Below are 47,939 nucleotides of genomic sequence, written 5' to 3'. Positions count from 1 at the left end.
AGGAGCCACAAGGCTCCTATTTTCTATTCAATCGTCTTCAGTAATAACTTTTTCAATAGTGGTTTAATCTTTAGACGTAAATCTTCAGCGTGATTTGCAACTAAGAAGTGATGGTTATAAATGTTTTTCATCAATTGATAAGTTGCTTCTTTCGCTTCGCCTTCTTCGATGAAGATACCGATTACTTCCATACCACTTTTACGCGCGAGTTTAACAGCTTCATGCGTATCTAAAATTCCGTCTTGTTGATAGTCTAGCGCAGAAGGCTCACCGTCTGTGAAGACTAGTAAGAATTTATGTTTCTCAGGTCTTTTGGCAAGCTTTTCAGAAACGATACGAATAATATATCCGTCGCGGTTATCTTCTTCTTCACGAAGTTGCATAATTTCTGGACCAACGTTTGGTAACGTTGAGTTTTTATAATTTACAACTTCATGGATAACGTTCGGCTTATCTTCAGGTTTAGCGCTAGAGGCATCTTCCCAAAATCCGCTAATAGCGTGCGGGATTTTTAAAGATTTTAAAGCTTCATGGAATAGTACAACACTCTTCTTCGTTTCTTCCATTTTGTTATACATAGAACCAGAACAGTCAACTAACAGTTGGAATGCAACATCGAGTTCTTGTGACTCTTGTCCTTTTTTATAAAACATCCGCGGTTGTTTTTCGGTATAAATACGGAGGAATTTCTTACGAAGTCTTCCGTAATATTTATCACTATTCGCATTCGTTTTATTTTCAATCGTTTTTTCGATAATTTTCTTTAATTCTTTTACATCTTTATTGACGACTGATTTGATAGCTTGGTAATCTTTTTTCTCATCAATATTTACTTTGCGAGCTTCTTTAAATGTATGAGAAGCACCTACATTATACTTCCCATATGCACCGTCGTGCTGGCTAGAAGCGTGTGAAGCCCTTGCTTCTTCTGTATCAGCGCCATCAAAGTTGGATTGTGTACTTTTTTGAGAAGTACCTTGTACAGAACCAAGTGCTTGGTCGCCATCTTCTGATTCACGAGCAGTATCGCCCATCATGTTTGTTTTTGTTCCGCTTTCTAATTCAAAGCGTAAAAAGTTCTCGTTTTCGTTATTTTTATTTTCACGATGCCATGTGGAGAAACTTTCATCCATTTTGTTTTTATTTTCATCGTCATCTATAAGCTGCGTATCATCATTTGCTAAATCTTCGACGCGACAGTTCTTTTCGTCTGCAAGAACAGATAAGTAAAGTGGAGCATGTCCGAAATAGTTGTTAAGCATATCACTTTCAAGAAGCGCCTCTAAGCGATAGCGAATTTTCTCAACGATATACATAATATCTTCTGTATTACGTGCTTGGAATGTTTCATGTAAAATCGCTTCAATTTGCTCGAAATATTCATTATTAAACATTTCATATTTATCGCTCGTTAATGAAAGATAGCATAGGCAAAATAGACGATCAGCGTGATAATTACGAACACGGTTTATTTCATTTTGGGAGCCGAAGTAATTGCGGTACATTTCTTTTCGGCGTTTAAAAACATGCTTTGTGCCAGGACGTAAGTTCTTTACGATTTCCTCAACGCGTAAATCTTCTAATAGAACAAATAATTGTGTTAAAAACTTTCTTAGGGGCGATTCTTGCAATTCAATTGCATAAGAACGAATTAAAGTCATGTCCGAGTAATGTTTATTACCAAGTGCTTTTAAGAACACTTCGCTTTTTAATCCGATTACTGTATCTTCTTCTTTTCGATCATCCCAAAAGTGACTAATGACAACTTTCTTTTCAATTTCGTCGTAGTATGCTTTATAGCCATATTCAAGATAGGCATCGTCTTCTTTTAGAAGGGCATACATTAAGTTTTCCATTTGTAGAAACAGCGACGCATCAATTTTTTTGTCACTAAAAATTTGTCTCATAAATTATCCCTCAAAGAAATAACTTTCTGCTAATTCACGGACAGTCATTTGTTCTGTTTCATCATTAAGTTTTGCAATTATGCTTCGTTCAATCGCTCGCATAACAGGAATATATACACCTAAATCACATGCGTCGATAATACCACGAATACTTGCTGCTTCTTCACTTACACGTCCATCGCGAGCTAAAGGCATAAGGTCGCTTGCAAATGCAACAAACTTTTCAATTGTTGCAACATCATTTAATTTTGATTCTGCTAATAATAGTTCTTTTAATGTGTCACCTTGAATGTAAGGAACTTCAATAATAACGAAACGGTTTTTTAATGCTTCATTTAGTTCACTTGTTCCAACGTAACCTTCGTTAATCGCAGCAATTACACGGTATTCGTCATCACCGTATACAACCTCTTGTGTAAATGGGTTTGTGATCATTTTACGGTAATCTAATGCGCCGTGAAGTAGCGGTAAAGTTTCAGGTTTTGCCATATTGATTTCGTCAATATATAGGAAGTGACCGTTCTTCATTGCTTTCATAAGAGGACCGTTAACGAATGAAACTTCAGATGCACCATCTTTCGTTTGTAGTGTGTTGTATCCTAAAATACCTTCTACATCTAAGTCGACAGAGCAGTTAATGCTATGCATTGGTTTTTGGAATAAAGAAGAAAGAGTTTCCGCTAGTACTGTTTTACCACTACCAGTCGGTCCTTTTAATAGAATGTTCTTGCCAAGAAGAAGTGCTGTAATCGCATCTTCAATAATGCTATTATCAGACGCTTTATATATTTTCGTTCCGATTAAATGTGCATTTTCACCAGCTTCTTGTTTATTTTTTTCATGAATCGTAGAAAGCTGTTGTTTTAAATCAGAATGTATATGAAATTGTTCTAACATGTATTTCCCACCTAACATTATTTTCATAAAGTAATACATCTTATGATAACTTGTTTTAATATGGTATGCAAAGAAAAGGAAGGAGGATAAAGGGAAAAGAAAAAGCAATCAAGATGAAGTTGATTGCTTACAGTAAAGGAGAAATGAGCCTCATGAAAGACTCCAATATGCGTTTTTTTATACTTCTTTTTTGGAAAGAGTTCCATTTAATTTCAGTTGAATGTTTAAAGTCTTCTTCAAAATCATGTTTAATATCGTGAACTGTTTTTGATTCATAAAGTACGCTAATAATTTCGTAATTCAATTCAAAGCTACGTACATCCATGTTTGCTGTTCCAATAGTTGCAATTGTATCATCAACGAGTACAATTTTTGCATGCATAAAACCATCTTTATAACTGTAAATAGAAGCACCAGCCTTTAAAAGCGGAGTGAAATAGGATTGAGATGCTTGATCACTAATGATGCTATCACTTTTACCTGGATATAAAATCCGTACATCTATTCCGGCAATTGCACTTAAGCGTAATAATGTTAAAGTTTCTTGATCTGGAATAAAGTAGGGTGTAGCAATCCAAATTGATTTTTTTGCAGAGCCCATAACAGCTAATAATGTATTACGAATACTTTTATCATCGGAGCTTGGTCCGCTGGCTACGATTTGAACAGCACCTTCTGCATTTGAAATCTCTTTACCTGGGAAGTATTGTCTATTCATGAATTGATCCCAGGAATAAGTATTTAAACCACTAGAGGCATAGAGCCAGTCTTCTAGAAAGATTGCTTGTAATTTATATAATGCTTTTCCTTCTATTTTTAAATGACTATCACGCCAAACAGGAAATTTCTTTGAACGGCCAAGATATTCATCACCGACATTGAGTCCTCCGGTAAAACCAATTTCTCCATCTACAATAACAATTTTTCGATGGTTACGATAATTGACAGTTTCAAGTAACCAAGCTGAAAAAATAGGGTCAAATTCTACAATTTCAATCCCAGCTTCTTTCATAGGTTGTAAAAATCGTCTTCTTAACGTATTACTTCCAAGGCCATCATAAAGGAAGCGTACAATAACACCATCTTTTGCTTTTTGTATTAAAGCATCTCGAACTTTTGTACCAATTTCATCAGATTTATAAATGTAGTATTGAATATGTATATGATGGTTTGCCTGCTCTATAGCTCGCAAAATTTCTGAAAATGTTTGATCTCCGTTTGTTAAAAGTTTTGTAGTTGTTTTATCTGCGGCAGGACCGCCTCCAAATTTTTGTATGACTTCTGTTAAATGTAAGGAACGTTCATTTAGTGGGACTGTGAGTAATAACTCTAGTCTTCTTCCTTCTAATATTTCACGGAATAATTTTCTTTGTTCTTCTGAACGATGGAGATGTTTTTTTCTTCTCCAGCGGCTGCGTCCAAAAATAGCGTATAAAAGCACACCTATAATAGGAAGAAGTGCTAATACTAAAAACCATGCTAATGTACTTTGTGGAGATCTATTTTCTATAAAAATAACGAATGAAATTCCTACGATTGTGATGGACCATAGAGCACCGACAAATGTATATAACGAGATATACGATGTATTTAATAGGAACAGAACGATAGATACAATTGTAAATATTAATAGTAATTGAACGATAGGCTTCTTCATTTCTATATAATTCCCCTAATCTTTTTTCAATATAGACTTCTTAAATAGAAGATGTAATATGACATCTTTATTATAAGGTGTTTTGCTTTTTTTACAAAATATAGACATTTCACCTATACTTTCCGCATTTGTCCTACATACAGTGTACTATCCCATTTTTTATCTCACTCTTAACGCATATGAAAATGAAAAAATCGAAAAGGAGCGGAGAAACATGAATTATATAGAAAATAATGGATTGTACTATCGGAATCATCATGGAGGACACAATCATGGTGGGCATAATCATAACGGCGGACATCATCACCATGGAGGACACAATCACTATGATCACCATCATCATCACGGAGGCGGATGGGGCTGGGGTGGTGGTAGTTCATGGGGAGGCGGATTTTTCCCTGGAAGCTTTGCAGGAGGAGTGTTAGGCGGACTGACAGCGGGTGCGTTGACAGGTGCAACAAGTGGAGGATATTATCCGGCTCCATATCCAGTAGCTTATCCATCACCATACCCTGTAACGTATCCAATGCCATACCCAGGTTATCAGCAAATACCATATTCGTATTAAACAAAAAAAGAGGCCATCCTCTTTTTTTGTTTAATACGGTATTTATTTATAAAATACTTCCAAAATTAAGGTGAAAATATGTTAATATTTTGTTATTGTAATTCAAAAACATATACATTGATGTAGAGTTTTATATTATTATTCGTGAATAGTTATGTAGTATGTTCTAATTTCTATTTCGTTATTAAAAACAAAGAGATCAGATGTGAGTGGTATTAGTTGGAAATAAGGCTTGCATAGAGCCACTTAAAGGGATTGCAGTATAATAAGGCGCGAAATAATTAGGGAGATGAGAAGCTACTAGTTATAATTGGAACGGTATAATATTGCTTTTTATTACAAATAATATTATGTTATTTTAATCGGTCTATTTAAAAAGATAATTTATGTAATGGGCTAGTGTTAGAAAATGAAATATCTCTATTTCTATGAAGAGAAACAGGTTGTGTTTTAGTCAGATAGAAGCAAGGAGAGATGCGGATGCTAGAACAGAGAGGTCATGCATTATATGACTCTTCATTGCGAGATTTAAAGTTAGCATTAGATGAGTCTTCAATTGTTGCAATTACAGATCGAAAAGGTCTTATTACATATGTAAATGATAAATTTTGTGAAATCTCTAAATACAAAAGAGAAGAATTAATTGGAAAAGATCACCGTATTTTAAATTCAGGACATCATCCAAAAACCTTTTTTCAAGACTTATGGAAACGTATTTTGAATGGGAAAGTATGGACAGGTGAGATTCGGAATCGAGCAAAAGATGGTACATATTATTGGGTCAAAACAACAATTGTTCCATTTTTAAATGAAAAAGGAGAGCCATACCAGTTTATCGCAATTCGAAATGATATTAGTAGTAGAAAAGAAGCGGAACATAGATTGCGGCTAAGTGAAAGTCGTTATAGGGAACTTGCCTATCATGATGCTTTAACGAGTTTGCCTAACCGTTTACAATTAATAACGACCGTTAATAAATTGATTGCAGATAAAAAAGAATTTGGTATGATTTACTTTGATTTGGACCGTTTTAAATTAGTAAATGATACGTTAGGTCATATGATAGGGGATTTACTTTTAAGCGAAGTTGCTTCACGGTTGCATTATGTACTAGGAGAGAAAGATGTTCTGGCTAGGCTAGGTGGCGACGAATTTGTGCTGTTAACAAAAAATCATAGACAAGATGATATGAGTCAGTTAGCGACATCTGTGTTGTCATGTTTTCAGGCACCATTTATGCTGGAAGGCCATGAAGTATACATTTCAGCTAGTCTAGGACTTTGTTCTTATCCACAAGACGGACAAGATGTGGAAACTTTATTGAAAAACTCTGACTTAGCTATGTATAGTGCAAAAGAACAGGGGAGAAACGCTGCGTGTTTCTTTACAGATGAGCTACGCGCGAAAATAAATCGTAGAATGAAAGTTGAGTTTGCTTTGCAAAAGGCAATTCGTGATGAAGAGTTAGATGTAGCATTGCAGCCTATTATTGATTTGAAAACGAAGAGATATTCTGGTATAGAAGCTCTAGTACGTTGTATGACAGAAGACGGACCTATTTCACCAAGCGAATTTATCCCTGTTGCTGAAGAGTCTGGACTTATTATAAAGCTAGGAGACTGGGTATTAGAAAAGTCATGCCGATTGTTTAAAACTTTGCCAAATTATCAAGAAGGACTAAAGTTATCTGTGAATTTATCTATACAACAATTAATGCAGAAGCGTTTTATTTTGTCTGTACGTAGCATTTTAAAGAGAACTGGTTTTCCTCCGAACCGTTTAATATTAGAAATAACGGAAAGCATTGCAGTTCGCCATTTTGATTATATTATTGCTACATTACAAGAATTAAGAAATATGGGTGTTTTAATTGCTTTGGATGATTTCGGAACTGGCTATTCTTCCTTATATTATTTAAAACAACTACCACTGGATATTGTAAAAATTGATCGTAATTTTATTCGTGAATTTCATTATGATCATGCACAACCAGAACGAACGATTGTAAAATCCGTTATTGAAATTGCTCATAGTTTAAATTTAGCAGTAGTTGCTGAAGGGGTAGAAACAGTAGAGCAAGAGAGTTTGTTACAATCAATGAGCTGTGATTATGTACAGGGATTTTATTATGCGAAACCTTTATCTGTAGGAGAGCTAAAAGAAAAGTTAATTACAGATTTTTAATAAAAAAGAGAAGCCAGCAGCTTCTCTTTATTTAATCCGTTTTTTGTGAGTCTTTCATTAGTACAGGATAAAGAATAAGACCTAATACGAACAATCCAATTCCTAAGAAGAACGTTTTTAAGTCAGCAGTTCCTGTTTTGATAACCCAAATTGAGTATATAAATGCTAATGTAGTGATGATTCCGTCCTTTATTCGAGAACCAGGCATTATATCATACGTTTCTCCTGTAATAACCAGTTTGAATTGGTACAGAGTAGAAACAAGGTATGGAATTAAATAGGCTAATGTTGCTACGACGATAGCGAAACTATACGCTTCTGAAACAGTACCAGAAATCGTTGAAAATAAGAAGATTTGCGTCATTACATTTGTAATCAATAATGATTTTGAAGGACTACCTTTTTTATTTGTTTTCCCGAAAAACTTAGGGAAAAGTCCATTCTTTGCTGCCTGGTAAGGTACTTCTGAACTAACAACAATCCAGCCAACTGTAGATCCAAATAAAGATATAAGAGCGAGTAAAGCCATGATATATGCGCCTTTATTTCCAATTGCTAAATTTAATGCGTCTACTAATGGTTTTTGAGACTCTTTTAAAGCATCTTGCGGAAGAGCTCCCATTGTAAGTAAAGTAATTGACATGTAAATAAGAAGAGCGATAATTAATCCGAAAATCGTAGCTTTTTTTACATCGCGCTGTGATTTTGCACGATTAGAAAGCATAACTGCTGATTCAATACCGATAAATGCCCAGAGTGTTGCAATAGCAGCTGAATTGATTTGTCCCCCTAACGAGATGGATTGTCCTGCTTCATTCATAAAGGTTTGACCGTCTCCGAAATTAGAGGCATTGAAAATGAATAATGTAATTACAATAAACATTGTAAATCCGATAATTTTTGCAATGGTAGCAAGTAGATTCATGTTTCCAGCTCGATCAATATTTTGAGAAAGAATATATTGAATTCCCCACAGCATAAGGCTACATACGAGGAAAGTTAATCCTTTTCCGAGTTCCAGTGAAAATCCATTTATTGAAAAAAGAATTTGCTTACTTTGTAAAACTGGAAAGAATGTTGATAAATATCCAGCAAAGGAAATAATAACAGATGCTGTTGCAGCCCAGTTAGCAGCCCAATATCCCCATGCCATACTATATCCTGCAACTTTACCAGCTTTTTTTGAAGGAAACATAGCTTGAGCATAGCTTTGTGGTCCAGCTTTTAATTCTGGTTTCCGAATCGCTAAATTTCCAAATACAAGTGCAATCATAAATACGCCAAGTCCTGTAATACTCCATGCGAGTGTAGAACCCATCGGACCTGATACTTGTGCTAAATTTGCTGGAAGCATAAATACGCCACCGCCAACCATATTCCCGATAACAAATGCTGTTAAAACCCATAATCCCCATTTTTTCGTTTCCATTTTTGTTAACTCCTTTGTAGTAAGTTTTGCTTGAACATCATTTTTTACTAGCTTTTTGACAATAAAAAAAGAGCCATGTAGATAAAAAATACCTACATGGCTCTTTGCCTAACGTAGGTACAACGGGAATAACCCTTGTACCTACGCGTAATTTTTCCGCTAGGTTTCAAGGGTTACGTATGATGATGATGTTTTTGTGCAAATGTAACTACAGTTGTTGTATAAGTAAGCATAGTTCTTTGCTCCCTTTCTCCTCTGATTTTGAAGTTAGTATACTACATGTTTTTTTGAATGAAAAGAAAAATATAAAAATTTTTATAAAAATACGTTTTAAAGATTAAATATTTACCTATATTTTTCTTGTACTGGAAAATAAGTGAGAGATTGGCAGAAGAGTGAAGCATGTTATAATACATATAGAATTAGAAGGTGACAAGGGGCTATTGTAGATGATGAGTAAGTATGAACAAATTTATACAGAAATCAGTAAATCTATTGATAATAAACAATTAAAAGAGGGATGCAAAATTCCATCAGAAACAGAATTAATGAAGCAGTATGAGGCAAGCCGAGGCACGGTAAGAAAAGCTGTAGATTTACTGCAAGAGCGTGGATATGTGCAAAAAATTCATGGAAAAGGTGTTTTTGTTTTAAAGCGAAAAAATATTGAATTTAATTTTGGCGGTATTGTAAGTTTCCAAGAAGAAAATGAACGTTTAGGACGTCATTGTATTACGGAAGTTGTGGAAATGGACAAAGAAAAAGCCACAAAAGAAATTGCGAAATTATTAAATGTAAAAGAAAAAACAGAGATTGACCATATTAAACGTGTACGAAATATTGATGGAGAAAAAGTAATTTTAGATATAAATCATTTTGTATCTGAGTTTATTCCAGGATTAACGAAAGAAATTGCAACAGCATCAATTTATAAATACATCGAGAAAGAGCTTGGGCTACATATTAGTTATTCGCAGAGGGTAATAGAAGTACAGCCATGTACAGAGGATGACAGAAAGTATTTAGATTTAAATGGAACAGACTATGTTGTCGTTGTGAAAAACTTTACACATTTGTATGATGGAAGTCAGTTCGAATATACAGAATCACGCCACCGTTTAGATATTTTTCATTTTTCGGATGTGGCACGCAGGAAGTAAAGAGGTGGAACAAAATATTGTTTCATCTCTTTTTTTATAAAAAAAAAACACGAACTCGTATATACGAGTGTTGACTAACTTATATATACGAGTTAATATGTAATTGTAAACGGTATCAAAAAAAGAAAAGAGGGACGGGAATATGGGGAAAGACTATCGTAAAACAGCAGAGGAAGTGTTGCAGTATATTGGTGGGAAAGACAATATTGAACAAGCTGCACATTGTGTGACGAGGCTCCGTATCGCTTTAAAAGATGAAAGTAAAATAGATAATGATAAATTACAGTCTGTTTCATTAGTGAAAGGAGCGTTTCATAACGCTGGTATATTTCAAGTTGTAATTGGTCCAGGGGATGTAGATCGTGTTTACGCTGAATTGATAACGCTTGCAGGTATGAAAGAATCGACTGTAGCTGACGTAAAAGACTCTGGAAATCAGAAGTTAAATCCAGCTCAAAAGTTTGTAAAAATATTTTCGGATGTATTTATGCCTATATTACCAGCGATCGTAACGGCTGGTTTACTAATGGGTATTAACAATCTATTAGGGGCAAAGGACTTATTTTTTGATGGGAAAAATTTATTAGATGTTTATCCGAACTTAGGTGGGCTTTGGGATTTAATTAATATGATGGCCAATACAGCATTCGTATTCTTACCAGCACTTGTCGGGTGGTCAGCAACGAAGCGTTTTGGTGGTAGTCCAATACTAGGGATTGTTATGGGATTAATGCTTGTGCACCCGGCCTTATTAAACGCTTGGGACTATGGAAAAGCAGCGACTGGTTTAGAGGGTCAAAAGATTGAGTACTTCAATATTTTAGGACTATTCCAAATTGAGAAGGTAGGATATCAAGGACAAATTTTACCTGTTTTAGTAGCAGCATTTGTATTAAGTAAAGTGGAAATTTTCTTAAAGAAACATGTACCAAATGCAATTCAATTATTAGTTGTACCAATTACAACAATCGTTGTGACAGGTGTGTTAGCACTAGGAATTATCGGTCCGGTTACACGTCATATTGGAGATTTATTAACAGTAGGATTAGTAGGTGTATATGAAACAGTACCAGTAGTTGGAGCAGTATTATTTGGAGCGTTATATGCACCGCTTGTAATTACAGGTATGCATCATATGTTTATTGCAATTGATTTACAATTGATTGCACAACATGGCGGTACATTTATTTGGCCGATGATCGCTCTTTCTAACATTGCGCAAGGTAGTGCGGCACTTGCGATGTTCTGGATTTCTAAAAATCAAAATGATAAAAGTATGGCATCAACATCAGCCATTTCAGCATACTTCGGTATTACAGAACCAGCGATGTTTGGTGTGAATTTACGAAATAAGTTCCCGTTCTATGCAGCGATTATAGGGTCTGCTGTGGCAGCGATATTCATTACATTAAATGGTGTATTAGCACCTGCTATCGGAATTGGCGGATTGCCAGCATTTATTTCTATCATTCCGAAATCGATTCCAATGTTTATTGTAGGAATGATTATTGCAGTTGTAATCCCATTTACTTTAACATGGTTATTTGCAAAAAGAGTCAAACAGAAGTAGGAGGAAGTTAAACATGAAGGATTGGCATAAAAGTGTAGTCTATCAAATTTATCCGAAGAGCTTTAATAGTTATTACAATAGAGGAACCGGTGATATAAAAGGGGTTACAGAGAAACTAGATTATTTAAAAGAACTCGGAGTGGATTATATATGGTTAACACCGATATACCAATCACCACAAAATGATAATGGATATGATGTAAGTGATTACTACAGCATTGATCCATCTTACGGAACGATGGAAGAGTTTGAAGAACTTTTAGCAGAAGCGAAAGTACGTAACATTGAGATTATGCTTGATATTGTTGTAAATCATAGTTCGACTGAACATAAGTGGTTTAAAGAAGCGAAGGAAGATAAAAATAGTCCATATCGTAATTACTATATTTGGCGTGATGAAAAAAATAATTGGCAGTCTAAGTTTGGTGGATCTGCTTGGAAATATGAGGAGAAGACGGAGCAATATTATTTACATTTATTTGATGAAACACAAGCTGATTTAAATTGGGAAAATGAAAAACTTCGTGAAGAAGTATATGATATGATGCGTTTTTGGCTGGATAAAGGGGTAACAGGATTCCGATTAGATGTCATTAACTTAATTTCAAAAGACCAATGCTTTTTAAACGATGAAGGTAGTACTGCGACAAGTGATGGACGCAAGTATTATACAGATGGTCCGCGTGTTCATGAATATTTACAAGAGATGAACCGAAATGTTTTTGCAGGAAAAGATGTCATTACAGTTGGAGAAATGTCATCTACGACAATTGATAATTGTATTAAATATTCTAATCCTGAGCGTAATGAATTAAGCATGACGTTTAGTTTCCATCATTTAAAAGTAGATTATCCGAATGGTGATAAGTGGACGAAAGCAGAGTTTGATTTTATTAAATTAAAAGAGATTATGTCTAACTGGCAAATTGAAATGCAAAAGGGCGGAGGATGGAATGCGTTATTTTGGTGTAATCATGACCAGCCTCGCATCGTGTCACGCTTTGGTGATGATGGAAAGTACCGAAACGAATCTGCAAAAATGTTAGCGACAGCCATGCACATGCTGCAAGGAACGCCTTATATTTATCAAGGGGAAGAAATCGGTATGACGAATCCTAAATTTGAGTCCATCGAGCAATATCGTGATGTAGAATCGTTAAATATATACGATATAAAGCTAAAAGAAGGGCTATCAAAAGAAGAGATTATAGGGATTTTAAAGCAAAAATCTCGTGACAACTCTCGCACTCCGATGCAGTGGAATGAAGAGATGAACAGTGGTTTTACAACAAGTACACCTTGGATTTCAGCGGCTGAAAATTTTAAAGAAATAAACGTAGAGAAAGCATTAGAAGATAAAGAGTCCGTATTTTATCATTATAAAAAGTTAATAGAGCTTAGAAAAACGTATGATGTAATTACAGAAGGAGAATATGCTATTTTGGATAAAAATGATCCTAAAATTTGGGCATATACTCGTACTACAGAAAGTGAAGTACTACTTGTTATAAATAACTTCTATGGAGAAGAAATAACGTATTCAGTACCAGCGCACGTTCAGTTAGATGGAATGAAACAAGAAGTACTACTTTCGAATTATAAAGATGCCAGCAAGGATATTGCAAAACTTAACTTAAGACCATATGAATCAATTGTGTATCGATATACGAAATAAAAAGGTTGTATGCCCGAGCGGCATACAACCTTTTTATTTTAAGACACCACTATACAAAATGCTTACTTCTACTTCAGGTTTGAATTTTACTTTTGCATAATCTTTATTCCAATTTTTTTTCTTCCATAAGTTAGGATGATAAGCGATAAGATGTCTTCCAATACCGAAAGCATCACAATTTGCTTTTTGTAGTTTTCGTGTTATTTTTTTCGCTTCTTTCGTGAGTTGTTTAGAAAGTTCTTTATTTAGTTTTTCTCTATCGTCCATTGTATACATATTATCTCTTGGAGATTCAAGTGCTATAACTTTTAATTGGAGCTTAATGTGAGCATAAACATTTCCTTTTTTATCTGTTGTTATTTTTAAGTCGCGTTTTAATTTTCGATTACTAATTTCCATTGTTAAATAATCAGATGTCTTCTCAGATTCATCACTAGTCAGTTTTTGGGTTATACGGGCACTTGTTCCCATTTTTCCGGTTAATAACACGAATAAAACAGATTGTTTCAAAGGTAAATGCCCAGTTAATTTATCATTGTTAAATAAAGCTAACCCGTTTGTAACTACTTCTTTTCCTTTTATTTTTATAGAAGGAAGGGTAAAGTCTTTACCGGGATCTAACATTTTTGTAGCAGCTGTTTCTAAAGTTTCTTTTGGAAATACACTCATATCTTCTAAGCTTTTCACTTTTTTCTTTAGAAAATCTCCAATTAGTAAATTTCCTATTTTCTTTTTTTCGAGTATCTCCGATGTTTCACCATCTACTGCAATAAGTTTTACTAAAGCAGTTGGGTTTGTTGGATCTCGAAAGCTGACATCTAAATAGGGGAGTATACCCTTTTTTAGAATTTTGGTTCCGAGTAATTGAACACCATATTTAAAATAGCGAATATTCCCAGTCACATTTTTTTTTAGGGCATCGCCTGTATCCATTATGTTATGCCCGGTTGCTGAATATATTTCATTCTCAAATGAAGATTGCTCTCCGCTTGAACTTTTTACGAGCTCGATTGTTTGCTGGAGTTTATTCTCTTCCGTAATATCAGCTCCAACGCTATAAGCTAAACTTGCCTCCCTTAATGGTTCTTGATCCCAACAGCCAGAAAGGAGGGAACTAGCACATAATATTAAAAGTAATTTAACTCTTTTTTTGAACATACTGTTCTCCTTTCTTATTTCGTATCACAGAATAAAGTAGAAATAAAAGAGGAAGGACAACTATGAAAATATAGGTGAACTTATCAGTGAAAGTTGAAATTACTTTTAATTCTTCAGGTGTATCTATAAATAAGGCTACACTAAAAGCAATAATACCAACGATTGGAACAGCCTTTTTATGATTAGCAAGGTTGAATATATGTCCAATTCCGATTGAAGCAGCGCAGTAATAACTAGCAATAGAAGCGACAACTGTTATCATCCAAATTGGGATGAAGATTAGGTCCGTTCGATCTATAATTCCAATATGCAAGGAGCGTAATAAGTAAGCAACTGGCTCTGGAATAAGCTCAATTTGCTTTGGACTAAATACGATAAAGCAAATCCAAACGGTAAAAGTATAAAAAAGAGTTACAAATCCATTGGCGATAGAAATGGCCTTCAGTTTTGCAATAGAACTCCCATTTACTTTTGGGAAAGCGATAAGAATAATTTCAAAACCATACATGGCTGTAATTGTTTCCTTGGATGCTTGAATTATATTCCACCATCCGGCTTCTGTAATAGGAAAAATATAAGAGAAATCAGCTCGTGAAAGCCCTAGGGCAATTAAAAGGGCCATTGGAATAATGAGAATAGAGGCCATGACATAAAATCGTACGATGACTTTAAATGTGTTATAAGCTACATAACAACAAGCTACTGTACATAATATGAGAATTGCAGACCACGGAGTTGCGTGTAAAACCCATACTTTAATGACGTTACAAGCATTCAACATAACCGTCATACCGATAAGGGTAAAATAAAAAACATAAGAAAAGCCCAATAGTTTTCCTAACTTATTACCAAATAGCATACAAACACTTTTATACATATCTGCATCAGGAAATCGTTTTAAGAAAAGCCACATAAGTAAAATAATAAGTTGAATGGCAAGCCCCGCGATGAGCGCAGAAATCCAACCACCACCTTTTGCTATCGGATGAAGCCGGTTAGGTAGAGATAGTATACCGACCCCAATTTGGCATTGAATAACGAAAAAGGTAAATTGAACAAGTGAAATTTTACTTTGCGTGTTTGTCACCGTCCTCATCCTCTCTCGTTACAGGTTGGCGCTGCATTTTTTTCGGTTTTGGATCATGTGGTCTTTCCCAAAATGACCAAATTGGTAGTCTTATGAAAGAATCTTTCATATCTTTAATCCGCATCGGGGCAACAGGAGAAAGATATGGTGTATGAAATGAATGAAGCTGACATAAGTGAACGAAAGTTATAATGAGACCGAATGATATTCCTACATATCCGAATATGGCAGCAAGGAGCATTAATGGAAAACGAAGAATCCGAACTGCTGAACTCATATCGTTTGATGGAACGAGAAAAGATGAGATTGCAGTTAAAGCTACAACGATGATCATTGTGTAAGAAACGAGTCCAGCTTTTACAATTGCATCCCCAATTACTAAACCACCTACAATACCGATTGTTTGTCCAACGCGGCTCGGCAAGCGAATACCAGCTTCTCGTAATAACTCGAAAATTAACTCCATTAAGAGAGCTTCAAAAATAGGAGGAAGCGGTACTTTCTCTAATGAAGCTTTAATCGTATACACAAGTTCGAGCGGTAACACATCAGGATGAAAAGCGACAGTTGCAATATATAAAGCTGGTAAGAGAAAGGCAATTAAAAAACTTACTAAGCGAATCATTCGGACGAAAGAACCGACAATCCAACGGTTATTATAATCATCTGGTGATTGATAAAAAGCGAATAACGTAACCGGTACGATGAGTGCTGTTGGATCTCCGTCAGATAAAATAGCAACACGCCCTTCCATTAAATTAGCAACAGTTCTATCTGGACGCTCTGTATTTAATTGCTGCGGAAATGGGGAGAAAGACGTATCCTCTATAAATTCTTGTATGTATCCTGGTGGCATAAGTGCATCCGTTTTAATGGTTTCCAATCTTCTTTTCACTTCTATAACTAAATCGTCATTCGCTATATTTTGCATATAAGTAATTGCCACTTTCGTGTGCATTTCTTCACCGAGTGTAAAATACTTAACAACTAAATTTGGACTCTTAATGAGTTTACGAATAGAGGTTAAATTAGTTGCTAGATCCTCTACAAAACCAGTATGTGGACCGCGCACAACTCCTTCATTATCAGGCTCTGCTATATCTCTCTTTAAAGATAAGGCTGTTTCGAAAATACAAAAACTGTCGACGTGTTCATGAAAATATAAGGATTTACCTTGTAATAAAAGTTGTATCCCATAATTTAAATTCGTTTCTTTTTTCATATTTAACGTAGAAAAAGCTTTATCTAAAGATAAATCTGATCGCGTTAATAATGGCTCAAGGACTAACTGATGAATTAGATTTGGATCTGCTAAAGATTCGATATATAAGATTGTTCCTTTTCCGTTTTGAAAAGGGAGATCTAATTTTTTTATATCATCAGAATGAGAAAGTTTATTTTCAATGTAATTAATGTTCTCCGGAAGTGATGGAAACATATGCTTTTGGTTTTTACTCTCTTGTTGTTCTTTTTGCTCTGTCATAATTTCCACCTCTCTTAAAGTGCAATTGTTTCTGTTAATTTTTGTTGTTTGTGAGAAATTTATGCTTGAATTATTTTTAAAAAAAGAGGATTGAAGGTTACGTTACATTGTCTTTTGTGCATTATTCAATTTCATAGCAGTACTTCTAACATTTGTGTCGAATTAAGAAGATATATAGGAGGGATATATATGGAAATAGCTGTAGAACGTGTTTTTACGAAAGAGATTTTAAAAAGAGCAGCGAATTTGTTTCATGTAACAGTAGAAGAAAAGCCACTTGGAGATTTTGAGAATTATATTTTTAAGGCGAAGGGTGATAATGATGAACATTACGTATTACGTTTAACACATTCTTCTCATCGTTCTAAACAAGAGGTAGAGGCTGAACTAGATTTTTTACGATATGTTGCGGAGAATGGGGCAAAGGTAGCAGGACCTCTTTATTCAACGTCTCGAAATCTCGTAGAAGAAATCGCAGCAGAGGATGGGACTTTCTTTTTCGCTTCTTTATTTACATATGCAAAAGGTGAGCCAGTAAAAGGAGCAGAATCGCCTTATTGGGGAGATGCTTATTTTGAAGCGTGGGGAAAAGCGATTGGGCAACTGCATCGCCTTACAATGGATTATCCTAAAACAGACTACCGTGAAACGTGGGAAGAAGACGAAAGTGGAATTGTTAATGAATTAGAAGATGGTCAAGTGAAAGAGATTGCAGCGGTATTAATGGATGAAATTAAGGCTCTTCCAGTTGAAAGAGAAACGTTCGGTCTTATGCACGGTGATATCCATCAAGGTAATTTCCATTATGATGGAAAAGAGCTTACAATCTTTGATTTTGACGATGCAGCTTATAATTACTTTATACATGATTTAGCGATGGTTCTATACTACTCTGTTCTATTTACACCGTGGACAGCAGAAGAGAAGACAGATTTTGCTCGTAAACAGTTACAAGTGTTACGAAAAGGATATGAGTATGAGCACAGGCTGGCGGATAGTTGGTATGAATTGATACCACTATTTTTACGTTTACGTGATATAGGTTTATATGGAACGCTTCAGAAGAAGTTTAAAGGGAAAGATATGCCTGATAACTTCTTGAAATTATCAGAAGAGCTATACGAAAGAATTATTAAAAGAGAAGCAATTGTGAATATATAATACATTTAGTTCAAAACAAAGTATATAAAACAAATATATACTTTGTTTTTTTATACAAAAATATGTTTACTTTATTAAAATAATATTGTCCTGGATTCGGTATACACTTATAATTTTATATATATTCTGAATATTCTTTATAAAGAAGGAGGGGGAATGTTGGAAGCTTTCGTAAATTGGTTAAATAATATTGTTTGGAGTCCAGCACTTGTTTATTTATGTTTAGGAGTAGGTTTATATTTTTCCATTCGAACGAAGTTTTTACAAGTAAGGCACGTAGGAGAAATGGTGAAGCTGACATTTCAAGGAGAAAAATCAGAAGCTGGTGTTTCTTCATTCCAAGCGTTAGCACTTTCATTATCAGGACGCGTTGGAACAGGAAATATTGCTGGAGTAGCAACAGCGGTTGCATTCGGTGGACCAGGAGCTGTATTTTGGATGTGGGCAGTAGCCTTTTTAGGGGCAGGATCAGCTTATGTAGAATCAACACTCGCGCAAATATATAAGACGAAACATCAAGGGCAGTTTCGTGGTGGGCCTGCTTACTACATCGAAAAAGGTCTAGGAGTTAAATGGTATGCTTTAGTATTCGTTGCAGCGACAATTCTTGCAACAGGACTTTTATTACCAGGTGTACAAGCAAATAGTATTGCTGTAAGTTTAGAAACAGCTTTTGGTATTAATACTACCGTATCAGGGGCTATATTAGTTGTCGTATTAGCTCTTATCATTTTCGGTGGAGTAAAGCGGATTGTTAACGTAGCGCAAGTTGTCGTACCGTTTATGGCAATAGGCTATATTTTAGTAGCTTGCGTCATTGTTGCTATGAATATTGAAAAATTGCCAGAAGCATTTATGTTAATTATAAGAAGTGCATTTGCATTAGAAGCTGCATTTGGTGGTATTATCGGTTTAGCAATTTCTTGGGGAGTAAAACGTGGTATTTATTCTAATGAAGCAGGGCAAGGAACTGGGCCACATGCAGCAGCAGCAGCTGAAGTATCACATCCAGCTAAACAAGGTTTAGTGCAAGCATTTTCCGTTTACATTGATACATTATTTGTTTGTTCAGCAACAGCATTTATGATGATTATTACAGGCATGTATAACGTATTTGATGCAAGCGGAAAAAACTTTATCGTTAATAAATTAAATGGTGCTCAGCCAGGACCAGGATATACACAGGCAGCGGTAGAATCTGTTTTCCCTGGATTTGGAAACGGTTTCGTTGCAATCTCGCTATTATTCTTCGCGTTTACAACAATTATGGCGTATTACTACATTGCAGAAACGAATATAGCGTACTTAAATCGTGATAAGGATCGTCCTTGGCTGTCCATGATACTAAAGTTTGTATTTTTAGGAGCAGTATTCTATGGCTGTATAAAAACAGCAGCAACGGCTTGGGCTTTAGGCGACATTGGGGTAGGAATTATGGCATGGGTAAATATCATTGCGATTTTACTATTACAAAAACCTGCATTAGTCGCATTAAAGGATTATGAAAAACAGAAAAAAGAAGGAAAAGATCCAGTATTCGATCCAGGGCCATTAGGAATTAAAAATGCTGATTTTTGGGAGCATGAATACGGGAAAGATAAGAAAGAAGAAGTATCTTAATAGAATAGAAATGAAGAAGCAAAGGGGAAACCCTTTGCTTTTTTTTATGGACAAATTGAAGCTAAAAGTTATTTTTGGGACTATTTTTGAATATAAAAAGAATGTACATGCGTTGTTAGGGGAAGGGGGGAGTATGTTGATAGAATTTCGTAATGTAAATAAATATTATGGTAACTTTCAAGTTTTGAAAAATATTAATGTGCAAGTGAAAAAAGGCGAAGTAGTAGTAGTTGTCGGGCCTTCAGGATCAGGAAAAAGTACATTGCTTCGATGTATAAATCAATTAGAGGCAATTACAGATGGAGAATTAATTGTACAAAATACAGAGGTACACAATAAAAAAACGGACATGAATGAATTGCGGCGAAATATTGGGATGGTCTTTCAACATTTTTATTTATACCCACATAAAACAGTTCTGCAAAATATTACATTAGCACCGATTAAAGTAAATAAAGTTTCCAAAGAAGAAGCAGAGAAAACAGCAATGCTTTATTTAGAGAAAGTAGGAATCCCAGAGAAGGCTAACGTATATCCACATCAATTATCCGGAGGACAACAGCAAAGGGTAGCAATTGCTAGAGGACTTGCGATGCAACCGGAAATTATGCTGTTCGATGAGCCTACGTCTGCTCTTGATCCGGAGATGATCGGGGAAGTACTTGATGTTATGAAAACGCTAGCTAAAGAAGGGATGACAATGGTCGTTGTCACGCATGAAATGGGATTTGCACGAGAAGTAGCAGATCGGATTTTATTTATGGATGATGGTCAAATTATTGAAGATACAACACCGGCACAATTTTTTGCAAATCCTGAACAAGAAAGAGCTCGTTTATTTTTAAGTCGGGTGCTAAATCATTAGAGGAGGAATTTCATGCTTAAAATGAAAAAGTTATTTACTTTAATCGTATTTTCATGTTTATTCGTGCTTGTTGTTGCTGGATGCGGAAGTAAAAAAGATGAGGCAAAGGAAACAAATACGAAGCAAGGCGGGGCTGTTGAGCAAATTAAGAAACGAGGGAAATTAGTAGTTGGGGTGAAGAATGATACGAATTTATTTGGATTAAAAAATCCTTCAACAGGGCAAGTAGAAGGATTCGATGTTGATATCGCGAAGGCACTTGCGAAAAAAATTCTTGGGGACGAAAAGAAACTAGAGTTGAAAGAAGTAACATCTAAAACACGTATTCCACTACTGAAAAATGGTGATATTGATGCAATTATCGCAACAATGACAATTACGGAAGAACGTAAAAAAGAAGTTGATTTTTCAGATGTATATTTTAAAGCAGGGCAATCGTTACTTGTGAAAAAAGGAAGCAATATTAAGAGTATTGATGATATAAAACAAGGTGTGAAAGTATTAGCTGTAAAAGGCTCAACATCTACAAATAACATTCGTCAAAAGTCACCAGAAGCGACTGTATTAGAATTTGAAAATTATAGTGAGGCATTTACAGCGTTAAAAGCGGGGAAAGGTGATGTTTTAACGACAGATAATGCAATTCTTTACGGAATGGCAAAACAAGATTCTAATTATGAAGTTGTAGGGAAAATTTTTACGGATGAACCGTACGGAATTGCAGTGCAGAAGGGTGCAGAGGATTTAACAAAAGAGATTAATAGTTTATTAAAAGATATGAAAGCTAATGGAGAATACGATAAATTATATGAAAAATGGATCGGTCAAAAACAAGAAAAATAAAGTGACACTAATTGGAATAAATAATAAGAGTGAGAGGATGAGGATGCTCATCCCCTTCTTGTAAAGAAAGAGGGGAGAATATGTGCCTGATTTTTCTATACTAACGAATAACATTGATATGTATTTAGAAGGCTTTAAGTATACAGTTATGTCTAGTGTAATTGCATTAATAGGAAGCTTTATTTTAGGAGTAATTTTGGCGGTAATGCGTATTGCACCGATTCGTATTTTAAATTGGGTAGGATCAGCTTTTGTAGAGTTTGTAAGAAATATTCCACTCGTATTAATTGCATTTATATTTTATTTTGCTTTACCTGTAATAGGAATTACTTTAAATGGTTTTGTAGCAGGAACAGTTACGCTTACGGTATATACGGCAGCTTTTATTGCAGAAGTAATTCGCGCTGGTATTTTATCAGTTGCGAAAGGGCAGATGGAAGCTGCTCGCTCTTCAGGGCTAACGTATGTGCAGGCGATGTATTATGTTGTCTTACCCCAAGCAGTGAAAATTGTAATTCCCCCTTTAGGAAACCAGTTTCTCAATTTAGTAAAAAACTCTTCCATACTCGGAATTATTGCTGGTGCTGATTTAATGTATCAAGGAGATTTAATTTCAACGAAGACGTTTGTTACGTTTGATGTTTATATATTTGTCGGGATGTTTTATTTAATATTAACAATTCCGCTCAGTATGCTAGTGCGTTATTTAGAAAAACGCTTAGCAAAGGAGGCGGTGTAAATGGATTTTAAGGGAGCTATAACAGGTGATCATATCCTCTTTTTATTAAAAGGATTGCTCATTACATTAGAGGTAGCGCTCGTAGCAATTGTACTTAGTTTTATTATTGGAAGTGTAATCGGTATATTGCGCTACACGAAAATACCTGTCGTCTCACAAGTATTAGGAATTATCGTTGAAGTGATTCGAAACTTACCACTACTGTTAATTATATTTTTCACGTATTTTGCACTTCCAGAAGCAGGCTTGAAATTAGAAATTATAACAGCTGCAATTGTTGCTTTAACAATATTTGAGGCAGCAATGATATCTGAAATTGTTAGAAGTGGTCTATTGTCTATTGAAAAAGGGCAGGTCGAAGCCGCAAGATCTTCGGGATTAACGTATGTGCAAGCGCTTTGGCATATTATTTTGCCACAAGCATTAAGGAGAATGGTTCCGCCGCTTGTCAGTCAATTTATTTCATTGCTGAAGGATACATCGCTAGCGGTTGTTATATCACTCCCTGAGCTTATACATAATGCTCAAATTATTAGCGGGCAAAATGTGAATTACATGATTCCAACGTTTATAGTAGTAGCTTGTATGTACTTTATCGTAAATTATAGTTTATCAATTTTATCGAGAAGATTAGAACTTCGTTGACTCTTACAATATATGTAAGGGTTTTTCCTTGTTTCTCCTTATTTTCCTCTAAATAGAATCTAAATCTTGCAATAATTAGATTTTTTATATTATTTTATCAGAAAAGTTTTAATTTTATATAGAAAATGTAATCGCTTTCGTGTATATTTTTATTATCAGAAAATTTTAACAAGACATAGGGGTATGGTAGGGGGAGGATTTAGATGCAGCAACCAACGAATGAGAAATTACATCGTACGATGAAGAGTAGACATTTATTTATGATCGCACTAGGTGGTGTAATCGGAACTGGTTTTTTCTTAGGTTCTGGTTACACTATTAATCAGGCTGGACCAGGGGGAGCCATCCTTTCATATTTAGTAGGCGGATTTATTATGTATTTAACAATGCTTTGTCTTGGAGAGTTAACGGTAGCAATGCCAGTTTCAGGTTCTTTCCAAAAGTATGCAACGAAGTTTATTGGACCAGGAACGGGCTTTATGATCGGCTGGCTATATTGGCTTGGCTGGGCAGTAACAGTGGGTCTAGAATTAACGTCAATAGGTTTAATGATGAAAAGATGGTTTCCAAATGTTGATGTTTGGGTATGGTGCCTTGTATTCGGTGTTATTTTATATGCTTCAAACGCAATTTCGGCGAAAAGTTATGCCGAATTAGAATTTTGGTTTTCTAGTATTAAAGTAATTACAATTCTTGCATTTGTTGTACTTGGTGGTAGTGCATTATTAGGATTTATATCATATGACGGAAAAGAAGCAGCACCTCTTTTCTCTAACTTTGTAAGCGATGGTGGACTTTTCCCAAATGGACTAGCTGCCGTATTACTTACAATGATTACAGTTAACTTCTCGTTCCAAGGAACAGAGTTAATCGGAATTGCAGCGGGAGAAAGTGAAAACCCAGAAAAAACAATTCCACGTGCGATCCGTAATACAGTATGGCGCATTATGTTATTCTTCATTTTAACAATGACAATTTTAGTAGGATTAATTTCTTGGAAAGAAGCAGGCGTAATTGAAAGTCCATTCGTAGTTGTATTTGATAAAATCGGTATTCCATATGCAGCTGATATTATGAACTTCGTTATTATTACTGCGTTATTATCTGTAGCGAACTCTGGATTATATGCAGCGACACGTATATTATGGTCACTTGCAAATGAAGGAATGGCACCAACTTCTTTCAAGAAAGTAAATAAACGTGGTATTCCAATTACAGCGCTAGTCGTAACGATTGCGGTAGCTGGATTATCCCTATTCACAAGTTTCCTTGCAGAAGATACAGTATACATGTACTTATTATCGATAGCTGGTTTATCGGCTGTTTCAAGTTGGATCATTATTGCTCTATCGCAACTTCGCTTTAGAAGTCAGTATATAAAAGGCGGAGGAAAGTTAGAGGACTTAAAGTATAGAACACCACTATATCCGATTGTTCCAATTTTAGCTTTAATTACAAATAGCATCGTTGTTATTAGTTTAGCGTTTATTCCTGAACAAAGAATGGCGTTATACTGCGGTATTCCATTTATCATTTTCTGCTATATATATTATTATTATATGAGTAAGAAACAGCAGAAACCGATGAAAGTGGAGATGGACAAAACAAATGAAACTAACAATCAAACACGATGATATAAAGGCAGATTTATCGTACGCTCAATTAGCGATTGGAAAAGAAAACGGGTATTCACCGTTACAATTACTCGTTTCTTCTATCGCAGGATGTAGTGCAATTGTCTTTCGAACAATTTTAGAAAAGAAACGTATTACATACGATACGTTTACGATCGAAACTGAAATTGGTAGAAGTGAAGCTTTATCCAAACCAGTTGAAAGTGTTCATTTGCACTATAAAATTAAAGCGGAAAACATTACAGAAGAGCAGTTGGACAAAGCATTGCAGCTTGCAGTGAAAAATTGTACGATTGTTCAATCTGTAAAAGATAGTATAAAGGTTACGGAAACAATTGAACTAATAAAATGAAACATAAAAACGTGAGAGCCGTATTCTCACGTTTTTATGTTTTTAGAAAGAGGGGAAGGTGTAGTGGACTGTTTAGGTTGTAAATTAGCAAACGAAGAGAAAAAAATATATAAAGTATATGAAGATGATTATGTAACTTACTTTTTAGATCATGCGCCTTTCTACCCAGGACATACTTTAATTGTGCCAAAGCAGCATGTTGTAGAAGTAGACGAATTAGATTACGTTGTAGCAAGATCAATTATGGATGCTTCTAAGCTGATTGCAAAAGCGATTAAGGCATTATATAAACCAGATGGAATTACAGTTTGTCAAAATGGTGGAGTATTTAACGAGTTAACACATTACCATATGCATGTCGTACCAAGATATAAAGAGCGTTCGTTTGCTGAGTTTTATACGGTGCAAACGGAGGAAAAGAAGAATCATAATTTGGAAGAAATAAAGATGTTGTTAAAAGAAGAGATAGAGAAAATATTGCACACTAAAAAGGTGTAAAAGAATTTCTCTTACGCCTTTTTAATCTTCATACATACTTAAAACTTCTTTCGCACGTATACGTAAACCATCTATCAATTCTTTCGGTTCTAAAACTTTTGCATCTTTTCCAAGTCTATAAAATAAAGGAGTAATAAAGTTAATCTCACCTTTATCAATTGTTGAATGTATATATCCTGTCCCATCCTCGTTTACTATAACGAATTCCTCAAGATAAGGAACGCTTTTACATTGGCGTACGCCTTCTGTTGTCAGTAAAACATGTAACTGAGTAGGATTGTGTACTACGTTAGAGTTAGAGGCAAACCACTCTTCTAAATTCATGAATGTATCTGTATTTTCTTCCATCGATAATATTGAGAGAATACGATCAACGCGATACAGTAATACTTTTTTTCTACCGAAGTCATAGGACGGTAAGTACCATAACCCGTCGTGAGCATATACACCAATTGGATGAACATGTTTTGTTTTTATCCCTGATTTAGATTCGTATTGAAAGTGTAAATTTTTATTTTCAATAGCCGCTGTTAACACTTCGTTTAAAAGTGGGGTCTCAATTGTTCTCTTCGGATTCCAAAAGGCGATATAAGAACGTATTTTATCAACTTTCACTTTCGCCTCATGTTGTATAGAGCTATATAGTTTATGAGTGACAGAATTGATTTCTGTATTAAAAGGCAAGTCTCTGTAGTAGCTTAAAGATTGAAAGGCAAAAAAGATGGAGACTGCTTCTTCTTCCGTAAATAAGATAGGTGGAATGACCCTAGTTGTTAATACTTTATATCCTCCATTACGACCTTGTTCAGCATAAATGGGTAATCCCATATCACTTAAATCTAAAATGTATCTATGAACCGTACGAACGGAAATATTAAATTCATCAGCTATTTCTTGAGCTGTAAATGTTTTTTTCGCAGAAGCAAATATAAGAATATCTAATAAGCGTTTAGCTTTTGACAAATGTATCACCTTTTCTTTTTAACGTGACATAAATTGTCATGTTTTATTGTTAGTATATTGTTTACATCATATGTTATCAAGATGAGATGCAAGGAGGAAAAGATATGTCACGTGAAATAGTTTTATTTATTGCAGCTAGTTTGGATGGATATATTGCGAAAGAAAATGATGATTTAGAGTGGTTAATGGAAACGGAAGGAGAGGGAGATAACGGTTATACAGAAATGTACGAAACAATTGATACAATAATTATGGGAAAGAAAACGTACGATTATGTAGTAGAGCATACGGAAACATTCCCGTACTTAGATAAAGCATGTTATGTTTTTTCTCGTTCAGAAAAAGGTTCAGACGGAAACGTGGAATTTGTAAATGAAGATGTAGTGGAGTTTACAAAAAGGTTAAAAGCACAAGAAGGGTCTAAAATATGGATGGTTGGTGGAGGAGAGCTACTGAGAGAATTCTTTAAAAATAATCTAATTGATGAATATATTGTTACGATTACACCGCATATATTAGGCTCAGGTGTCCCATTATTTAAAGAAAAGAATCCAGAAATTAATTTAACTTTAACGGATACAAAACGTTTTGGGCAATTTGTAAATTTATATTATAAAGTAAAATGATAAAGTGCAACTTTAATCAGTGGGGGTTTTGTTCATCTCCCACTGATTATTAGTTGAACCAATCGGGCTTTTACGGGCAGTAAGACCCCCACCTAACTTCTTTGCTTCCGCTGAATTTTGATGTAGGGGTCTTACTGCCCGTTAATGCGGGATAAAGAAACACGACTATTGATGATAGTCGTGTTTTTTTATGGATGGTAATGAAATTATAAAACAAGATCCATGATCAACTTCACTCGTGACAGTAATCGTCCCGCCGTGTAGTTCTACGATCTCCTTCACGATAGAGAGTCCTAAACCAGTTCCACCTGTAGCGCGTGATCTAGCTTTATCAACACGATAAAAGCGGTCGAAAATGTGAGGGAGGTCTTCAGGCGGGATACCTTCGCCTTCATCTTCAATTGTAATGGAGATACTTTTATGTTCTTCTGTAATAGAAATGTTTATATGAGAATGTTCTTTTGAATGTCTATAAGCGTTATTTAAAATGTTTACTATAACTTGTTCAAATCGCTGTTCATCTAAGTTTACTAGCAGTGTAGGAGGACAAGAGAAAGAAACTTTAATGTATCTTTCTTTATACATGGCGTTTACTTTTTCAGCTATACGAGTAAGGAAGGTGTGTAAATGCACTTCCTTTACTTGAATAGAAAAGTTATGTTGTTCCATTTGTGCAAGTGAAAATAAATCTTGAACTAAGTTTGTAATGTAATCAGACTCATCTTTTATAATTGATAAATATCGCAAACGTTGTTCAGGAGAGGTGCTTTCTTTTAAAGCAATGTCAGCATAACCTCTTACGTATGTTAACGGTGTTCGTAATTCATGAGCAACACTTGCTAGAAATTCACTTCGCTCTGTTTTCATATAATGTAAATCATTTGCGAGCGTTTGAATAGATGATGCTAGTTCACCAATTTCATCATTTCGAGTAGTTGTTAACGAAACGGACAAATCGCCTTTACTCATTTTTTCAGTTGCATGTTTCATGTGTAACAATGGTTTTGTTAATAAACGTGATAATAGGAAAATTGTGATGACTGTGAGTAGAAACGTGATGACACCAGCAATAATGAATTGTTTCGTTAATCCATTAACTAACTTTTCAATTGATTCTGTTCCAAGAAACATGTACACATAGCCTTCATGTTTTCCATCTACTACAATGGGGCTAACTGTACATATATAATTAGATGTTTTCCAATGATTTTCTATAATCGCTCCATTATGGTCTGTTCGAGTTTGCATTTTACTAATATGATCGTTTATAGTCGTGTTTATTTCGTTAGATTTAGCTAGTATTTCTTTATTTGCATTTGTAATAACGACAGTTGTTTCAGCTTCAGATTCCATTAATGCTACGTGAGAGATGGTTTGCTCATCGTAATATTTTTCAAGTACATCCCGGTGACTATTTCCTCGCTTTAATAAAGCCGTCATTTCTTCATTTACTCTAGTATTTACAAGACTATAATAGAGCAAAATAAAGAGAACACTTTCAATTAAAAGTGTAACAATTAAAAAATAAAATCCGAATTGAATTGAAATTCGTTTCATCGTTTTGCCCCTTACTGTTCAGTATCAATCCATCGATAACCTATTCCATACACGGTTTTTAAATGATGATCAATAGGGAAATGTGCTTTTCGCAATTTATCACGTAAATTGCGAATATGTGAATCGACTGTGCGATCTTCTGTATTTGTGTTTAACCCCCAAATTCGTTCGATGAGCTGATCACGGTTTAATACGTAGTTCACATGGCGTAAAAATAATCCGAGTAAAGAAAATTCAATTGGTGTGAGAAGGAGTTCTTCATTATGGACAGAAACGAAGTGTTTTGTTTCATCCCATACAATACCGTGATATTGGATTTGTTTATGTTCATTTGTACGTCTTAAAACGGCTTCAATTCTTGCGAAAAGTTCTTCTTCATGGAAAGGTTTCGTTACGTAATCATCGGCTCCAAGTTTTAATCCTTGAACGACATCTACTGTTTGATCACGAGCTGTAACCATAATAATAGGAATGTTACTAAAAGATCGGATTTTTTTGCACGTTTCCCATCCGTCCATCTTTGGCATCATAATATCGAGTAAAACAAATTTAAAGTTTCGATTTTCTATATGTAAAATAGCTTCTTCTCCTGAAGTCGCACATACGCAGTTATATCCAATTGGGGTAAGATAAAGCGTTAATAATTCAAGCATTCTCGGTTCATCGTCTACGAGCAGTATATCAATCATAGAGAGCCCTCCATATTTATAATCGTTACTTAAAGTGTAATGCAAAATCATGAAGAAATGGTGCAGATTATGATGTGTCTGCATAATTTCTTCAGAATTGCTTGTTATTGTGGAGTTGAAATTACATTTTAGGTAATCATATTGGCTCAAAAATGATTAATACGGAGGCGGTATAATGAAAAAAATGACCCGAATTTTTGGGATAACAATAATTACAGCAGTTGGTCTTGCTGCATGCGGACAAACGAATACAGACCATAAAAACCATGAATCTACAAAAGAGAAAAAAACAGAGCAAAAGGAAATGAAAATGAATCAGGAGGTAACGGCGCCAAAAGAAATGAACGAAGGGGCATCGTATGATTTATTAACGACAAGTTTAAAAAATGTGACGAGGTTAAATACAAATGATCCCCTGCAAATGGCAGTGTTAACTTCGCAAACGATATGGCCAGCAACCCATAAAGAGAACCAGCCGGGTGCTGTTATTTTAGTACCAGCAAGCGAGTGGCAATTAGGTATTGCGAGTGCAGACCTTATTCATCATCCGAATAACGGGCCGATTTTATTTATAGAAAAAGAAAAGATACCGGAAATGACGTTAAAAGAAATAAAACGATTAAATCCAATCGGAACGAAAGATGGAACACAAATTATGGTGATGGGGGATGTAGGTACTAGCGCGCTTGAACAATTAAAAGGTTATAAAGTAAAACAAATAAAAGAAACGGACCCAGCTATATTTGCGAAAGATGTTGATAAGGAGTATGCCGATATAACAGGAAGCTACCCAAATAGTGTTATTATCGGTTCATCTGCAGAAGAAGGACGTTTATATACAACACCCGCTGTAAATTGGATTTCTCATATGCCGGAACCACTACTCTATACAGAAAAGAATAAAGTGCCAGAAGCGACAATAGAGGCATTAAAGATGAGAAAAGATAAAGCAAATATATATATATTAGGGCCAGAAAAAATTGTTTCAAAAGAAGTAGAAAAGGAGTTAAGCAAATACGGGAAAGTAACGCGTATTAGTGGAGAGACCCCTACAGAAAACTCGATTGCGTTCGCTAAATTTAAAGATGAAAAAACAAAATTTGGCTGGGGATTCACAAAACCTGGTCACGGTTTATCATTTGTTTCAAGCAAAACACCAGATTTAGCAGTTGCTGGGGCACCTTTTTCACATATGGGTAAACACGCACCTGTTGTATTATTAGAAGAAGGTAAAGTTTCACAACCAGTGTATGACTTCCTTGCAAGCATTCAGCCGAAGTTTAAAGATGATCCAACACTTGGACCATATAATCACGGTTTCTTATTAGGAAGTACGAGTGATATTTCATTTGAAACACAAGGAATACTAGATGAGAGGTTAGAAATTGTTCAGGAAAGTGGTCAAGGACACGGTGGACATTAATGAAATGAGAAAAGATGCTACTAAGGTAGCGTCTTTTTCTTTAGGAAACTTTTACATAGCAAAAAATCTTCTACTCGTTATATAATAGCTTTCGTGCAGTCGGCTAGATTTTCTTATGGAGAAAATCAAATTATAAAGGAGTAGAGGAGTGGTATTTTGTTTCAAATGATAAAAAATGACTGGTTTTCTAATGTGAGAGGGGACGTGTTATCAGGAATTGTCGTTGCTTTAGCATTAATCCCTGAAGCGATAGCCTTCTCTGTTATTGCAGGCGTGGATCCAACAGTTGGACTATACGCAGCCTTTTGTATTGCAGTTACCATTTCATTTGTTGGCGGAAGAACTGGAATGATTTCAGCTGCAACAGGTGCAATGGCATTATTAATGGTAACGCTCGTTAAAGATCATGGTTTGCAATATTTATTTGCTACAACAATATTAACAGGTATCGTCCAAATTATTTTTGGCGTGTTCAAACTGAGCTCATTTATGAAGTTTGTTCCGAAATCTGTTATGAGTGGTTTTTTAAATTCACTTGGAATTTTAGTTTTTACAGCGCAATTACCGCATTTTAAAAATGCAACTTGGCAAATGTATGCACTCGTTGTATTAGGACTTGCAATTATATATTTATTTCCACGTATTACAACGGTTGTACCTTCTACGCTTATTTCAATTATTATTGTGACGAGTATTGCACTTATGAGCGGATTACAGTTGAAAACAGTAGGGGATATGGGAAGCCTGCCGAAAGAATTACCGTTCTTTAGTATTCCTGATGTGCCATTTACATTAGAAACATTAGGGATTATTTTACCTTATGCAGTTATGCTTGCAATCATTGGTTTACTAGAGTCTTTATTAACAGCTTCAGTTTTAGATGATATGACGCATACAGAAAGTAATAAGCATAAAGAGGCACGCGGACAAGGGATCGCAAACATCGTTGCTGGATTTTTCGGAGGAATGGCAGGATGTGCAATGATCGGCCAATCTGTTATTAATATTAAATCAGGTGGACGAGGTCGCCTATCAACATTTGTAGCGGGCGGATTTTTAATCGTATTATTATTCGTTTTAGGAGATTATGTCGTTCATATTCCGATGGCAGCTTTAGTTGCGGTTATGATTATGGTTTCAATCGGAACGTTTGATTGGAACTCTGTAACAACGATTCATAAAGTACCAAAAGGAAACGCATTTGTTATGATCGTAACAGTTGTGATTGTCCTAATTACACATAACTTAGCATTAGGTGTAATTATCGGAACAGTAATTAGTGCGGTGTTATTTGCATTCAATATGGCAAAGATTCACGTGAAACATTTATATATTGAAAATAAGAAAATATACGAAATTCACGGTCAACTTTTCTTTGCATCCACAGCCGATTTCATAAATAATTTTTCATTTAATGAAGATGTAAAAGAAATTGAAATGAATTTTACTCATGCGCACGTATGGGATGATTCAGCGGTGGCATCAATTGATAAAGTTATCATAAAGTATGAGCAAAGTGGTGTGAAAGTAAGTATAACAGGATTAAATGAACGTAGCTCAAAACTTGTTGCAAATTTAGCTACTTATAATAAAAGAATTGCTAGTTAAAAGCCTCCTTTTTAGGAGGCTTTATTATATAATACGAGTAGGATAACGAAAAGGGGATTCAGCATATGTACAAACAAATTATATTAGCATGTGACGGTTCTGAACATGCACTTCGAGCAGCGGAACATGCAACATATATTGCGAAATGTAGCGCAGAAACAAATGTTGAAGTTGTGTACGTAGTAGATAATAGAACGGCAAAATCAGATATTATACAAGGTCAAACAGATTTAGAAACAATATCGGCTAGTCGAAAAGATAAATTAAAAGAGATTGAAGTTTTATTAAAGAAAGAGAACATATCTTATACAATTACGATATTACATGGTGATCCTGGAGATACAATTGTTCAATATGTAAATACAGGAGATATAGATCTTGTTATCGCCGGAAGCAGAGGGCTAAATACACTGCAAGAAATGGTACTTGGTAGTGTAAGTCATAAAATAGCAAAACGAGTGAAATGTCCGGTGATGATTATAAAATAAAATGTAACTAAAGACCTTAGTATAGCTGAGGTCTTTTTTATGTATAAAGAACTCTCATTTGTGGAAATACTAGATATATAAGTTGAAAAGATGTTAACTTACAAATTTGTAAGTTAGTTGTTAGAGAAATCGATGTTATGAAATTTTTCCCATTGGTAAAATAAAAGTATCAAAGGGGAGATAGGGAGGATGGAAGCAATGAAATCATTTCAAAATTTGTCATATAGTCAAGGGGTAAGCTTAATTTGTTTAGGGGGATTTGCTGGATCTGTTACGTTAGCTGTTTTAATAAAGGTATTTCATCAAATCTTTTAATATTAGAGTAGGGAAGGAATTGGTTGTTATCATTAGTAGGAAAAGCAATGAAAATAAAAAATAGCTCTTAGCATGTATGTAAATGCTAAGAGCTATTTTTATGTTTATTTTTCTACTTCTGGCTTCTCACTTGTTACAGTAACGTCTTTCCAATGTGAAGTTATTTGATTCACTTCAGTGTTGACATCATAATTTTTTACGCGCTTATTAACACCTGTTAAATCAAATGTGTAATGAATTGGAATCATCGGTGCTTCGTCATGAATTAATTTTTGCCATTTATCGTATACTTCTTTACGATATTTTTCATCAGTAGCTTTTTCTGATAATCCTGCTTCTAATAACTTCGTATTTTCATCATTTACCCAGCGTTGATAGTTGAATCCGGCATTTTTGCCCCATAGGCCAGAAAGGTCAGGGTCAGAGCCAGTGTTCCAAGCACCGGCAAAAATATCAACCTTCGGATCATCTTTTTTAATCATGTCACGCATAGCATTAAATTCGTGTAAGCGTCCATCAACAAGTTCTACTTTTAAGCCGATATCTTTCCAAGATTGAATGTAGAATTTAGCCAGCGGTTCACTTGTTTCACTACCACTACTAGTTAAGAAGTTAATCTTCAATTCATTACCTTTTGGATCTTCACGGAATCCATCACCATTTTTATCTTTATACCCAGCTTCATCTAATAGTTTTTTCGCTTTATTTACATCGAAATTATACGCACCAACATCATTATTATGGTACTTTGGCATAGATGGTGGAATTGGAGAGTTAGCTGGAACGCGAAGTCCGTGATATACTTTCTCTCCTAATTTTTCTCTATCAATTGCATGTGCCATCGCTTGACGTAAACGAACGTCTTTGAACTTATCGTTATCCATTACAGCTTCATTCTTTGCTTTGTCCATATGTCCGAACTTAAATCCGATATAAGTGTAAGCAAGGTCAGTTTTACCAATTAGTTGTGTGTTTTTTAATTTACTTACGTTCGGATATTGATCAGCAGTAATTGCTGCAATATCAATATCACCTTTTTTCAGAGATGCACTAACAATAGATGGATTTACAACTTTTAATGTTACATTTTTTAGCTTAGGTTTGCCGCCCCAGTAATCATCAAAACGCTCATACTCAACTGATTCACCAGGAACGATTTTCTTCACTTTAAATGGACCGAATCCAATTGGATTTTGACGGATTTTATCTGATTCAGCTAGTTTTTCAATTGGTACATCACCTAAATATTTTTTAGGTGTAGGATATGTCCAAATACCAGTTTTTAGTGAAGGGTTTACTTCTTTATAAGTAATGGAAATTGTTTTTGGATCGACTACTTTAATACCAGAAATTTTGTCAGCTTTTCCAGTGTGATATTCTTCCATACCTTCAATCATTTGCATTTGTGTATCGTAACGGATACCTGTATATTTGCTATTACCGATTATTAAGTAAGAATATTCTAAATCCTCAGCTGTTACAGGATTACCATCGTGCCATTTTACATTATCTTTAATTTTAATTGTAATTGTTTTTTTATCTTCAGAAATTGTATAAGTTGCAGCACCGTCATTTGTAATTTCCCAGTTTTTATCTGTAGCTAATAATTGTTCATCAAAGAAATCCATAATCTCTGAATCTGGAGCAACTTCATACAATACCCTACTTAAAACACCAGCGAAAGGTGAATTTGAAACGAGTCCATAAGTTAATGATCCGTCTTTAATTTCTTTACCGTCATTTTTTACAGCAGCACTAAATTTATTTGTTTCTACTTTTTTTGTGTTTGCCTTTTTACTACCGCTATCAGCACCCCCACATGCAGATAGTAATAATGTTGAAGCAGCAAGTGTACTTAATACTTTGTACAGTTTTGGTTTGTTCATAACTTCTCCACCCCTTATCCTTTTCTTTGTCTCGCATCAGCCGCACGCTTTAACGCTTGACCAATAAAATTTATACACAGCATCAACACTAAAATCATGATTGATGCGGGTAACCAAATCCACCACTTTTCTTGTAATACATCTGGGTTAGTTGCGTAACTTACAAGTGTACCAAGACTTGGTGTGCTCTCTGGTAGACCGAAGCCTAAGTAAGTTAAACTAGATTCAATTCCGATGTTACCAGCAAGATTTAATGTGATATTTACGATAATAATAGAACTTAAATTAGGTAATATTTGCTGGAAGATTATTTTCCAATTTGGTGTTCCTAATGTTTTTGATGCAGATACGTAATCAAGTTCTTTCTCAGTCAATACTTTAGAGCGTATAAGCCTTGCTTTTCCGACCCATAAGAAAGCGGTCATTATGAGAATAAATGTCGTAATATTGAAAGTTGGAACGAGTGAGATAAACACGATAACAATCATTAAGAATGGTAAAATCATCATAAAGTCGATAAAACGCATAATGATGTTATCGACAACTCCTCCAAAATAGCCAGCAATTAGTCCCGTCGTAAGACCGATAAGGGTTGCTAAAAGAGTGATGGCTAAACCAACTGTAAAGGAGTTACGTGTACCAATAATTAATTGTCCGAAAATATCACGGCCTCCATAATCAGTTCCTAACCAATGTTCAGCAGAAGGAGGGTCATAAATAGCGAACAAATCGACTCGGACGATATCTTCTTGCTTCATAATAAATGAAGTTGCGTAAACGGCTATTAATATTAAAGCTAAAAAGAATAGAGAAAACATTGCTAGTTTATCTTTACGAAATTCTCGCCACATAATGGAGAAACCAGAGGGGCTCTTTTCGTAATGAATGACTTCAGTTTGTTTTTCAGGATTTGCTAACATAACGTTTCTTCACCTCCATTAATCAATACGAATACGTGGATCAACGATGCTTAGAATAATATCGGAAAGAAGAGTCCCGAGTAGCGTTGCGAATCCAGTAAATAATACAAGAGCAGTTACGACACTGAAATCACGTTGAGTGATAGATTGGAAAAATAGTTGTCCAATTCCTGGATAGCCGAAAATATTTTCTAGAATAATAGAGCCTCCAACTAAACCTGTAATTTCATATCCTAAAAATGCTGCAATTGGTAAAAATGAATTTCTTAAAATATGTCTGGAATATACTTTAGATTCTGGTACACCTTTTGCTTTTACTGTGCGTACAAAATCTTTATGTTTCGTATCGATAATTTCACTTCGTAAATATTGTACAGTTCCTACAGTCCCAATTAATGCCCCAGATAAAGCTGGTAAAATCATATGATTGAATTTACTTAAATAGTAATCAAATGATCCTGTTGCAACTTGTGGATCAACGCTACCACTCGTAGGGAAAATTGGATATAAAAAGCCGAATAAGAATAACATTACTAACCCGAAAATAAATAGTGGTGTACCGAATCCTAAAAAGTTATAGAGCGTAATGAGTCGATCAGCCCACGTATCATTCCAACGTCCACTTATAACTCCAAGTGGAATAGCAATTAAGTAAGTAAGAATAAGAATAAGAAGAGCTAACAGTATGGTATTGCCAAGACGTTCCCCGATAATATCTGTTACTTTTATTTTATGTGCGTAAGAAATACCGAAATCCCCTTGTACAGCATTTGAAATCCACCTTACATATTGAGTGGGAATAGGATCGTTTAAACCTAGTTTTTCACGTTGTTCTTCGAGCACTTTTGGATCGGCTTTTGGGTTTGCTAGTTCAGCGCCACTTAATGCATCACCTGGCATTGCCTTAGCCAGTGTAAAGACGAGTACGCTTAATATGAATAATTGCGGTATCATAACTAAAACCCGGCGTAATATAAATTTCCACATATTTTATCACTCCCTTAAGGTAATGCCACCCGGTGTGTTGGCGAGATTGGTTTTAAATCGTAAGCACGACCATTTTCATTGAAATAACTTTCGTATGATTTCTCATACTCAACGCTTACCTCACGACGCAATTTACGTTGTTGCTCGCGGTTTTCTGGACGAATATCAGGAATAGCTGATATTAGGCGCTTCGTATAGATGTGCTGTGGATTATTATAAATTTCAGCACTAGTTGCTTCTTCCACAATGCGTCCGCGATACATAACACCGATACGGTCACACATATGGCGAACTACACCTAAATCATGACTAATAAATAGGTATGTTAGTCCGAGTTCAGATTGTAAATCTTGCAAGAAGTTTAAAACTTGAGCTTGTACCGACACGTCAAGCGCGGATACAGGTTCATCTGCGATAATAAGCTTCGGTTTTAGTGTAAGTGCGCGTGCAATACCAATCCGCTGTCTTTGTCCACCGGAAAATTCATGTGGGTATTTATACATAGACTCAGGATTTAATCCAACTTTATCAAGATAATCTTGAACAGCTCTACGCTCTTCATCAGGTGAGAGTTTCTCAAAATTTCGAAGTGGTTCAGCGATAATATCCATAACACGTTTCTTCGGGTTTAAGGATGAATAAGGATCTTGAAAAATCATCTGAATATCTTTTCGTTGTTCTCTTAGTTCTGAGCGACTTAATTTTGTTAAATCTCTATTATTAAAATGAATGCTACCGCCTGTCGCTTTTGTTAAGTGCATAATTGCTTTTCCAGTTGTTGATTTGCCGCTCCCAGATTCCCCAACGATTCCGTATGTTTCGCCAGGTTGTAGTTCGAAGCTTACGCCATCAACAGCACGAACGTAATCTAATGTACGGCCGAAAACACCACCTTTAATTGGAAAGTGTACTTTTAAATCTTCTACTTTAAGCAGTGCCATGAGTTACGTCATCTCCTTTCTTATGTTGGAAGTTGAAATGTTTGTAGCAAGTGCAACGTACCCAATGGTCTTGTTTTACTTCATGTAAAACGGGATTTTCTTCATGTTGATCAGGTCTAATCCATGGAATCCGTGCTTGGAATCGACAACCTGTGCGAGGTAACTTAGCTAATGTCGGTACAACGCCTTGAATAACATGTAATTTTTCTTTTTCAGCAGATGCAGACGGGATTGAATTTAATAAGGAACGAGTATATGGATGAAGAGGGTTATTAAAAATCTCTTCGACTGTTCCTGTTTCTACAACTTGTCCTGCATACATAACGACGATACGATCAGCGGTTTCGGCCACGACGCTTAAATCGTGTGTAATTAAGATGATGCCCATTTTCGTTTGTTCTTGAATGGAACGTAATAAATCTAAAATTTGCGCTTGAATGGTTACGTCAAGTGCAGTTGTTGGCTCATCTGCAATAATGAGCCCTGGCTTACAAGCAATTGCAATTGCGATAACAATTCTTTGTCTCATTCCGCCAGATAATTCGTGTGGGTATTGTTTATATGTAAGTTCTGGTTTTGGAATACCAACTTGATGGAGTAGTTCTAAGGTGCGTTCTTTCTTTTCAACTTTTGAAAGTCTTGTGTGGTAGTCTAAGTTTTCTTCGATTTGTTTTCCAACTGTCATAAGAGGATCGAGTGCTGTAAGAGGTTCTTGGAAAATCATTCCGATATTTGAACCGCGTACTTTATTTATTTCGGCGGTTGACATGCTAAGTAAGTCCTTATCTCTATAGTAAAGCTGCCCTTGTAATTTTGTATTTGCTTCATTATGCAGTCGCATAATGGAAAGGGCAAGTGCACTTTTTCCGCATCCTGACTCACCAACGATAGCAACAATTTCATTTTCATGAACAGTTAAGGATACATCATCAACTGCTGCATGATACTGATCTTGTATACGAAAGGAAGTTTGCAAGTTTTCAATACGAAGAAGTGGATTCTTCATGGCTATCCCTCCATCTTTTCTGAAAAGACTAAATATTTTGTATGTTGTTATTTTAATATAAATTGACAATGTTTGACAAGGATAAGTTGAAAAAATATTCAAAAATCTTTTTATATAAAAGTGGAATGCAGTTGTATTAGGTGTTGAAGTTATTTGGAAGCGCTAACATATATATGAGAGGAAAATGAATCTTTTGTAAGAAAAAAGATTTATATGTAGAAAAAAGAGAGGCATTCTGGAAAGAATGGTCTCTCTTTTTTTGATAAGTATAATATTTGTACTTAAGCTTGCTTTTGTTTTGTTGACCCTGTATTTAAAGTAAGGGCAAGGAAGAACATTGCAAGTATGCAAGATGCAAGTAATAAGATGAATCCGCCATCCCATCCGAATGCATCTACGATAAAGCCCATAGCGGCACTAGCGAAAGCAGCTCCGCCTAAGTAACCGAAGAATCCAGTTAAGCCTGCTGCAGTTCCAGCAGCTTTCTTTGGTGCTAAGTCTAGAGCGTGTAGACCAATTAACATAACCGGTCCGTAAATTAAAAATCCAATTGCGACAAGTGCGATACTATCAACCATTGGATTACCAGGAGGGTTTAACCAGTAAACAAGAACTGCGATAAATACACCAACCATAAATAAAATACCAGCAGGTGCACGACGTCCTTTAAATAGTTTATCACTCATCCATCCGCAAAGAAGTGTACCTGGAATACCAGCCCATTCATATAGAGCGTAAGCAGTACGTGAGCTACTATGAGTAAAGCTTTTTTCTTCTACTAAATAAGTAGGAGCCCAGTCTACAACGCCGTAACGTACGAAATATACGAAAACGTTCGCAATAGCGATGTACCATAAAAACTTATTGTTTAGTACGTATTTAAATAAAATTTCTTTTGCCGAAAGTTCGCGTTCGCGATCTTTTATTTTCTCATCTGGTGGATATTCTCCAGTATGCTCTTCAATAGAAGGTAGTCCACAAGATTGAGGCGTATCTTTCATCGTAATTAATACATAAATACCAACTAAAATTGAAAGAATACCTGGGAAGTAAAAAATACTTTTCCAGTCATCTGCGAAGAAGTATAAGCCTAATGTTACAAGAGAAGGCATAAGCGCGCCGCCGACATTATGAGCGACGTTCCAAATAGACATTTTTGTACCACGTTCGCTAATAGAGAACCAGTGAACCATCGTACGGCCACAAGGAGGCCAGCCCATACCTTGTACCCATCCATTTAAAAACTGAAGTACAAACATAAGTATAATGCTCGTTGTAATGAAAGAAAATGAGCCGAAAATAATATTAATGATACCTGATAAAAATAGCCCAGCTGCTAAAAAGTAGCGAGGATTACAACGATCGGATACGATACCCATCAAGAATTTACTTAATCCGTAAGCGATAGATACTGCTGAAAGGATAACCCCAAGTTCCCCTTTACTAAAGCCTTGCTCGATTAAGTATGGCATTGCTAGTGAAAAGTTTTTTCGAACAAAGTAGTAGCCTGCATAACCGATGAAGATACCTAAGAATACTTGTAAACGTAATTTACGGTATTCGCTATCAACGCGATCAGCTGGTAAGCGTTCCGCGTGGGGCGCAGGTTTAAATAATTGTGTGAAAAACATAAAATGAAAATCCTCCCCTAATTAATTCGAAGCGTTTTAAGACAGAGAATATAAAAAGGCCATGAAATATAAAAAAGTTTCCTTTTTTATGATTCATAGCCGTGTACTCCGTTTCTCCGTGACTGTCAATATTAACTTCGTCGAAAATTATACAACTTTGTGACAAAAATGTAAACGTTTTTATGAATAAAAGTATTGACGGATTTTGTTCGCGGGATTAATATTTAAATACGTTAAATATTTTATTGTTTAAATAAGGGGTGGATAACATGCCAAATGATATGACGCATATCGATAAAATTCAAGCTCTTGCCTTTTCGATTGGAAAGAAAATGCAGACGGAGTTATTAGAACAAATGCAAGCAACAGGACTTACACCACCGCAGTTTTATATTTTAAAGATTTTAGATCATTATGGGGCTTCAAGAGCGACAACATTAGCAAAAAAGATGTATGTGAAGCCTAGCGCGATTACAGTGATGATTGATCGTCTAATCGATCAAGAACTTGTAGAACGCTATCACGACAAAGATGACCGTCGTGTTGTCATCATCGAGTTAACAAAAAAGGGGAAAGCTAGAGTAGAAGAGGCAATGACAGCTCGCAACGAGCATATTGCAAAATACTTTTCACATTTAGAGTTGCAAGAAAGAGAAGATTTATTACGTCTCTTTGAGAAGTTAGAAACCATTATTTGCGGGACACAAGAGAAAAAAGAGAATAACTAAGAGGAATTGAGGAGATTACATGGAGCAACAAGAAAATCAAAATAGAAAGTTGTTGTTAATCGGTTTAGTAATCGCGATGCTATTTGCTGCATTAGATGGAACAATTGTTGGTACAGCAATGCCACGTATCGTCGGTGACCTAGGCGGATTAAGTTTAATGACATGGTTAACGACAGCTTATATGTTAACATCAACGACAGTTGTACCAATTGCAGGTAAATTAGCGGATTTACTTGGTCGTCGTAACGTATATATAACAGGGCTAGTTATTTTCATGATTGGTTCGGCGTTATGTGGTATGGCGAATGGTATGACAGAATTAATTATTTTTCGTGGTATTCAAGGTCTTGGTGGCGGTATTATGATGCCAATGGCTATGATTATTATTGGAGATATGTTCACGGGAAAAGAACGTGCGAAATGGCAAGGTATTTTTGGTGCGTTATACGGTCTTGCTTCTGTAATTGGACCGCAAGTTGGTGGTTGGATTGTAGATGCAGTGAACTGGAGATGGGTATTCTACATTAACTTACCGGTTGGTATTTTAGCAACAATCTTTATTGCAATGGGATTAAAATCACATAAACAAACAGGACCAATTAAAATTGATATCGCTGGAATCTTTACGATGATTCTAGGTGTTGTAAGTTTATTACTTGCGCTAACGTTTGGTGGAAAAGATTATGCATGGGATTCTTGGCAAATTATCGGTTTATTCGCACTAGCTGTAATTGGTATCGTTAGCTTTGTTATTGTTGAAACGAAAGCTGAAGAGCCGATTTTACCAATGCATTTCTTTAAAAATCGCACATTTACAATACTGAATGCGATTGGATTCTTTATGAGTATTGGAATGTTCGGCGCGATTATGTTCGTACCATTCTTCATGCAAGGTATTGTAGGAGTAAGTGCTGCTGAATCAGGAACAATTATGACTCCAATGATGATTACAATGATTGTAATGAGTATTATCGGTGGGCAACTTGTATTAAAAGTTGGTGTAAAACCACAAATTATCGCAGGTATGCTTATTATGGCCGGTGGTTTCTGGTTATTAACAACGATGGATATGCACACAACGAAGCTTACAGCTACTTCTTATATGATGGTTATCGGTTTAGGAATGGGTCTTGTAATGCCAACATTAACATTAGCGTTACAAGAAAGCTTCCCGAAAAAAGACCTTGGTGTCGTAACGTCATCAAGTCAGTTCTTCCGTCAAATTGGTGGAACATTTGGTATTACAATTTTAGGATCAATTATGAATAACACTTCAGGTACAACGTTAACAAATAAATTAGTACCTGTATTAGATACATTCCCGAAAGAAGCGGGACAAATGGTAACGAAATTTAAAGATATGATTCACACAGATCCACAAGGTTTATATTCGATGCTATTTAGCCCAGAGGCATTAAAACAAATGCCAGAAGCGTTTGCTAACAGCATTGTACCTATTTTGAAAAACTCTTTAGTAGACTCGCTTCATACTGTATTCTTAACAGGATTAGTATTTATCGTAGTAGGTGCCATCTTTACGATTTTCTTACAAAAAATTAAACTATCAGATCGTAAAAAAGATGCTGAAGAGCCTGCTGTTGAAGAAAAAGAAAAAACTGTATCATACTCGTAATGAAGAAGCATCGCCTTATAGCGGTGCTTTTTTGAGTATAACCTTAAAAGCTTTTTAGTGAGAAATGATTGACGTATTTTTAGAAATACGTTATATTATTTTCTGTAAACGGTTACATGAAATGAGGAGAAAAGAGAATGAGTACGATTAAAGACGTTGCGAAATTAGCGGGAGTATCTGTTGCGACCGTTTCCAGAGTTCTAAATAAAAATGGATATGTTCATGAAGATACATTAAAAAAGGTAGAGCGTGCAATAGAGATGTTAGATTATAAGCCTAGTACAGTAGCGCGTTCACTGTATAATAAAAAGTCTCGTTTAATTGGCTTAGTTGTTCCGAATATCGTGAATCCGTTCTTTCCAGAAGTTGCACGTGCCGTAGAAGATGTAGCACATAAACAAGGTTACACAGTTGTTCTTTGTAACTCTGATGAAAGTTTAGAAAAAGAGAAACAATACATTGATGTACTTAGACAAAATAATGTAGATGGATTTATTGTAGCAACGAATCCACAAAATAGTGTTAATTACATGAATTTATCTGTTCCGGTTGTTGCGATTGACCGTATGTTTAATGAGCGTATTCCTACTGTATATGCAGATAACTATGCAGGAAGTCAGGCTGCGACAAAGTTGTTACTAGATAAAGGATGTAAACATATTGCACATATTCGCGGACCACGTGATGTGAGTACTGCAAATGAACGTTTTGAAGGTTTTGTAGACGTTATTACGCAAAATAATCTTTCGTATATGATTGCGGAGAGTACGTTTGAGCCAGCAAATAGTGAGCGTGTAGCGATGGAATTATTAGAAGAATACCCGCATATTGATGGTATTGTTGCTGGGAATGATTTAATTGCGATTGGTATTGTAAAGGCTGCACTTCAAAAGGGGATTGCCATTCCAGATGATTTACAAATTATCGGATTTGATGGAATTTCTTTAACAGAAATGATGTATCCATCTATTACAACAGTTGCACAACCGATATATGAAATGGGGAAAATTGCAACAGAGTTGTTGTTAGAGCAAATGGAAGGAAATACATTAGAAGAGAAACACTATCGTTTGCCGATTGAAATTATAGAACGAAATACAACGAAGTAAGGAGATGAAACAGATGCCAAATATTGCAGTAGTAGGAAGCATTTCAATGGACTTAGTGGCTGTTTCAAAAAAACGGCCGAAAGCAGGAGAAACAGTAATTGGTGAAGCGTTTCATACAATCCCAGGAGGGAAAGGGGCAAACCAAGCAGTTGCTGCAGCTAGGTTAGGAGCAAATGTAGCAATGGTTGGAGCGGTAGGAAATGATGATTATGGAACAGTAGTTAGAAAAAATTTAGAGAACGAACGCATTTTTATCGATTATGTGGTACCGGTTACAGATAGAACGACAGGAATTGCTCATATCGTTTTAGCAGAAGAAGATAACAGTATCGTTGTCGTACAAGGGGCAAATGCTCTTGTAAATAAGTCAGTTGTAGATCGCTCCAAAGACCTTCTTGTAAAAGCGGATATGGTTGTTCTTCAACTAGAAATTCCACTTGAAACAGTAAAATATGTATTGGCTATTTGTGAGGAATATAATATTCCTGTTATGTTGAATCCAGCGCCAGCACAAGTTTTATCAGAAGAAATTTTAGAAAAAGCAACTTATATTACGCCAAATGAACATGAGTGCCGCATTGTATTAGATGATTTTACATCACCAATTGAAGATTTATTGGCGAAGTATCCAAATAAATTATTGATGACAGAAGGTTCTAACGGTGTTCGTTTCCATAATGGCACAGAGATTGTACATGTTCCTAGCATTGCTGTTGATGTAGTGGATACAACTGGAGCTGGTGATACATTTAATGGTGCGTTAGCAGTTGCACTTTCTGAAGGAGAGACACTTCAAAAAGCAATTCGTTTCGCGAATATTGCCGGTGGTCTTTCTGTAACGAAACTTGGAGCACAGGGCGGTATGCCAACGAGAGATCGAGTACGTGAAGTGCAGGTGATTGTTGGATGAAAAAGCATGGTGTATTAAACAGTGAAATCGCGGCAGTCCTTGCTTCACTTGGGCATACAGATACGGTTGTAATTGCTGATTGCGGGTTACCGATTCCGGATGGAGTAAAACGAATTGATTTAGCTGTTGAGATTGGAAAACCGAGTTTTTTAGAGGTGTTACAAGTTGTAGCTGATGATATGGCAATCGAAAAAGTGACGTTAGCAGAAGAAGTCATTATAAATAATGCGGAAGTAAATAAAGAGATCGAGCAAAAATTAATAGAGCCAGCATTTGAGTATGTATCTCATGAACAATTTAAAGAGCATACAAAGAAAGCGAAGGCGATTATTCGTACAGGCGAGGCTACGCCTTATGCAAATGTAATTTTACATGCAGGCGTGATTTTTTAATAAAGGGAAGTGATGGGAATGCATATTGAAATGAAAAACATTTCAAAGGCGTTCAATGGCAATCCTGTTTTGAAGAATGCACAGTTTATGATTGAAACAGGAGAAGTCCATGCATTGATGGGGGAAAATGGAGCGGGTAAATCAACGCTCATGAAGATTTTAACAGGTGTATACAAAAAAGATGATGGGACAATCACGATTGATGGGCAAGAGCGCACCTTTAAAAATGCGAAAGAAGCTGAAGAGTACGGCATCGCATTTATACATCAAGAACTAAACATATTGCCGAATTTAACAGTAGCTGAAAATATGTTTCTTGGTAAAGAGTTAATGTATGGGAAAACAGGTATTTTACGCACTCGACAAATGAACGCGATTGCGCAGCAGCAACTAGCAGAGCTAGGATTGCATGTAAGAGGTGCTATGTTAGCAGAGGAACTATCGGTTGGACAACAGCAAATTATCGAAATTGCGAAAGCGTTAATGACAAACGCGAGCGTTATTATTATGGATGAACCTACTGCGGCACTGACGGATCGTGAAATCGAAACGCTCTTTACAGTAATCAATAAGTTACGTAAAGAAGGTGTTTCATTCGTGTACATTTCGCATCGTATGGAAGAGATTTTCTCAATATGTGATGCCATTACGATTTTGCGTGATGGAGAATACGTTGGAAAGAGATTAATTCCAGAAACATCATTTGATGAAGTAGTGAGTATGATGGTGGGGCGCAGCATTGGTGAACGTTACCCAGAGCGAAATAGTCAAATTGGTGATGTCATTTTTGAAATGCGTAACGGAACGAAGAAAGGGAAATTTGAAAATGTTTCGTTTCAAGTGAGGAAAGGTGAAATCCTTGGTGTAGCTGGTTTGATGGGGGCTGGTCGCACTGATATTATGAAAGCGATATTTGGTTATGAACCTTTAGATTCTGGACAAATTTTTATAAATGGACAAGAAGTAAAGATTGATAGTCCGATAGATGCAATTAGACAAAGAATTGCTTTCATTACAGAAGATAGAAAGTCTGAAGGATTAGTGTTAGATTTTTCAATTCGAGAAAATTTAGCTTTACCGAATTTAGAAAGTCTTTCAAAGGGAAGTGTTCTAAGCAACGAGCTAGAACAACAGTTTACAGAGGATATGATGAAGCTTCTTAATGTGAAAGCATCTAGCGGAGAGCAGGCAGTGAAATCTCTTTCTGGTGGAAATCAGCAAAAGATTGTAATCGCAAAATGGCTAGGCATTCATCCGCAATTACTCATTTTAGATGAGCCAACAAGAGGTGTCGATGTTGGAGCGAAAAAAGAAATTTACTCTATCATGAATAAGCTTACTGAGCAAGGCGATGCCGTTATTATGGTATCATCTGAGCTTCCGGAAGTTTTAGGAATGAGTGATCGAGTTCTTGTTATTCATGAAGGAAAAGTCGGCGGCATTTTAGGGAAAGATGAGGCATCACAAGAGTCTATTATGGCACTAGCTACAGGGGGAGAGTAAGGATGGCTAAGAAGGGGAATGTATTACAACAACTCGGTTCTTTAATCGGTTTAGTATTAATTATCGTCGTAATTACAGTTTTAAATCCAGCGTTCATTGAAATTCCAAATTTATTTAATATACTGCGTCAAGTATCGATTAATGCGCTTATTGCATTCGGAATGACCTTCGTAATTTTAACAGGGGGTATTGACTTATCGGTAGGTTCTATTTTAGCATTATCAAGTGCACTTGTTGCTGGAATGATGGCAAGTGGCATGGATCCGTTCCTTGCAATGGCAGTTGGACTATTAGCAGGTCTTGTAATGGGGATTGTAAACGGTATCATCATTGCGAAAGGAAAAGTAGCTCCATTTATTGCAACTTTAGCAACAATGACTATTTTTCGTGGGTTGACGCTTGTTTATATGGACGGACGTCCGATCACTGGTCTTGGTGATCATTTAATGTTCCAAATGTTTGGCCGCGGTTATTTTCTTGGTATTCCGGTACCAGCTGTTACAATGATGATCGCTTTCGCAGTACTGTACTTCATTTTGAAGAAAACGACATTTGGCCGTCGTACATTTGCAATTGGTGGAAATGAAGAAGCAGCAGCACTATCAGGTATTAATGTTACGAGAATTAAAGTAATGATTTACGGTCTTTCCGGAATTTTGGCAGCGCTTGCAGGTATTGTCTTAACATCACGACTAGATTCTGCACAGCCGACTGCAGGTACTTCTTACGAATTAGATGCAATTGCAGCAGTTGTATTAGGTGGAACAAGTCTTTCTGGGGGAAGAGGATGGATTGTTGGTACATTCATCGGTGTACTAATTATCGGTGTACTAAATAACGGTTTAAATTTATTAGGTGTATCTTCTTTCTTCCAACAAGTTGTAAAAGGACTTGTAATCTTACTAGCTGTATTAATTGATCGCCGAAAAGAAGCGTAATGGAGGGACAGTTCATGAAGAAATGGTTACTTATACTCGTTGCATGTATTATGGTCATTACTGCTGGTTGTTCAATGGAACCACCAGAATGGGCAAAGGATTCTAGCGATAAAGGTCGAAATAAAACTATTAAAGTTGGATTCTCTGTTTCAACTTTAAATAATCCCTTCTTTGTAACTTTGAAAAAGGGTGCAGAAAAGAAAGCGAAAGATAGCGGCATCGAATTGATTGCTGTTGATGCGCAAAATGATGCAGCGAAGCAAACGAACGATGTTGAAGATTTAATTCAAAAGGGTGTCGATGTAGTTGTTATTAATCCGACCGATTCAGATGCTGTTGCTTCAGCGGTAAGTGCGGCAAATGCAGCAAATGTTCCTGTTATTACAGTAGACCGCGTTGCGAATTCAGGTAAGGTTGTTTCTCACATTGCATCTAATAATATCGAAGGTGGTCAAATGGCTAGTGATTACATTCGTGAATTAGTCGGCGAAGGAGCAAACGTTGCTGAGTTAGAAGGAATCCCTGGATCGTCTGCTGCTCGTGAACGTGGGAAA

43 protein-coding genes (1 of these 43 only partly in view) are annotated in these 47,939 nt (G+C 35.8%); 27 read left to right on the top strand and 16 right to left on the bottom strand.

The window, feature by feature from the left end; translation table 11 throughout:
• Positions 1–23 precede the first annotated feature (23 nt).
• The 3 genes from OXT04_RS24040 to OXT04_RS24030 all read right to left on the bottom strand — a co-directional run bounded on the left by OXT04_RS24040 (position 24) and on the right by OXT04_RS24030 (position 4,461).
• On the bottom strand, positions 24–1,907 hold the full coding sequence (locus OXT04_RS24040; protein WP_001248879.1) for a vWA domain-containing protein: 1,884 nt from the start codon (positions 1,905–1,907) through the stop codon (positions 24–26).
• A gap of 3 nt (positions 1,908–1,910) precedes the next feature.
• Positions 1,911–2,804 (bottom strand): ATP-binding protein, encoded by an 894-nt coding sequence (locus tag OXT04_RS24035; RefSeq protein WP_000892988.1) that lies wholly within the window; start codon positions 2,802–2,804, stop codon positions 1,911–1,913.
• Positions 2,805–2,931: 127 nt separating this feature from the next.
• Positions 2,932–4,461, bottom strand: a complete 1,530-nt coding sequence (locus tag OXT04_RS24030) for a cardiolipin synthase (RefSeq protein WP_267418108.1) — start codon at positions 4,459–4,461, stop codon at positions 2,932–2,934.
• A gap of 214 nt (positions 4,462–4,675) precedes the next feature.
• Here OXT04_RS24030 and OXT04_RS24025 point away from each other — a divergent pair, with 214 nt between their 5' ends.
• Complete coding sequence (locus OXT04_RS24025; protein ID WP_001106379.1) at positions 4,676–5,029, top strand: hypothetical protein; 354 nt, start codon at positions 4,676–4,678, stop codon at positions 5,027–5,029.
• A 480-nt stretch (positions 5,030–5,509) separates the two neighbouring features.
• Entirely contained in the window at positions 5,510–7,213 is a 1,704-nt protein-coding gene (locus tag OXT04_RS24020; protein ID WP_000893346.1) for a putative bifunctional diguanylate cyclase/phosphodiesterase, read from the top strand.
• 31 nt (positions 7,214–7,244) lie between these two features.
• On the opposite strand, the gene OXT04_RS24015 is transcribed toward OXT04_RS24020, so the two are convergent.
• The gene (locus OXT04_RS24015) at positions 7,245–8,642 is read right to left on the bottom strand and encodes an amino acid permease (RefSeq protein ID WP_000448445.1); all 1,398 of its coding nucleotides are present in this window, start codon (positions 8,640–8,642) and stop codon (positions 7,245–7,247) included.
• A gap of 449 nt (positions 8,643–9,091) precedes the next feature.
• Here OXT04_RS24015 and treR point away from each other — a divergent pair, with 449 nt between their 5' ends.
• The 3 genes from treR (at position 9,092) to treC (ending at position 13,047) form a co-directional block, all read left to right on the top strand.
• A complete protein-coding gene (gene treR, locus OXT04_RS24010) occupies positions 9,092–9,802 on the top strand; it encodes a trehalose operon repressor (RefSeq protein ID WP_000987242.1) in 711 nt (236 codons plus the stop codon).
• A gap of 142 nt (positions 9,803–9,944) precedes the next feature.
• Positions 9,945–11,372 (top strand): PTS system trehalose-specific EIIBC component, encoded by a 1,428-nt coding sequence (treP, locus tag OXT04_RS24005; RefSeq protein ID WP_000513942.1) that lies wholly within the window; start codon positions 9,945–9,947, stop codon positions 11,370–11,372.
• A 13-nt stretch (positions 11,373–11,385) separates the two neighbouring features.
• On the top strand, positions 11,386–13,047 hold the full coding sequence (treC, locus tag OXT04_RS24000; RefSeq protein ID WP_098854734.1) for an alpha,alpha-phosphotrehalase: 1,662 nt from the start codon (positions 11,386–11,388) through the stop codon (positions 13,045–13,047).
• Positions 13,048–13,080: 33 nt separating this feature from the next.
• Here treC and OXT04_RS23995 read toward each other — a convergent pair whose 3' ends face one another.
• The 3 genes from OXT04_RS23995 to gerKA are packed head-to-tail and all read right to left on the bottom strand — an operon-like array spanning position 13,081 to position 16,775.
• On the bottom strand, positions 13,081–14,205 hold the full coding sequence (locus tag OXT04_RS23995) for a Ger(x)C family spore germination protein (protein WP_000474045.1): 1,125 nt from the start codon (positions 14,203–14,205) through the stop codon (positions 13,081–13,083).
• A complete protein-coding gene (locus OXT04_RS23990; protein ID WP_000185797.1) occupies positions 14,186–15,292 on the bottom strand; it encodes a GerAB/ArcD/ProY family transporter in 1,107 nt (368 codons plus the stop codon). Before OXT04_RS23990 ends, OXT04_RS23995 begins: the two co-directional genes overlap by 20 nt.
• On the bottom strand, positions 15,273–16,775 hold the full coding sequence (gerKA, locus tag OXT04_RS23985) for a spore germination protein GerKA (protein ID WP_016513624.1): 1,503 nt from the start codon (positions 16,773–16,775) through the stop codon (positions 15,273–15,275). Before gerKA ends, OXT04_RS23990 begins: the two co-directional genes overlap by 20 nt.
• 189 nt (positions 16,776–16,964) lie before the next feature.
• Between gerKA and OXT04_RS23980 the strand changes: the two genes are divergently transcribed.
• The 9 genes from OXT04_RS23980 (at position 16,965) to OXT04_RS23940 (ending at position 25,132) form a co-directional block, all read left to right on the top strand.
• The gene (locus tag OXT04_RS23980; RefSeq protein WP_098854735.1) at positions 16,965–17,936 is read left to right on the top strand and encodes a phosphotransferase enzyme family protein; all 972 of its coding nucleotides are present in this window, start codon (positions 16,965–16,967) and stop codon (positions 17,934–17,936) included.
• 159 nt (positions 17,937–18,095) lie between these two features.
• The gene (locus OXT04_RS23975) at positions 18,096–19,556 is read left to right on the top strand and encodes an alanine/glycine:cation symporter family protein (protein ID WP_000387158.1); all 1,461 of its coding nucleotides are present in this window, start codon (positions 18,096–18,098) and stop codon (positions 19,554–19,556) included.
• Positions 19,557–19,692: 136 nt separating this feature from the next.
• Positions 19,693–20,421 carry an amino acid ABC transporter ATP-binding protein gene (locus tag OXT04_RS23970; RefSeq protein ID WP_176543035.1) on the top strand — a complete coding sequence of 243 codons (729 nt, stop codon included), beginning with the start codon at positions 19,693–19,695 and terminating at the stop codon, positions 20,419–20,421.
• Between the two features lie 12 nt (positions 20,422–20,433).
• The gene (gene glnH / locus OXT04_RS23965) at positions 20,434–21,264 is read left to right on the top strand and encodes a glutamine ABC transporter substrate-binding protein GlnH (RefSeq protein WP_025118055.1); all 831 of its coding nucleotides are present in this window, start codon (positions 20,434–20,436) and stop codon (positions 21,262–21,264) included.
• Positions 21,265–21,346: 82 nt separating this feature from the next.
• On the top strand, positions 21,347–22,003 hold the full coding sequence (locus tag OXT04_RS23960; RefSeq protein WP_071714253.1) for an amino acid ABC transporter permease: 657 nt from the start codon (positions 21,347–21,349) through the stop codon (positions 22,001–22,003).
• Positions 22,004–22,648, top strand: a complete 645-nt coding sequence (locus OXT04_RS23955) for an amino acid ABC transporter permease (protein ID WP_072940986.1) — start codon at positions 22,004–22,006, stop codon at positions 22,646–22,648.
• A gap of 203 nt (positions 22,649–22,851) precedes the next feature.
• Positions 22,852–24,282, top strand: a complete 1,431-nt coding sequence (locus tag OXT04_RS23950; protein ID WP_001187093.1) for an amino acid permease — start codon at positions 22,852–22,854, stop codon at positions 24,280–24,282.
• Positions 24,257–24,634, top strand: a complete 378-nt coding sequence (locus OXT04_RS23945; RefSeq protein ID WP_000778853.1) for an OsmC family protein — start codon at positions 24,257–24,259, stop codon at positions 24,632–24,634. The genes OXT04_RS23950 and OXT04_RS23945 overlap by 26 nt, the downstream gene beginning before the upstream one ends.
• A 63-nt stretch (positions 24,635–24,697) precedes the next feature.
• Positions 24,698–25,132, top strand: coding sequence for an HIT family protein (locus OXT04_RS23940; protein WP_267418095.1), 435 nt, complete (start codon positions 24,698–24,700; stop codon positions 25,130–25,132).
• A gap of 21 nt (positions 25,133–25,153) precedes the next feature.
• Here the strand turns inward: OXT04_RS23940 and OXT04_RS23935 are convergent, their stop codons facing one another.
• A complete protein-coding gene (locus OXT04_RS23935; protein ID WP_141493519.1) occupies positions 25,154–26,104 on the bottom strand; it encodes a helix-turn-helix transcriptional regulator in 951 nt (316 codons plus the stop codon).
• Positions 26,105–26,199: 95 nt separating this feature from the next.
• Here OXT04_RS23935 and OXT04_RS23930 point away from each other — a divergent pair, with 95 nt between their 5' ends.
• Complete coding sequence (locus OXT04_RS23930) at positions 26,200–26,721, top strand: dihydrofolate reductase family protein (RefSeq protein ID WP_000085779.1); 522 nt, start codon at positions 26,200–26,202, stop codon at positions 26,719–26,721.
• A 165-nt stretch (positions 26,722–26,886) separates the two neighbouring features.
• Here OXT04_RS23930 and OXT04_RS23925 read toward each other — a convergent pair whose 3' ends face one another.
• Complete coding sequence (locus tag OXT04_RS23925) at positions 26,887–28,278, bottom strand: sensor histidine kinase (protein ID WP_098854739.1); 1,392 nt, start codon at positions 28,276–28,278, stop codon at positions 26,887–26,889.
• A gap of 11 nt (positions 28,279–28,289) precedes the next feature.
• Positions 28,290–28,967 (bottom strand): response regulator transcription factor, encoded by a 678-nt coding sequence (locus tag OXT04_RS23920; RefSeq protein ID WP_098854740.1) that lies wholly within the window; start codon positions 28,965–28,967, stop codon positions 28,290–28,292.
• A gap of 175 nt (positions 28,968–29,142) precedes the next feature.
• Between OXT04_RS23920 and OXT04_RS23915 the strand changes: the two genes are divergently transcribed.
• From OXT04_RS23915 to OXT04_RS23900, 4 genes are all read left to right on the top strand, one after another.
• Positions 29,143–30,390 (top strand): ArsR family transcriptional regulator, encoded by a 1,248-nt coding sequence (locus OXT04_RS23915; protein WP_072940974.1) that lies wholly within the window; start codon positions 29,143–29,145, stop codon positions 30,388–30,390.
• A 156-nt stretch (positions 30,391–30,546) separates the two neighbouring features.
• Complete coding sequence (locus OXT04_RS23910) at positions 30,547–31,998, top strand: SulP family inorganic anion transporter (RefSeq protein ID WP_064532039.1); 1,452 nt, start codon at positions 30,547–30,549, stop codon at positions 31,996–31,998.
• A 65-nt stretch (positions 31,999–32,063) separates the two neighbouring features.
• Positions 32,064–32,486 (top strand): universal stress protein, encoded by a 423-nt coding sequence (locus tag OXT04_RS23905; RefSeq protein WP_000277991.1) that lies wholly within the window; start codon positions 32,064–32,066, stop codon positions 32,484–32,486.
• Positions 32,487–32,684: 198 nt separating this feature from the next.
• Positions 32,685–32,801 carry a DUF4027 family protein gene (locus OXT04_RS23900; protein WP_002094283.1) on the top strand — a complete coding sequence of 39 codons (117 nt, stop codon included), beginning with the start codon at positions 32,685–32,687 and terminating at the stop codon, positions 32,799–32,801.
• A gap of 104 nt (positions 32,802–32,905) precedes the next feature.
• On the opposite strand, the gene opp4A is transcribed toward OXT04_RS23900, so the two are convergent.
• The 6 genes from opp4A to glpT form a co-directional block, all read right to left on the bottom strand.
• On the bottom strand, positions 32,906–34,687 hold the full coding sequence (gene opp4A / locus OXT04_RS23895; protein WP_001039730.1) for an oligopeptide ABC transporter substrate-binding protein: 1,782 nt from the start codon (positions 34,685–34,687) through the stop codon (positions 32,906–32,908).
• A 14-nt stretch (positions 34,688–34,701) separates the two neighbouring features.
• A complete protein-coding gene (locus OXT04_RS23890) occupies positions 34,702–35,607 on the bottom strand; it encodes an ABC transporter permease (RefSeq protein ID WP_000880730.1) in 906 nt (301 codons plus the stop codon).
• Positions 35,608–35,625: 18 nt separating this feature from the next.
• Complete coding sequence (opp4B, locus tag OXT04_RS23885) at positions 35,626–36,594, bottom strand: oligopeptide ABC transporter permease (protein ID WP_000265452.1); 969 nt, start codon at positions 36,592–36,594, stop codon at positions 35,626–35,628.
• Between the two features lie 14 nt (positions 36,595–36,608).
• Complete coding sequence (locus tag OXT04_RS23880; protein ID WP_001196381.1) at positions 36,609–37,535, bottom strand: ABC transporter ATP-binding protein; 927 nt, start codon at positions 37,533–37,535, stop codon at positions 36,609–36,611.
• Entirely contained in the window at positions 37,522–38,541 is a 1,020-nt protein-coding gene (locus OXT04_RS23875) for an ABC transporter ATP-binding protein (RefSeq protein ID WP_267418074.1), read from the bottom strand. Before OXT04_RS23875 ends, OXT04_RS23880 begins: the two co-directional genes overlap by 14 nt.
• A 281-nt stretch (positions 38,542–38,822) precedes the next feature.
• On the bottom strand, positions 38,823–40,172 hold the full coding sequence (gene glpT, locus OXT04_RS23870; RefSeq protein ID WP_000466382.1) for a glycerol-3-phosphate transporter: 1,350 nt from the start codon (positions 40,170–40,172) through the stop codon (positions 38,823–38,825).
• A gap of 269 nt (positions 40,173–40,441) precedes the next feature.
• Between glpT and OXT04_RS23865 the strand changes: the two genes are divergently transcribed.
• The 8 genes from OXT04_RS23865 to rbsB form a co-directional block, all read left to right on the top strand.
• On the top strand, positions 40,442–40,900 hold the full coding sequence (locus tag OXT04_RS23865; protein ID WP_001132365.1) for a MarR family winged helix-turn-helix transcriptional regulator: 459 nt from the start codon (positions 40,442–40,444) through the stop codon (positions 40,898–40,900).
• Positions 40,901–40,919: 19 nt separating this feature from the next.
• Positions 40,920–42,533, top strand: coding sequence for an MDR family MFS transporter (locus OXT04_RS23860; protein ID WP_000437647.1), 1,614 nt, complete (start codon positions 40,920–40,922; stop codon positions 42,531–42,533).
• Between the two features lie 137 nt (positions 42,534–42,670).
• A complete protein-coding gene (gene rbsR, locus OXT04_RS23855; protein WP_000104051.1) occupies positions 42,671–43,642 on the top strand; it encodes a ribose operon transcriptional repressor RbsR in 972 nt (323 codons plus the stop codon).
• Positions 43,643–43,655: 13 nt separating this feature from the next.
• Positions 43,656–44,552 (top strand): ribokinase, encoded by an 897-nt coding sequence (rbsK, locus tag OXT04_RS23850; RefSeq protein WP_267418067.1) that lies wholly within the window; start codon positions 43,656–43,658, stop codon positions 44,550–44,552.
• Positions 44,549–44,944: a D-ribose pyranase gene (gene rbsD, locus OXT04_RS23845; protein WP_000716151.1), complete on the top strand. Its 396-nt coding sequence runs from the start codon at positions 44,549–44,551 to the stop codon at positions 44,942–44,944. Before rbsK ends, rbsD begins: the two co-directional genes overlap by 4 nt.
• An 18-nt stretch (positions 44,945–44,962) precedes the next feature.
• Positions 44,963–46,447 carry a ribose ABC transporter ATP-binding protein RbsA gene (rbsA, locus tag OXT04_RS23840; RefSeq protein WP_002094284.1) on the top strand — a complete coding sequence of 495 codons (1,485 nt, stop codon included), beginning with the start codon at positions 44,963–44,965 and terminating at the stop codon, positions 46,445–46,447.
• A 2-nt stretch (positions 46,448–46,449) separates the two neighbouring features.
• Entirely contained in the window at positions 46,450–47,385 is a 936-nt protein-coding gene (locus tag OXT04_RS23835; RefSeq protein ID WP_001074649.1) for an ABC transporter permease subunit, read from the top strand.
• A 14-nt stretch (positions 47,386–47,399) separates the two neighbouring features.
• On the top strand, positions 47,400–47,939 hold the 5' portion of the coding sequence (gene rbsB, locus OXT04_RS23830) for a ribose ABC transporter substrate-binding protein RbsB (RefSeq protein WP_000758975.1). 387 nt of this gene lie beyond the right edge of the window; only the first 540 of its 927 coding nucleotides appear in the window; its start codon is at positions 47,400–47,402; its stop codon lies off the right edge, out of view.

The organism is Bacillus sp. GC_Bacil_1 (assembly GCF_026540675.1).
GTDB classification, from domain to species: domain Bacteria; phylum Bacillota; class Bacilli; order Bacillales; family Bacillaceae_G; genus Bacillus_A; species Bacillus_A cereus.
This window is presented reverse-complemented; position numbering and strand designations above follow the sequence as displayed.

Coding starts and splice junctions, on each gene's coding strand:
- opp4A (WP_001039730.1), bottom strand. CDS start 34,687: ATGAACAAACCAAAACTGTACAAAGTATTAAGTACACTTGCTGCTTCA.
- OXT04_RS23920 (WP_098854740.1), bottom strand. CDS start 28,967: ATGATTGATATACTGCTCGTAGACGATGAACCGAGAATGCTTGAATTA.
- rbsA (WP_002094284.1), top strand. CDS start 44,963: ATGCATATTGAAATGAAAAACATTTCAAAGGCGTTCAATGGCAATCCT.
- OXT04_RS23835 (WP_001074649.1), top strand. CDS start 46,450: ATGGCTAAGAAGGGGAATGTATTACAACAACTCGGTTCTTTAATCGGT.
- OXT04_RS24035 (WP_000892988.1), bottom strand. CDS start 2,804: ATGTTAGAACAATTTCATATACATTCTGATTTAAAACAACAGCTTTCT.
- rbsK (WP_267418067.1), top strand. CDS start 43,656: ATGCCAAATATTGCAGTAGTAGGAAGCATTTCAATGGACTTAGTGGCT.
- OXT04_RS23930 (WP_000085779.1), top strand. CDS start 26,200: ATGTCACGTGAAATAGTTTTATTTATTGCAGCTAGTTTGGATGGATAT.
- OXT04_RS23890 (WP_000880730.1), bottom strand. CDS start 35,607: ATGTTAGCAAATCCTGAAAAACAAACTGAAGTCATTCATTACGAAAAG.
- OXT04_RS23860 (WP_000437647.1), top strand. CDS start 40,920: ATGGAGCAACAAGAAAATCAAAATAGAAAGTTGTTGTTAATCGGTTTA.
- OXT04_RS23915 (WP_072940974.1), top strand. CDS start 29,143: ATGAAAAAAATGACCCGAATTTTTGGGATAACAATAATTACAGCAGTT.
- OXT04_RS23950 (WP_001187093.1), top strand. CDS start 22,852: ATGCAGCAACCAACGAATGAGAAATTACATCGTACGATGAAGAGTAGA.
- OXT04_RS23865 (WP_001132365.1), top strand. CDS start 40,442: ATGCCAAATGATATGACGCATATCGATAAAATTCAAGCTCTTGCCTTT.
- OXT04_RS24040 (WP_001248879.1), bottom strand. CDS start 1,907: ATGAGACAAATTTTTAGTGACAAAAAAATTGATGCGTCGCTGTTTCTA.
- OXT04_RS23905 (WP_000277991.1), top strand. CDS start 32,064: ATGTACAAACAAATTATATTAGCATGTGACGGTTCTGAACATGCACTT.
- OXT04_RS23900 (WP_002094283.1), top strand. CDS start 32,685: ATGAAATCATTTCAAAATTTGTCATATAGTCAAGGGGTAAGCTTAATT.
- opp4B (WP_000265452.1), bottom strand. CDS start 36,594: ATGTGGAAATTTATATTACGCCGGGTTTTAGTTATGATACCGCAATTA.
- OXT04_RS24015 (WP_000448445.1), bottom strand. CDS start 8,642: ATGGAAACGAAAAAATGGGGATTATGGGTTTTAACAGCATTTGTTATC.
- OXT04_RS23945 (WP_000778853.1), top strand. CDS start 24,257: ATGAAACTAACAATCAAACACGATGATATAAAGGCAGATTTATCGTAC.
- gerKA (WP_016513624.1), bottom strand. CDS start 16,775: ATGACAGAGCAAAAAGAACAACAAGAGAGTAAAAACCAAAAGCATATG.
- treC (WP_098854734.1), top strand. CDS start 11,386: ATGAAGGATTGGCATAAAAGTGTAGTCTATCAAATTTATCCGAAGAGC.
- OXT04_RS23925 (WP_098854739.1), bottom strand. CDS start 28,278: ATGAAACGAATTTCAATTCAATTCGGATTTTATTTTTTAATTGTTACA.
- OXT04_RS23880 (WP_001196381.1), bottom strand. CDS start 37,535: ATGGCACTGCTTAAAGTAGAAGATTTAAAAGTACACTTTCCAATTAAA.
- treP (WP_000513942.1), top strand. CDS start 9,945: ATGGGGAAAGACTATCGTAAAACAGCAGAGGAAGTGTTGCAGTATATT.
- OXT04_RS23955 (WP_072940986.1), top strand. CDS start 22,004: ATGGATTTTAAGGGAGCTATAACAGGTGATCATATCCTCTTTTTATTA.
- glnH (WP_025118055.1), top strand. CDS start 20,434: ATGCTTAAAATGAAAAAGTTATTTACTTTAATCGTATTTTCATGTTTA.
- OXT04_RS24030 (WP_267418108.1), bottom strand. CDS start 4,461: ATGAAGAAGCCTATCGTTCAATTACTATTAATATTTACAATTGTATCT.
- OXT04_RS23995 (WP_000474045.1), bottom strand. CDS start 14,205: ATGTTCAAAAAAAGAGTTAAATTACTTTTAATATTATGTGCTAGTTCC.
- glpT (WP_000466382.1), bottom strand. CDS start 40,172: ATGTTTTTCACACAATTATTTAAACCTGCGCCCCACGCGGAACGCTTA.
- OXT04_RS23980 (WP_098854735.1), top strand. CDS start 16,965: ATGGAAATAGCTGTAGAACGTGTTTTTACGAAAGAGATTTTAAAAAGA.
- OXT04_RS24025 (WP_001106379.1), top strand. CDS start 4,676: ATGAATTATATAGAAAATAATGGATTGTACTATCGGAATCATCATGGA.
- OXT04_RS23875 (WP_267418074.1), bottom strand. CDS start 38,541: ATGAAGAATCCACTTCTTCGTATTGAAAACTTGCAAACTTCCTTTCGT.
- rbsD (WP_000716151.1), top strand. CDS start 44,549: ATGAAAAAGCATGGTGTATTAAACAGTGAAATCGCGGCAGTCCTTGCT.
- treR (WP_000987242.1), top strand. CDS start 9,092: ATGATGAGTAAGTATGAACAAATTTATACAGAAATCAGTAAATCTATT.
- OXT04_RS24020 (WP_000893346.1), top strand. CDS start 5,510: ATGCTAGAACAGAGAGGTCATGCATTATATGACTCTTCATTGCGAGAT.
- rbsR (WP_000104051.1), top strand. CDS start 42,671: ATGAGTACGATTAAAGACGTTGCGAAATTAGCGGGAGTATCTGTTGCG.